The 56877-nt window shown below is 69.2% G+C and carries 53 protein-coding genes (1 of these 53 only partly in view); 31 read left to right on the top strand and 22 right to left on the bottom strand.

The genetic code is table 11. The features are described from left to right. Positions 1 to 53 carry the end of an ornithine--oxo-acid transaminase gene (gene rocD, locus DW307_RS03835; protein WP_021200303.1) on the top strand. Its footprint begins 1189 nt before the window's first position, so 53 of the gene's 1242 nt are visible here — the last part of the coding sequence; its start codon lies off the left edge, out of view; the stop codon is at positions 51 to 53. A gap of 114 nt (positions 54 to 167) precedes the next feature. On the opposite strand, the gene DW307_RS03830 is transcribed toward rocD, so the two are convergent. The 3 genes from DW307_RS03830 to DW307_RS03820 form a co-directional block, all read right to left on the bottom strand. Next, positions 168 to 455: a hypothetical protein gene (locus tag DW307_RS03830; protein ID WP_021200302.1), complete on the bottom strand. Its 288-nt coding sequence runs from the start codon at positions 453 to 455 to the stop codon at positions 168 to 170. A gap of 63 nt (positions 456 to 518) precedes the next feature. Continuing rightward, entirely contained in the window at positions 519 to 1853 is a 1335-nt protein-coding gene (locus tag DW307_RS03825) for an MFS transporter (protein WP_031207541.1), read from the bottom strand. Between the two features lie 5 nt (positions 1854 to 1858). Next, positions 1859 to 2299 carry a MarR family winged helix-turn-helix transcriptional regulator gene (locus DW307_RS03820; protein ID WP_021200300.1) on the bottom strand — a complete coding sequence of 147 codons (441 nt, stop codon included), beginning with the start codon at positions 2297 to 2299 and terminating at the stop codon, positions 1859 to 1861. A 59-nt stretch (positions 2300 to 2358) separates the two neighbouring features. Between DW307_RS03820 and DW307_RS03815 the strand changes: the two genes are divergently transcribed. The 5 genes from DW307_RS03815 to DW307_RS03795 all read left to right on the top strand — a co-directional run bounded on the left by DW307_RS03815 (position 2359) and on the right by DW307_RS03795 (position 7119). Then, positions 2359 to 3096, top strand: coding sequence for a copper homeostasis protein CutC (locus DW307_RS03815; protein WP_021200299.1), 738 nt, complete (start codon positions 2359 to 2361; stop codon positions 3094 to 3096). Positions 3097 to 3151: 55 nt separating this feature from the next. Further along, a complete protein-coding gene (locus tag DW307_RS03810; RefSeq protein WP_029259852.1) occupies positions 3152 to 4003 on the top strand; it encodes an alpha/beta fold hydrolase in 852 nt (283 codons plus the stop codon). Between the two features lie 212 nt (positions 4004 to 4215). Continuing rightward, positions 4216 to 5007 carry a DUF1684 domain-containing protein gene (locus DW307_RS03805; RefSeq protein WP_240750474.1) on the top strand — a complete coding sequence of 264 codons (792 nt, stop codon included), beginning with the start codon at positions 4216 to 4218 and terminating at the stop codon, positions 5005 to 5007. A 37-nt stretch (positions 5008 to 5044) separates the two neighbouring features. Next, positions 5045 to 6094: a lipoate--protein ligase family protein gene (locus tag DW307_RS03800; protein ID WP_136024004.1), complete on the top strand. Its 1050-nt coding sequence runs from the start codon at positions 5045 to 5047 to the stop codon at positions 6092 to 6094. 59 nt (positions 6095 to 6153) lie between these two features. Continuing rightward, a complete protein-coding gene (locus DW307_RS03795; protein WP_036331750.1) occupies positions 6154 to 7119 on the top strand; it encodes a DNA-methyltransferase in 966 nt (321 codons plus the stop codon). A 9-nt stretch (positions 7120 to 7128) separates the two neighbouring features. On the opposite strand, the gene DW307_RS03790 is transcribed toward DW307_RS03795, so the two are convergent. Then, on the bottom strand, positions 7129 to 7698 hold the full coding sequence (locus DW307_RS03790; protein ID WP_021200294.1) for a TetR/AcrR family transcriptional regulator: 570 nt from the start codon (positions 7696 to 7698) through the stop codon (positions 7129 to 7131). A 183-nt stretch (positions 7699 to 7881) separates the two neighbouring features. On the opposite strand from DW307_RS03790, the gene DW307_RS03785 reads away from it, so the two are divergent. The 3 genes from DW307_RS03785 to DW307_RS03775 are packed head-to-tail and all read left to right on the top strand — an operon-like array spanning position 7882 to position 11464. Next, on the top strand, positions 7882 to 9189 hold the full coding sequence (locus DW307_RS03785; protein WP_021200293.1) for an MFS transporter: 1308 nt from the start codon (positions 7882 to 7884) through the stop codon (positions 9187 to 9189). Between the two features lie 29 nt (positions 9190 to 9218). After that, positions 9219 to 10730: a carboxylesterase/lipase family protein gene (locus DW307_RS03780; RefSeq protein WP_136024002.1), complete on the top strand. Its 1512-nt coding sequence runs from the start codon at positions 9219 to 9221 to the stop codon at positions 10728 to 10730. Then, entirely contained in the window at positions 10727 to 11464 is a 738-nt protein-coding gene (locus DW307_RS03775; RefSeq protein ID WP_136024000.1) for a phosphatase PAP2 family protein, read from the top strand. Before DW307_RS03780 ends, DW307_RS03775 begins: the two co-directional genes overlap by 4 nt. Positions 11465 to 11537: 73 nt before the next feature. Here the strand turns inward: DW307_RS03775 and DW307_RS03770 are convergent, their stop codons facing one another. The 3 genes from DW307_RS03770 to DW307_RS03760 are packed head-to-tail and all read right to left on the bottom strand — an operon-like array spanning position 11538 to position 13802. Beyond that, complete coding sequence (locus DW307_RS03770) at positions 11538 to 11885, bottom strand: cupin domain-containing protein (protein WP_136023998.1); 348 nt, start codon at positions 11883 to 11885, stop codon at positions 11538 to 11540. Continuing rightward, positions 11882 to 13285, bottom strand: coding sequence for an NAD(P)/FAD-dependent oxidoreductase (locus DW307_RS03765; protein WP_136023997.1), 1404 nt, complete (start codon positions 13283 to 13285; stop codon positions 11882 to 11884). Before DW307_RS03765 ends, DW307_RS03770 begins: the two co-directional genes overlap by 4 nt. Before the next feature lie 49 nt (positions 13286 to 13334). Further along, complete coding sequence (locus tag DW307_RS03760; protein ID WP_021200288.1) at positions 13335 to 13802, bottom strand: Lrp/AsnC family transcriptional regulator; 468 nt, start codon at positions 13800 to 13802, stop codon at positions 13335 to 13337. Between the two features lie 99 nt (positions 13803 to 13901). Between DW307_RS03760 and DW307_RS03755 the strand changes: the two genes are divergently transcribed. Next, positions 13902 to 15353, top strand: coding sequence for a gamma-aminobutyraldehyde dehydrogenase (locus tag DW307_RS03755; protein ID WP_136023995.1), 1452 nt, complete (start codon positions 13902 to 13904; stop codon positions 15351 to 15353). Between the two features lie 96 nt (positions 15354 to 15449). On the opposite strand, the gene DW307_RS03750 is transcribed toward DW307_RS03755, so the two are convergent. Together DW307_RS03750 and DW307_RS03745 are read right to left on the bottom strand one after the other, a co-directional pair. Then, positions 15450 to 15974: a GNAT family N-acetyltransferase gene (locus DW307_RS03750; protein ID WP_136023993.1), complete on the bottom strand. Its 525-nt coding sequence runs from the start codon at positions 15972 to 15974 to the stop codon at positions 15450 to 15452. A 52-nt stretch (positions 15975 to 16026) separates the two neighbouring features. Next, entirely contained in the window at positions 16027 to 16806 is a 780-nt protein-coding gene (locus DW307_RS03745) for a M23 family metallopeptidase (RefSeq protein ID WP_136023991.1), read from the bottom strand. Positions 16807 to 17566: 760 nt separating this feature from the next. Between DW307_RS03745 and DW307_RS03740 the strand changes: the two genes are divergently transcribed. The 4 genes from DW307_RS03740 (at position 17567) to DW307_RS03725 (ending at position 22874) form a co-directional block, all read left to right on the top strand. Then, positions 17567 to 19099, top strand: coding sequence for an HNH endonuclease signature motif containing protein (locus DW307_RS03740; RefSeq protein ID WP_136023989.1), 1533 nt, complete (start codon positions 17567 to 17569; stop codon positions 19097 to 19099). 255 nt (positions 19100 to 19354) lie between these two features. Then, positions 19355 to 20503 carry an ROK family transcriptional regulator gene (locus tag DW307_RS03735; RefSeq protein ID WP_136023987.1) on the top strand — a complete coding sequence of 383 codons (1149 nt, stop codon included), beginning with the start codon at positions 19355 to 19357 and terminating at the stop codon, positions 20501 to 20503. 89 nt (positions 20504 to 20592) lie between these two features. After that, on the top strand, positions 20593 to 21540 hold the full coding sequence (locus DW307_RS03730) for a polysaccharide deacetylase family protein (RefSeq protein ID WP_136023986.1): 948 nt from the start codon (positions 20593 to 20595) through the stop codon (positions 21538 to 21540). Further along, a complete protein-coding gene (locus DW307_RS03725) occupies positions 21537 to 22874 on the top strand; it encodes an MFS transporter (protein ID WP_029267706.1) in 1338 nt (445 codons plus the stop codon). Before DW307_RS03730 ends, DW307_RS03725 begins: the two co-directional genes overlap by 4 nt. A gap of 3 nt (positions 22875 to 22877) precedes the next feature. Here the strand turns inward: DW307_RS03725 and galE are convergent, their stop codons facing one another. Genes galE through galT form a run of 3 tightly spaced genes read right to left on the bottom strand, consistent with a single transcriptional unit; the run spans position 22878 to position 26300 of the window. Beyond that, on the bottom strand, positions 22878 to 23858 hold the full coding sequence (gene galE / locus DW307_RS03720) for a UDP-glucose 4-epimerase GalE (protein WP_029267704.1): 981 nt from the start codon (positions 23856 to 23858) through the stop codon (positions 22878 to 22880). A 49-nt stretch (positions 23859 to 23907) separates the two neighbouring features. After that, positions 23908 to 25101 carry a galactokinase gene (gene galK, locus DW307_RS03715; protein ID WP_136023984.1) on the bottom strand — a complete coding sequence of 398 codons (1194 nt, stop codon included), beginning with the start codon at positions 25099 to 25101 and terminating at the stop codon, positions 23908 to 23910. Continuing rightward, complete coding sequence (galT, locus tag DW307_RS03710) at positions 25098 to 26300, bottom strand: galactose-1-phosphate uridylyltransferase (protein WP_021200022.1); 1203 nt, start codon at positions 26298 to 26300, stop codon at positions 25098 to 25100. The genes galK and galT overlap by 4 nt, the downstream gene beginning before the upstream one ends. Positions 26301 to 26505: 205 nt before the next feature. On the opposite strand from galT, the gene DW307_RS03705 reads away from it, so the two are divergent. From DW307_RS03705 to DW307_RS03680, 6 genes are all read left to right on the top strand, one after another. Continuing rightward, positions 26506 to 27462: a LacI family DNA-binding transcriptional regulator gene (locus tag DW307_RS03705; protein WP_168440981.1), complete on the top strand. Its 957-nt coding sequence runs from the start codon at positions 26506 to 26508 to the stop codon at positions 27460 to 27462. Positions 27463 to 27733: 271 nt separating this feature from the next. Next, complete coding sequence (locus DW307_RS03700; RefSeq protein ID WP_029259868.1) at positions 27734 to 28897, top strand: Gfo/Idh/MocA family protein; 1164 nt, start codon at positions 27734 to 27736, stop codon at positions 28895 to 28897. A 7-nt stretch (positions 28898 to 28904) separates the two neighbouring features. Further along, entirely contained in the window at positions 28905 to 30182 is a 1278-nt protein-coding gene (locus tag DW307_RS03695) for a dihydrodipicolinate synthase family protein (RefSeq protein WP_136023980.1), read from the top strand. Beyond that, positions 30179 to 31081: a sugar phosphate isomerase/epimerase family protein gene (locus tag DW307_RS03690; RefSeq protein ID WP_021200019.1), complete on the top strand. Its 903-nt coding sequence runs from the start codon at positions 30179 to 30181 to the stop codon at positions 31079 to 31081. The genes DW307_RS03695 and DW307_RS03690 overlap by 4 nt, the downstream gene beginning before the upstream one ends. A gap of 142 nt (positions 31082 to 31223) precedes the next feature. Then, the gene (locus DW307_RS03685) at positions 31224 to 32294 is read left to right on the top strand and encodes a LacI family DNA-binding transcriptional regulator (RefSeq protein WP_136023977.1); all 1071 of its coding nucleotides are present in this window, start codon (positions 31224 to 31226) and stop codon (positions 32292 to 32294) included. Beyond that, a complete protein-coding gene (locus tag DW307_RS03680) occupies positions 32291 to 33424 on the top strand; it encodes a glycerate kinase (RefSeq protein WP_136023975.1) in 1134 nt (377 codons plus the stop codon). Before DW307_RS03685 ends, DW307_RS03680 begins: the two co-directional genes overlap by 4 nt. An 89-nt stretch (positions 33425 to 33513) precedes the next feature. Here the strand turns inward: DW307_RS03680 and pgm are convergent, their stop codons facing one another. Next, a complete protein-coding gene (pgm, locus tag DW307_RS03675; RefSeq protein ID WP_136023974.1) occupies positions 33514 to 35157 on the bottom strand; it encodes a phosphoglucomutase (alpha-D-glucose-1,6-bisphosphate-dependent) in 1644 nt (547 codons plus the stop codon). A gap of 79 nt (positions 35158 to 35236) precedes the next feature. On the opposite strand from pgm, the gene pheA reads away from it, so the two are divergent. Then, positions 35237 to 36187, top strand: a complete 951-nt coding sequence (pheA, locus tag DW307_RS03670) for a prephenate dehydratase (protein ID WP_136023972.1) — start codon at positions 35237 to 35239, stop codon at positions 36185 to 36187. 83 nt (positions 36188 to 36270) lie between these two features. Here the strand turns inward: pheA and DW307_RS03665 are convergent, their stop codons facing one another. Both DW307_RS03665 and DW307_RS03660 read right to left on the bottom strand, forming a co-directional pair. Then, entirely contained in the window at positions 36271 to 36480 is a 210-nt protein-coding gene (locus DW307_RS03665) for a hypothetical protein (protein WP_021200014.1), read from the bottom strand. A 125-nt stretch (positions 36481 to 36605) separates the two neighbouring features. Beyond that, a complete protein-coding gene (locus DW307_RS03660) occupies positions 36606 to 37652 on the bottom strand; it encodes an LLM class flavin-dependent oxidoreductase (protein ID WP_136023970.1) in 1047 nt (348 codons plus the stop codon). Between the two features lie 53 nt (positions 37653 to 37705). Here DW307_RS03660 and DW307_RS03655 point away from each other — a divergent pair, with 53 nt between their 5' ends. Further along, on the top strand, positions 37706 to 39436 hold the full coding sequence (locus tag DW307_RS03655; RefSeq protein WP_021200012.1) for a cation:proton antiporter: 1731 nt from the start codon (positions 37706 to 37708) through the stop codon (positions 39434 to 39436). 81 nt (positions 39437 to 39517) lie between these two features. On the opposite strand, the gene DW307_RS03650 is transcribed toward DW307_RS03655, so the two are convergent. The 5 genes from DW307_RS03650 to DW307_RS03630 all read right to left on the bottom strand — a co-directional run bounded on the left by DW307_RS03650 (position 39518) and on the right by DW307_RS03630 (position 43427). Continuing rightward, positions 39518 to 40942, bottom strand: coding sequence for a dicarboxylate/amino acid:cation symporter (locus DW307_RS03650; protein WP_205810354.1), 1425 nt, complete (start codon positions 40940 to 40942; stop codon positions 39518 to 39520). A gap of 214 nt (positions 40943 to 41156) precedes the next feature. After that, entirely contained in the window at positions 41157 to 41393 is a 237-nt protein-coding gene (locus tag DW307_RS03645; RefSeq protein WP_021201318.1) for a helix-turn-helix domain-containing protein, read from the bottom strand. Continuing rightward, complete coding sequence (locus DW307_RS03640) at positions 41390 to 42163, bottom strand: hypothetical protein (protein ID WP_029259877.1); 774 nt, start codon at positions 42161 to 42163, stop codon at positions 41390 to 41392. Before DW307_RS03640 ends, DW307_RS03645 begins: the two co-directional genes overlap by 4 nt. After that, positions 42163 to 42798 carry a hypothetical protein gene (locus DW307_RS03635; protein WP_136023968.1) on the bottom strand — a complete coding sequence of 212 codons (636 nt, stop codon included), beginning with the start codon at positions 42796 to 42798 and terminating at the stop codon, positions 42163 to 42165. The genes DW307_RS03640 and DW307_RS03635 overlap by 1 nt, the downstream gene beginning before the upstream one ends. Beyond that, a complete protein-coding gene (locus DW307_RS03630; RefSeq protein WP_021201315.1) occupies positions 42798 to 43427 on the bottom strand; it encodes a hypothetical protein in 630 nt (209 codons plus the stop codon). Before DW307_RS03630 ends, DW307_RS03635 begins: the two co-directional genes overlap by 1 nt. A 205-nt stretch (positions 43428 to 43632) precedes the next feature. Between DW307_RS03630 and DW307_RS03625 the strand changes: the two genes are divergently transcribed. The 4 genes from DW307_RS03625 to DW307_RS03610 all read left to right on the top strand — a co-directional run bounded on the left by DW307_RS03625 (position 43633) and on the right by DW307_RS03610 (position 48249). Continuing rightward, positions 43633 to 46167, top strand: coding sequence for an ATP-dependent Clp protease ATP-binding subunit (locus DW307_RS03625; protein WP_021201314.1), 2535 nt, complete (start codon positions 43633 to 43635; stop codon positions 46165 to 46167). Between the two features lie 99 nt (positions 46168 to 46266). Then, positions 46267 to 46767, top strand: a complete 501-nt coding sequence (locus DW307_RS03620) for an amino-acid N-acetyltransferase (RefSeq protein WP_021201313.1) — start codon at positions 46267 to 46269, stop codon at positions 46765 to 46767. A 68-nt stretch (positions 46768 to 46835) separates the two neighbouring features. Then, positions 46836 to 47486 (top strand): hypothetical protein, encoded by a 651-nt coding sequence (locus DW307_RS03615; protein WP_021201312.1) that lies wholly within the window; start codon positions 46836 to 46838, stop codon positions 47484 to 47486. A 352-nt stretch (positions 47487 to 47838) separates the two neighbouring features. Next, positions 47839 to 48249 carry a hypothetical protein gene (locus DW307_RS03610; protein ID WP_021201311.1) on the top strand — a complete coding sequence of 137 codons (411 nt, stop codon included), beginning with the start codon at positions 47839 to 47841 and terminating at the stop codon, positions 48247 to 48249. Positions 48250 to 48277: 28 nt separating this feature from the next. On the opposite strand, the gene radA is transcribed toward DW307_RS03610, so the two are convergent. Next, on the bottom strand, positions 48278 to 49645 hold the full coding sequence (radA, locus tag DW307_RS03605) for a DNA repair protein RadA (protein WP_021201310.1): 1368 nt from the start codon (positions 49643 to 49645) through the stop codon (positions 48278 to 48280). 100 nt (positions 49646 to 49745) lie between these two features. Between radA and DW307_RS03600 the strand changes: the two genes are divergently transcribed. From DW307_RS03600 to cydC, 5 genes are read left to right on the top strand one after another with little or no spacing between them, the layout of a single operon-like run. After that, the gene (locus DW307_RS03600; protein ID WP_029267682.1) at positions 49746 to 50459 is read left to right on the top strand and encodes a helix-turn-helix transcriptional regulator; all 714 of its coding nucleotides are present in this window, start codon (positions 49746 to 49748) and stop codon (positions 50457 to 50459) included. Further along, positions 50446 to 51861 (top strand): cytochrome ubiquinol oxidase subunit I, encoded by a 1416-nt coding sequence (locus tag DW307_RS03595; RefSeq protein ID WP_029267680.1) that lies wholly within the window; start codon positions 50446 to 50448, stop codon positions 51859 to 51861. The genes DW307_RS03600 and DW307_RS03595 overlap by 14 nt, the downstream gene beginning before the upstream one ends. Before the next feature lie 14 nt (positions 51862 to 51875). Then, positions 51876 to 52904 carry a cytochrome d ubiquinol oxidase subunit II gene (gene cydB, locus DW307_RS03590; protein WP_029267678.1) on the top strand — a complete coding sequence of 343 codons (1029 nt, stop codon included), beginning with the start codon at positions 51876 to 51878 and terminating at the stop codon, positions 52902 to 52904. Then, positions 52901 to 54559 (top strand): thiol reductant ABC exporter subunit CydD, encoded by a 1659-nt coding sequence (cydD, locus tag DW307_RS03585; protein ID WP_029267676.1) that lies wholly within the window; start codon positions 52901 to 52903, stop codon positions 54557 to 54559. Before cydB ends, cydD begins: the two co-directional genes overlap by 4 nt. Further along, positions 54556 to 56244: a thiol reductant ABC exporter subunit CydC gene (gene cydC / locus DW307_RS03580; protein WP_051668135.1), complete on the top strand. Its 1689-nt coding sequence runs from the start codon at positions 54556 to 54558 to the stop codon at positions 56242 to 56244. Before cydD ends, cydC begins: the two co-directional genes overlap by 4 nt. A 45-nt stretch (positions 56245 to 56289) precedes the next feature. Here the strand turns inward: cydC and DW307_RS03575 are convergent. Then, a partial coding sequence (locus tag DW307_RS03575) for a hypothetical protein (protein WP_136023966.1) occupies positions 56290 to 56877 on the bottom strand: 588 nt, incomplete at its 5' end.

Raw genomic sequence — 56877 nt, 5'->3', positions numbered from 1 at the left:
CGACCGAGCTCGACTGGGCGGTGGAGCAGCTCAAGCTCGTGCTGGGCGCCTAGGCCCGACGCGCAGAACCCTACCCTTGCGGCTCGACGCGACACGAGCAACGCCACCGCAGGGGAGGGCCGTCTCTGGGGATGGACGGCTGGCGGTGGCGTTGCCCTCGTGCACGCTCAGGCGGGCGGGGAATCCGGATCGAGCGTCTTGAGGGTGTCCTCTTCGGCGGCGTTGTCCGCGTCGAGCTGATCCTCGGTGTGCTCGTCGCCACCGAGCGCTGCGCGATGGCCCTGGCCGGCGTCGCCCTGGATGGCGCCGCCCGTGGATTCGCCGCGCGAGCTGTCGCCCTGGATGGCGCCGCCGGTGCCGTCGCCCTGGCCGGAGTCTTCGTCCGGTGCTCCGACGCCGGGCGCGCCCTCTGCCGGATCCTGCGGATGGGGGGTGCGTTCCGTGTTCTCGTCCATGCACAGACGGTACGACCGGTCGCCCCGGGTCGTGCAGGGCGTTGACAAATCCCGCGACGAGGGTCAGTCTCCGAGATCGCGCTTCTCGGCGGTGCGGATCGGCGTGGTCACGGCGGCCTCGTCGCTGAACTCGATCGGGTCGACCTCGATCACGCGAAGCGGGCGGGTCTCGTCGAGCGTGAGCAGGAACCGGCGGTTCTCGTCCCGGCGGAGTCGGCCGGAGGTCGCGACCCAGATCACCCCGATCGCGCAGGCCACGAACCCGGCCGTGCCACCGAGCATGATCGCGGCCCGCGGGCCGAACGTGTCGGCGACCCATCCCGCGATGGGGGCCCCGATGGGGGTAGAACCCATGATGACGGCCATATACAGGGCGAGCACGCGTCCGCGCAGAGCGGGGTCGGTCGTGATCTGCACGTAGCCGTTGGCGGTGGTGAGCAGCGTCACGATCATGAAGCCGGTGAAGGTCAGAGTGACGGCGTAGGAGGCATACGTGGGCATGGCCGACGACACGAACGCGGCGATGCCGAAACCTCCGGCAGCGAGGATCACCACGCGCACTCTGGCGCGATCGCGCCGGGCGGCGAGGAGCGCCCCGATGAGGGATCCGATCGCGAGTACCGAGCTGAGCACGCCGTAGCCGTCGGCGCCCGCGCCGAACTCGAGCGCCATGGTCGAGGCGAAGATCGGGAAGTTCATGCCGAAGGCGCCGATCAGGAAGACCGTCACGAACACCACGCGCAGGTCGCTGCGCCCCCACACGTACCGGAACCCGTCGGCGAGCCCCCCGCGATTGCGGTTCTTCAGACGTGGGGCGAGCAGGCTGCGGCGCATGAGCAGCAGGGCGAGCAGCATCGCCAGGAACGTCGCCGCGTTCACGATGAACACCCAGCCCGAGCCGATCGCCACGATCAGCAGGCCGCCGACGGCGGGTCCGACCATACGGGCGAGGTTGAACGACGCGGAGTTGAGGGCCACCGCGTTGGAGGTGTCGCCGGTGGAGACCATGTCGGAGACGAACGCCTGTCGAGCCGGAGCGTCGAACGCGTTCACGATGCCGAATCCGAGGGCGAAGCCGAACATCATCGGCAGGGTCATGAGGCCGCCGAGCAGCAGCGCGCCGACCGCGATCGCGAGGGCGAGCAGCGCCGACTGGGTGGCGAACAGGATGTGCCGCCGGTCGAAGCGGTCGGCCACCCACCCGGTCAGGCTCACGAGCACGAGCGGGGGCCCGAACTGCAGGGCCATCGTGACGCCCATCGCGGTGGCGTCGTTGTCGGTGAGCTCGGTGAGCACCACCCAGTCCTGCGCCGTGGCCTGCATCCACCCGCCGACGTTGGAGATCAGGGCGCCCGCGAACCAGATCCGGTAGTTGATGTTCGCGAAGGAGCGGAACATGGCGCTCATCGCTCCACCACCCGCCTCATCAGGGCGCTGGCTTCACGCAGCGTGGTCAGCTCGGCCTCGGAGTAGTCGACCTCGCGCAGCATGTCGGCGAGCAGCTCGTCGCGACGGCGGATGGTCTCGACGACGATCTCGCTGCCGGCCTCGGTGATGTCGACCTGCACGCGGCGGCGATCGTCCTCATCGGGGGTGCGCACGACGAAGCCCTGCTCTTCGAGGCCGTTGATCGTGCTGGTCATCGACGGTGCGGTGACGCGCTCGCGCTGGGCGAGGGTCGAGATCGTACGGCGTCCGTTCATGCGCAGGTCGGCGAGCACCGCCAGCTGCGCGTCGCTCATCGAGTCGGCGGCGCGGGCGCAGCGAAGGCGGCGGGCCAGCCGGAACGTGGCCATGCGAAGGTCTGTGGCGGTGAGGTCGAGGGATTCATCAGACGCAGACATTACTTAGATAGCCTATCTAATTTTCCGGATGCCGGCAGGAGAGCGGGCACAATGGAGGGGTGACCCGATCGCTCGCCTTGGAAATCGCCGTGCAGGACCCCGCCGGAGTGCGGATCGCCAAGGAGGTCGGCGCTGCACGCGTCGAACTCGCCACCGCCCTCGCCCTCGGCGGACTCACCCCGTCGCCGGCGACGCTCGAACTCGCCGTCGAGGCGGCAGGAGCCGACGGCCCCGAGGTGCACGTGCTGATCCGCCCACGCGCGGGTGGATTCCACTACGACGACGACGAGCTGGCGGTCGCCGAGCTCGACGTGCGCCGTGCGATCGCCTCCGGTGCCTCCGGTGTGGTCATCGGTGCCCTGGATGCCGACGGGCGTCTCGACCTGTTCGCGATGGCGCGTCTGCGTGATGCGGCCGGGGGAGCGCCCGCCACGCTGCACCGTGCGATCGATGTGACGGCCGACCCTGTCGCGACACTGCAGAGCGCCCGCGAGCTGGGCCTGCGTCGTGTGCTCACGTCCGGGGGAGCGTCCGCGGCGATCGACGGCATCGACACGCTGCGTGCCCTCGTCGCCGCAGCCGAGGGCGAGATCGAGATCATGGCGGGCAGCGGCGTCGACGTGGCCAGCGCCCCGGTTCTGGCGGCGGCGGGGGTCGATGCGATCCACTTCTCCGCCAAGCGCGCCGTGACCCAGGACGGCGGCGTGCGCATGGGCTCCGCCTCCGACGGGGTCGGCGGATACGAGGTCACCGATCGCGACATCGCCTTCGCGATCCGGGATGCCCTCGCGCGGTAGCCGCCCGCCTCGCCCGGTAGCCGCCCTCTCGCGTGATGGGTAGGCTCGCACCGTGATGGATACCCGTGAGTTCACCGATGCCTATGGCGTCGACATCGTCTACGACGTCCATCCCGCCGAGGGGACTCCCCGCGGCGTGGTGCAGCTGCTGCACGGCGTCGGCGAGCACGCGGGGAGGTACGGCGCGCTGATCGCGGCGCTCACCGCTGCCGGTTTCCATGTCTACGCCGATGACCATCGTGGACACGGTCGCACCGGCATCCGTCAGCACGGCGGCCCGGAGAAGCTCGGCCGTCTGGGCAAGGGCGGGCTGCGCGCGGCCGAGGACGCCGTCTGGCAGCTGACGGGCATCATCCGCGACGAGAACCCCGATCTGCCCCTCGTGCTGCTCGGTCATTCCTGGGGTTCGTTCCTGGCGCAGATGCTCGTCAACGACCACCCGGAAGCCTGGGACGCCGTCATCCTCTCCGGCTCGGCACTGCGGATGCCGGGGTCGCTCAACGCCGCGCCCCTGAACGCGCGCTGGGCAGGCGAGGGCGCGACCGGTCTCGAATGGCTCAGCCGCGACCCCGCCGTCTGGGCCGCGTTCGATGAGGATCCGCTGACCACCGACGTGCCACTGCTCAAGCTCTTCGGCCCGATCGAGGCCGCGAAGCTCTACGGTCGTCCGGCCAAGGACCTGGGACACGACATCCCGATGCTGCTGCTCGTGGGTCGCGACGACCCGGTGGGTGGACCCCGCAGCGTGCACAAGCTCGCCGACGAGTACCGCAGCCGTTCCGGTCTCACCGACGTCACGACGCTCGTCTACCCGGATGCGCGGCACGAGATCTTCGCCGAGCTGCAGCAGGAAGAGGTGCGCGCCGACGTGCTCGCCTGGCTCGACACGCACATCCCCGCGCGCTGAGACTCACGTCGCCATCGGCGAGACCCACGGCCCGCGCCCATACCCACCGTGGCGCGCGTACGTGAACATGGGTGTCGGCGGAGAGCGTGGGTCTCGGTGTGAGATCTTTCCGACGATGCCGGTATGACGCGGCGTTACGCGCGGTGAAGGCGTGTGACACGACCGCCTCGCCGGCCGCGGAGCCCCCGTAGATTCGGGGCAATATTCCGCGCATGAGCGAGGAGAGCCCCCGCTGTGCGGTTCCCTCGCCGGGAGGGAGCGCTCCGTTGAGCTTCGTGAAGGACTGGCAGGACTGGCACGCGTCACGCGAACGCTATGCGGGCTCGGAGTACGGTCCGTCGGCGCTCGAGTCGACGAACTGGCTCATCACCGAAGCGGCGGCCGTCGACGGCATCCCCGGGCTCTGGGCGCTCACCGGCGACGGGGGTATCCGTGGCAGCGAGCTCGGCCAGGCGGGATCCACCGTCGTGCTGCGCGGAAGCGAGAGCATCCGTCTCGGCCGGCGTGAGCTGCGGGTGTTCGAGCGCCACGGCACGCTCGCCCTGCGTGTGCTGAATCCGGCGCGCCCGCAACGCGAGTGGTTCACGGCGATCGACGCCTACGCCCCCGATGAGCGCTGGCGGCTGCCGGCCGTGTTCGAGGAGACCCCGGACGAGCGGATCGTGATCACCTCGGTCGACGGCGATGCGCGCGAGACTCCCGTCGCCGGGCGGCTGCGGTTCGAGCTGGCGGGGGCGCCGCAGACGCTCACCGTGACCAGGAGCGCTCAGGGCGCGTTGAGCGCGGTGTTCGCCGACGGGACGAACGGGCTCGAGACCTACCGCTTCCGCTTCCTCCCTGTCGACGAACCCGCCGCCGACGGCACGGCCGTGATCGACTTCAACCGCGCCTACCTGCCACCGTGTGCGTTCTCGGATCAGTTCGTGTGCCCGCTGCCGCCCGCCGGCAACAGGTATTCGACGCCGATCAGGGCGGGAGAGCGCGTGGTGGTGCTCGGAGGCTGACCGCCGGAACGAGGGCTGCGCGCCTTAAGCTGGAACCGTGCACGGTGAATACAAGGTCCCAGGGGGAAAGCTCGTCGTCGTCGACCTCGAGATCGAAGACGACCGGATCTCGCGCTTCCGCCTCGCCGGAGACTTCTTCCTCGAACCCGACTCGGCGCTCGACGACATCAACGCCGCGGTCGACGGGCTGCCCGTGGAGTCCGATGCGACCGCGATCGCGACCGCAGTGCGCGCAGCCCTCCCCGGCGGGGCTCAGCTGCTCGGCTTCACACCCGAGGCCGTGGGCACCGCGGTGCGCCGCGCACTCGTGACCGCCCCGGGGTGGCGTGACTTCGACTGGGAGATCGTGCACGAGAAGGCGGTCTCGCCGCGCATGAACCTGGCCCTCGACGAGGTGCTCACCTCCCGCGTGGGCGAAGGGCGCCGCCGACCCACCCTGCGCATCTGGGAGTGGGACGAGTCGGCCGTGGTGATCGGCTCGTTCCAGTCGTACCGCAACGAGGTCGACCCCGAGGGCGCCGCGAAGCACGGATTCGACGTCGTCCGCCGCATCTCCGGCGGGGGTGCGATGCTCATGGCCGCCGGGCAGATCATCACGTACTCGCTCTATGTGCCGGCATCCCTGGTCGCGGGGATGACCTTCGCCGACTCCTACGCCTTCCTCGACGACTGGGTGCTGCAGGCGCTGCGCTCGCTCGGCATCGACGCGGTCTACCAGCCGCTCAACGACATCGCGAGCCCGACCGGCAAGATCGGCGGTGCCGCCCAGAAGCGCCTCGCCAACGGCGGCGTCCTGCACCACGCCACCCTCTCGTACGACATCGACGGGCAGATGATGACCGAGGTGCTGCGCATCGGCCGCGAGAAGCTCAGCGACAAGGGCACTGCATCCGCCGCCAAGCGCGTCGATCCGCTGCGCAGCCAGACCGGACTAGAGCGCGCCGAGATTATCGAGCGCTTCAAGGACACCTTCCGCTCGCTGACCCATGCCGAGACCGGTTCGATCTCTGCGGACGAGTACGCCGACGCCGAGGCGCTCGTCGAGTCGAAGTTCGCCACCGAGGCGTGGCTGCATCGGGTGCCGTGACGGCGCCGGACCCGGTTGTTCCCGCCGCGGCGGACCCGCAGGGCGTGGCGCCTGACGTCATGCCGGTGATCGCGCCGGTCGTGCCGGGGGCGGTGACGATCGTCGAGGGCGACAACCTCGCCGTCGCGGCGACCCTGCCCTCCGGGTCCTTCAGCCTGGTGTACCTCGATCCGCCGTTCAACACCGGCCGCACGCAGGAGCGGCAGGTGGTCACTGCGCGGCGGACGTTCATGACTCAGGAGGAGAGCGCGGATTCAGGCACGGCAGCCGTCCGAACCGGGAACACGGAGCCGGTCGTCCTGAGTTCTGCACCGGGTGCCGGCGAGTCCGAGCCGGGGACCGAGGTGCGGCACGGCTTCCACGGCCATGCGTACGAGCGCGTACGCGGGATGCTGCGTGCCTATGACGACCGCTTCGACGATTACGGCGCCTTCCTGATGCCGCGGCTCGAGGAGGCCTGGCGGCTGCTCGCCGACGACGGCACTCTGTACCTGCACCTCGATTATCGCGAGGCGCACTACGCGAAGGTCATGCTCGACGCGGTCTTCGGACGGGACTGCTTCCTCAACGAGCTGATCTGGGCGTACGACTACGGTGCCAAGTCGCGCAGCCGCTGGCCGACCAAGCACGACACGATCCTGGTCTACGTGAAGAACCCACGGGAGTATGTCTTCAACTCCGACGAGGTCGACCGCGAGCCCTACATGGCGCCCGGGCTGGTCACGGCCGAGAAGGCCGCGCGCGGCAAACTCCCCACCGACGTCTGGTGGCACACCATCGTGCCGACGACCGGACGGGAGAAGACCGGCTACCCCACGCAGAAGCCCGAGGGGATCCTGCGGCGTATCGTCACGGCGTCGAGTCGCCCCGGCGACCGGGTGCTCGATCTGTTCGCGGGGAGTGGCACGACGGGAGCTGTCGCCTCGGCGCTCGGCCGCGACGCCGTGCTCGTCGACGACAACCCCGAGGCGGTCCGGATCATGAGGGCCCGAATGCCGCACGCCGTCGCGACGACGCTCGACTGAGGCGGGTCGTCAGGCCGGACGCAGCAGCACCAGGAACTGCTCGATCTCGGCGGCCATGTCGAGGGACGGATCGAGCATCCACGCGGCCTGGAGCCCGTCGGCCAGGGCGTGCAGAGTACGCACCACCCAGGCGGGGTCGAGGTCGTCGCGCATCCGTCCGGCCTTCTGGTCTTCGGCGACCTGCGCGCGGGTGAAGGCCTCGACCCGCTCGGTGCGCTCGCGGAAATAGGCGTGGGCGGGGTGGGAGGGGTCTCCGGCCTCGGCGGCCAGCTGTGCGTAGAGCTGCACGAGACCGGGTACCGAGGTGTTGTGGCGCATGACCGCGAGGAACGCGGAGGAGGCGTCTTCGCCCGCGTATTCCTGCTCGTCGCGGTCGTCTCTGGCGCGGAGGATCGCGACGAAGAGCTCTTCCTTGCTGCCGAAGTAGTGCAGGAGTCCCGCGGGGCTGAGTCCGGCGGCATCCGCGATCTCGCGTACGGAGGCCTTGCGGTATCCGTGCTCCGCGACGACGGCGAGGGCGGCCTCGAGGATCTCCTCGCGTTTCGCGACACCCTTCGCATACGCCCCTCGTGTCGCCATGGCTCCAGGGTAACCGTCACGACCGGATCACAAAAACCAAACAACGTTCGTGAATGACTTGCGAAGGGTGGAGACGATCTGTCAGCATGTCGGGTGAATACCGAATGCCGTTTGGTATTGATCAGATCCGCTCAACATTCCGCTCAACATTCCGCTCAACATTCCGCTCAACGAGGAGCCGACATGTCCGTGTCCCCGCTCGACCCCGCCGCCGAACTGGCGCCGACCGGCACCATCCGCGCCGTCCCGCCCGAAGCGGGGGAGCCGGCGGCGAGTCCGCCGGCGAACCGGCGGCTGCTGCCCAGCCTGCTGATCGCCTCCCTCACGCTGTTCGCCACCTACGGCGGACTCATCGCGATTCTTCTTCCCAGTCAGATCCTGATGATCGACGAGGCGAACAAGGTCGGCAACCTCGCCGTCGTGACCACGATCTCCTTCGTGTTCACGCTGTTCGCGCAGCCGATCGTGGGGGCGTTGAGCGACCGCACGCGCTCGCGCTTCGGACGCCGCGTGCCGTGGATGGTGCTCGGCGCGATCATCGGCGGCATCTTTCTGTTCGGGCTGGGCTCGCTGACCGACATCCTCTGGATCACGGTGTTCTGGGTGATCATCCAGGTGGCGCTGAACTTCTTCCAGGCGCCCCTGACCGCGATCACCGCCGATCGGTTCCCGCGTTCGAAGCGCGGCGGGGCGAGCGCGATGATCGGACTCGGCACGCAGGTCGGCATGACCGTCGGCATCATGCTCGCCGGTGCATTCGCCGCGCAGATCGGCATCGGCTACGCGGTGTTCGGCGGTGCCGTGATCGTGGCGGCACTGCTGTTCGCACTCGTGAACCGCGACTGGTCGTCGAAGCACGCGGCCGTGGATGCGTTCCGCTGGGGTGCATTCTTCCGAGGATTCTGGATCGACCCGCGCCGTCACCCGGACTTCGCCTGGGCGTTCGCCGCGCGGTTCCTGCTGATCCTCGGTTACTTCGTCGTCAGCGCGTACCAGCTGTACATGCTCACCGACTACATCGGCCTTCCGCTCGCGGATGCCCAGGGGGCCGTCGTCACCCTCACACTCGTGGCCTTCATCCCGACGCTCATCGCGATCGCCCTCTCCGGGTGGTGGAGCGACAGGGTCGGGCGCCGCAAGGTGTTCATCTACGCCGCCTCCGCCGTGATGGTCGCGGGCCTCGCGATGCCGCTGCTGCAGCCGAACATGACCGGCATGGTCCTGATGAGCATCATCAACGGCGTCGGTTTCGGCCTGTACATGTCGGTGGATGCGGCGCTCATGACCGAGGTGCTGCCGAACGAGGGCGTCTCGGCGGGTAAGGATCTCGGCATCCTCAACGTCGCGACCAATGTGCCGCAGGCGTTGAGTCCCGCCATCGGCGGTGTCATCATCACCTCCGTCGGCGGCTACGCGATGCTCTTCGTCTTCGCGATCGTGTTCGTGATCCTCGCCGCCGTCGCGACCGCGCCGATCAAGGGAGTGCGCTGATGACCGGGAATGAGCAGGAGAATGCTGTGATGACGGATACCGACTTCGAGACGACCGCCGACTTCGTCGAGGTGGCCACGGCCGCCGGACGGGTGCGGGGCCGCTGGCGCCCGACCACGGGCGGGCGCGGGAATCCGCGGTCGGCGGCGTTCCTGGGCATCCCGTTCGCGGAGGCGCCGATCGGCGCGCTGCGTTTTCAGGCGCCCGTGCCGAAAGCGCCGTGGGAGGGAGTACGCGATGCGCTCGAGTTCGCCGCCACGGCCCAGCGCGGCGACCCCGGTGTGACGCTCATCCCCGAACCGAGCGTCGAGGGCGACTCGACGCTCAACGTGAACGTCTTCACGCCGGACCCGACCCCTGCCGCGCAGGGCGCCGGTCTTCCCGTTCTCGTCTGGATCCACGGCGGCGGATACTTCGCCGGCTCACCCGCGAGTCCCTGGTACGACGGCCGCAACTTCAACCGTGACGGCGTCGTGACCGTGTCGCTCTCCTACCGCCTGGGTTTCGACGGCTTCGGCTGGATCGAGGATGCGCCCTCGAACCGGGGCGTGCGCGACTGGCTGCTCGCCCTCGAATGGGTGCAGCAGAACATCGCCGAGTTCGGCGGGGATCCGTCGCGCGTCACGATCGCCGGGCAATCCGCCGGCGGAGGAGCCGTGCTGACCCTGCTCGGCATGGAGAAGGCGCAGCATCTGTTCCACGGCGTGTACGCGATCTCCGGTGCGCTCGCCGACGTGGCTCCGGCCCGCGCCGAGGCCTTCGGGCGCGGACTCGCCGCAGCGGCCCGGGTCGCGCCCACCGTGGCCGGGTTCTCGACGCTGTCCGAGGACCGCATCCTCGAACTGCAGAAGAAGGCGACCGAGCTCGGTCCTGATTCGCTCGGGAGCGTGGTCGAAGAGGGCCTTCCGCTCGGTCCGGCCGTCGACGGCGACCTGATGCCACGCCCGACGCGTGAGGCCCTCCGCGCCGGTGTCGGTGCCGACAAGCCGCTCGTGATCGGTGCGACCGACGACGAGTTCACGATGGTCTTCGCAGGCTCCGAGAAGAAGCTGCGCTGGGTGCCGAGGTCGCTGCTGCTGAACAAGCTCGGCTTGCCGAAGAGCGCGCGTCGGCAGTACCTCGCCGCCAACGCCGACATCACCGGACTCGGCAACGCCCGGCTGGGCGGTCGGCTGCTGACGGACCGGATGTTCCGCTCGGCGCTGCTGAAGATCGTCGCCGACCGCGGCGCCGCTCCCACCTGGCTGTACCGCTTCTCGTGGCCGTCCGGACACTTCGGCTTCGCCGAGCACTGCCTCGATGTGCCGTTCTTCTTCGACTGCCTCGACGGTCCGGCGATGGAGCCGCTCGCGGGTCCGAACCCGCCGCAGGAGCTGGCTGACGAGGTGCACGGCGCCGCTGTCGCGTTCATCGTCGGGGGAGACCCCGGTTGGCCGCGTCACCAGGGATCGAAGGGCATCGCGCGGGTCTACGACGTGCCGACCCGCGACATGTCCGATGCCTACGCCTCCGTGCGGCCGCTGCTGGGAACGCCGTCGTGACCACGGCTGTCGCGGTCGGGGATGCCACCCGACCGGTGGCCTCGCCGCGCCCTCGGTGGATGCTGTGGACCGCTCTCGGACTGCTCGCGGTGTTCGTGGCTCTCGCGGTCGGCGTGCTCGCAGCGCCCGATGCGCCGTGGACGCAGGGCCTCGACGACCTGTGGCGCAGAGGTGTCGGGGTCGGGCCGGAATCGACGCTGCCCGGCTTCGTGCTGGCGCAGATGTTCCAGCATCTCGGTCAGCTCCCTGGGGCGGTGCTCATGATGATCCTCCTCCCGCTCGTGCTGTCGCTGATGGGGCGTTGGCGTTCCGCGCTGTTCGTGATCGCGGTGCAGCTCGCCGGCCCAGGGCTGCTGTCGCAGCTCACGAAGAACCTCGTCGACAGGCCGCGCCCGGCCGAAGATGCGGCCGGCGGACTCTTCGGACCGCTCGTGCAGGTCGACCACGGTTCGTTCCCGTCCGGACATTCCGTGAGCATGGCCGCGATCATCATCACGGTGCTCGCGCTGATCCCGGCATCCGCGGTCTGGGCGCGCCGCGTCTGGATCGTGCTCGGAGTGCTCCTGGCCGTCGGCATGGTATGGCAGCGCACGCTCATCAACGCGCACTGGTTCACCGACACGTGCGCCGGACTGATCGGCGGGGCGGCGGTCGCGCTCCTGCTGTGGTGGGCGTTCCTGCCCTGGCTGCGGCGCGATCAGGAGCGCCGCGTCTGGTTCCTTCGGAAAGGCTGATCTCTCGCCTTCGAATCGCGCGAACGGCTCCATCGCGCCCGGGGATGCAGCCCTTCGCGCGATTCGAAGAGCGTCAGGTGATGTAGATCTTGCGGAGGGTCTCGGTGACGGTCCAGGTGGTGCGCATGCCCTCGGCGAGGCGCACGACCGAGCCGGGACCGACCTCGAGGTCGGGCAGTCCGGACGAGGCGAACGCGATCGTGGCGCGGCCCGACAGCACGACGAACACCTCGTCGGCCTCGGTGTCGGTCGCGGTGCCGGGGGTCATCTCCCAGACGCCGATCTCGATCCCGCCGAGTGTCGCGAGTTCCTGCGCGGCGGTCGTGGGCGCGCCGGCGAGCACCTCATCCGCAGGCAGTGACTCGTGTGCCAGAGGCAGGGTTGCGGCATCCAGTCCCGCCCCGGCGGCGAGACCGTTCACGAGTCGAAGCCCATGCCGACGGCGTCGAGCGTCTTGAGGAACAGGTTGCGCCTGCCCTCATTGTGGTCGGCCTGGTTCATCGCGGCACGGACGAGGTTGACGCCGATCGAGGCGGCAGGCTCGGGCGGGAACGGGATGGGCTTCTCACGCACCATCCGCAGCGCGGTGCGCTCGGTCTCCTCACCGGACAGCTTGTCGAGCATGACGTCGGCCGCGAAGCGTGCGGCCCCGACGCCGAGCCCGGTGAAGCCGGTCGCGTAGGCCACGCGGCCCTTGCGGGCGGTGCCGAAGAACGCGCAGAAGCGGCTCGACGAGTCGATCGCTCCGGCCCAGCGGTGGGTGAAGCGCAGGCCCTCCAGCTGCGGGAAGGTCGTGAAGAAGTGCGAGGCGAGCTTGCGGTGGCTCTCCATGCGGTCCTCGTACTCCGCACGTACCTTGCCGCCGAAGTGGTAGATGGCGTCGTAGCCGCCGAACAGGATGCGGTTGTCGCCCGTGAGCCGGTAGTAGTGGAACTGGTTCGCGCTGTCGGCGAGCCCCTGTCGGTTCGACCAGCCGATCGAGGCCAGTTGCTCGGCGGAGAGCGGCTCGGTCATCAGCACGTAGTCGTACACGGGCACGGTCATCAGGCGGTTGCGCTTGAGGAGTGAGGGGAAGACGTTCGTCCCGAGCGCCACGGCATCCGCGATCACGCGGCCGTTCGCAGTGACCAGCGTGATCGGTCCCGATCCGTCGCCCTCGATGGCGCGGACCAGACTGTGCTCGTAGATCTCGACGCCCAGGTCGGCGGCCACGCGGGCCAGCTCCACACCCAGCTTGGCCGGATGCACCATCGCGCAGCCGTCGCGGTCCCAGTCGCCGGCGAGGAACGTCTCGGAGTGCACCTCGGCCTGCACCGCTGCGCGGTCGAGGAAGCCCGGCTCATCGCGGTACCACTCCACCTGGTGGGGCTCGATGGCGACGGCCAGCTGTCCGGTGCGCTCGAATTCCGCATCCATCCGGTAGCGCTCGACGGTCTCGCCGATGGCGTCGAGGTTCGCGTGTCCCAGCTCTTCGAGGCGGTCGATCTCCTCCGGCCAGCGGTTCACGCCGTTCTCGTGTCCGTGTGTGAGGCTCGACTCGCAGAAGCCGCCGTTGCGGCCGGATGCCGCCCAGGCGATGCGCGAGGCCTCGAGCAGCACGACGCGGCGTTCGGGGTCGCGCTCCTTTGCGCGTACCGCCGTCCACAGTCCGGCGTACCCGCCGCCGACGATGGCGAGGTCGGCGCGGACCGTGCCGTTCAGCCGCGGATGTGTCGGCCGGTCGACATCGTCGAGCCAGAACACCCGCAGGGCGGTGTCCCGGAGGGAGTCGTCGATGACGGACGGCGACGGCTGCTGACGTTCGAAGACGGTGGTGCCCATGGTTTCTCTCCGTGGTGTGCGGGTGCGAGGTACGGGAGCGGGGTGCGCGTCAGCGCGTGCCCCAGTTGTAGAGGTCTTTGTAGAGACCGGCGTAGAGCATGCTCTCGGTGTGGGTGATGCCGGGGATGGTGCGGATGCGGGTCGCGATGAGGTCGATCAGGTGCTCGTCGTTCTCACACACGGCCTCGACGAGGATGTCGAACGTGCCGAGCGTGACGACGACGTACGCCAGCTCGGGGATCCGGGTGAGTTCTTCGGCGATCTCCCGCGGATCGCCCGAGACGCGGATTCCGATCATCGACATACGGTGGAAGCCGAGCTGCATCGGGTCGGTGACCGCGACGATCTGGATGATCCCGGCTTCGGTCATCCGCTGCACCCGCTGGCGCGCCGCAGCCTCGCTGAGGCCGACCTCGCGGGCGATCTCGGCGTAGGGGCGTCGCCCGTCCTCCTGCAGCAGCTCGACGATGCGCTTCGAGATGTCATCAAGGGCAGGCTGGGAAGACTTCGTACTCATGTGTCGATATTGTCAGTCATGCCAACGATCTGCAACTGATTCAGTTGTTTCATATTGCTAGATCTTCAGATTCCGTACTGATGTCGGTACGATGGCGCCATGCCCAGTCATCTTCTGAAGAACTCCGCGCCGCTGCAGAACTTCATCGGCGGCCGTTTCGTCGACGCGCGTGGTGCCGAGCGGATGCCGCTCCTCGATCCTGTCACCGAAGGGACGTACGGGGAACTCCCGGTGTCGGACGCCGTCGACGTCGATGCCGCCTACGCCGCCGCATCCGCCGCCTTCCCGATCTGGCGCGACACCACGCCCGCCGACCGCCAGTTGGCGCTGTTCCGCATCGCCGATGAGATGGAGGCGCGGGCGGAGGAGTTCGCCGACCTGGAATCGCAGGACACGGGTAAGCCGCGCGCGAGCCTGGTGGCCGACGAGATCATGCAGTCGGTCGACCAGCTGCGCTTCTTCGCGGGTGCGGCGCGCAGCCTCGAGGGTCGGGCGGCGGGGGAGTACCTCGCCGGGCATACCTCGTTCGTGCGGCGCGAGCCGGTCGGCGTGATCGGTCAGGTCACGCCGTGGAACTACCCGCTGAATATGGCCGTGTGGAAGATCGCCCCCGCGCTGGCCGCCGGGAACACCGTCGTGCTGAAGCCCGCGGAGTCCACGCCACTGACCACGCTGCTGCTCGCGGAGATCGTCGCCCGGCACACTCCCGCCGGCACGCTCAACGTCGTCCTGGGCGACCGGGACACCGGTGTCGCGCTGGTCGAGCACCCGACGCCGCAGATGGTGGCGATCACCGGATCCGTGCGGGCTGGTATGGCCGTGGCCCGTTCAGCGGCGAACGACGTCAAGCGGGTGCACCTTGAGCTGGGCGGCAAGGCTCCGGCGATCGTGTTCTCGGATGCGTCGATCGAGAAGGCCGTCGAGGGCATCATCACCGGTGCCTTCTTCAACGGCGGACAGGACTGCACTGCCGCCACCAGGGTGCTGGTGCACGAATCGAAGCACGATGAGCTGGTGGCTGCTCTGGTCGCCCGGGCGAAGACGCACGCTCGCACCGGTGGCCCGCGCGAGGAGGGGGTGCTGTACGGGCCCCTGAGCAGTGCCGCGCAGCTCGCGCAGGTGCAGGGATTCATCGACCGGCTCCCCGCGCACGCGACGATCGAGACCGGCGGACGCCGCCAGGGCGATCGAGGGTACTTCTGGGAGCCCACGATCGTGTCGGGAGTACGACAGGACGACGAGGTCGTGCAGGGGGAGATCTTCGGACCCGTGCTCACGGTGCAGGCGTTCTCGGAGGACGACGAGGCTCTGCGGATGGCGAACGACGTGCCCTACGCGCTCGCCGCCTCGGTGTGGACCACGGATCATGCCCGGGCGATGCGGTTCTCTCGCGACCTCGACTTCGGCTGCGTGTGGATCAACACCCACATCCCGTTCGTGTCGGACATGCCCCACGGCGGGTTCAAGCACTCCGGCTACGGCAAGGACCTGTCGCAATACGGGTTCGACGACTACACCCGCATCAAGCACGTCATGAGCGCTCTCGACTGAGCGGTGCCGGAGGTTCCGGAAGGCGGGACGGCAGGCGGGACGGAGGCTCCGGAAGGCGCGAGGTCAGGCAGGACGGAGGTGCCGGAAGGCGCGAGGTCAGGTGCCGAGCAGCTTCACGCGACGATGCTCGCGCAGTGTGAGCTGGGGGCGTTCCTCGATCTTGATCGCGCCGTCTTCGATCCAGCCGTGGCGGGCGTAGAACGAATCGGCGCGTTCGTTGCCGTCGAGCACCCAGAGGTAGGCGCGGTTGTGGCCGGCCTCGGCGATCCGCTGTTCGGCGGCTTCCAACAGGGCGTGACCCGCGCCCGTAGACCAGGCGGCGGGATCGGCGTAGATGCCGTACACCTCGCCGTCGGCGAGCCCGTCGGGGTCGCGTCCGGAGCCGAGTGAAGCCCACCCGACGATACGGTCGTCGCGCAGGGCGACGACGGTCCCGAGGCTCGTCGGCAACGGTTCGGCGAGGGTGCGACGCCAGCCCGCAGCTCTCTCGTCGATGGAGAGGCCGTCGAGCACGGCTTGGTCGATGAGCCCGCGGTAGGCGACCTGCCACGAGCGGACGTGTACCCCGGCGATGTCGTCGGCGTCCTCCGCGCGGGCGCTGCGGATCTCCAGGGGGCTCATCCATCCACCCTACGGTGAACCGCAGGCCGGAAAGGGGGTCGGTCGACGCCGATCAGCTCACGTTCTTCTTGAGCCACGGCAGCGGGTCGACGGGCGCGGTGTTGATGTGCACCTCGAAGTGCAGGCAGGAGCCGAACACGTAGCCGGTCGATCCGACGTCGCCGATGTACTGCCCCTCGTCGACGCAATCACCGACCTCGACCGCACGGCTTCCGTACGTCATGTGCGAGTAGACCGTGCTCACGGCCTGCCCGTCGACGATGCTCTCGATCTGGATCGTCACGCCGTAGCCCTGGTAGCTCTCCGTGGACCGTGAGACGCAGCCCTTCATGGCGGCATTGATCGGTGTGCCGACCGGGGCGGCGAAGTCCTGCCCGAGGTGCGAACGTCCCGGCCGCGAGGCGCCGAAGCCATCGGTGAACGAGTAGGTCCCATCGGCCATCGGCATCACGATGCGTCCGGCGAGGGGGATGTCCATCGCGCTCGAGAGCGGCATGCCGGCGGCGACTGCTGCGGCGGCGGCGCGCGAACGGGTCTCCTTGATCTCCTCGGGCGTGGTCGCGGAGAAGTTGCCCCGTGGGTCGATCACAGCGCGGATCTCGGACTTCGCCGTGTAGGACTGCGCGGTGCCGTCGGCGAGGGTCGAGACGCTGGAGCTGGCGGCGGCGGCAGGGCCACCCGCGGGGTTGAGGGCGGGAAGCGCTGCCCCGGTGATCATCACGCCGATCGCCAGCGTGGCGCCGAGTGCCTTGGTCTTCGCCCACTGGCGCTTCTGTCGCCGGGCTTCGCCGCGAGAGGTCGGGGCCGTCTTCGGCGTCGACTTCGGTGCCATGTGGCGGGGGCGCAGGCGAGGATCCCAGGCGCGAGGGGTGTGGGGAGCCTGTGGCTGTGGCTGTGGCTGTGGCTGTGCGCGAGGGGGAGCCGCGTCGGGTGCGGCCTGGACTGTCTCCGGCGCGGGGGATGTGGGGGTTGCAGAGGATGCGGGTTCCGTGTCTGCTGCGTGCGTGGGCCCTGTGACTGCTGCGGAGGCGGCGGCCGGATCGGGTTCCGGGGTCGTCTCCGGTACCGCAGCAGCATGGGCGGTGTTCGCCGGGCGGCGACTCTGCGAGTCCGCGGAAACGGAGCGTCGCAGGTCACGCCGCAAAAGCGGTCGGGATGAGTCAGGGACTTCGGTGGGAGCTTCCGAGGCGTCGTGATCGCGCTCGGGTGGCAGGGAATTCGTGACGGGATCCTTCCGGGAGGCTGGCGTGCGCGGCGGTCGATCCCCCCGGATGCCACCGTTACCGATCTGTAATTTAATTCGCGAAACCGCGAGCGTCAAATCGAGGGTGGATGATTCGACTCGCCTCTCGGTCATCGGTGCTCTTGCTCATGGGCTTCTGTGTGTGGGTCGTGTCGATGCGCATGTACCGATTCTGCTTCCGGCGTCGGACCTTCGGGGGTGGCAGCATCACGCCTCTACCTGAGATGTGGAAAGACGGATTCGGGGCGAGTTCGTGGAGGACGCATGAGCTCTACGCGTGTTCCGGAATATTGTCCTGATCGGGGTTTATCCGGGAAGGAATGTCGGTACCCCCGAGTTGACTCGACCCATGAACAACCCCGTGGAAGTGCTCGAACAGGTGGTGACCGACTTGGATGCCGTGTTGCACTCTGACGCGATGGCGGTGATGTCCGATGCGGTGAAGATGGACCTGTTGCGTGTGGCGGGTGAGGTGCAGCGGCGGGCGGAGGCAGTCGTCGTGGAGGCGGTCGCGTCGGTCGATGGGCGTCCCGCCGGGTCGGGAGAGGCCGGATTCTGCGGGAAGTTCGGGTGCCGGACGATGAGCGAGTTGCTGCAGCGGGTCCTGCGGACGGACGGGCCCGGTGCAGGGCGGATGATGAAGGCGGCGCGGGCGGTGCGCCGGGAGGTGGAGTTGTCATCCGGGTTCCGCTCGCCCGCGCGATGGCCCGAACTGCGGGCGGCGCTACTCGACGGGGCCCTCGGTGTGGCCGGGTTGTTGGCCGCGATCGGGCCGGTGGAACAGGCCGGGATCCGTGTCGGGACAGCAGACCGGTTGCTCGCGGACGGGGAGCTGGCGGCCTACTCGCGGGGGATCCCGGCCGCGGGTGCGAGTGCACAGGACGTTCCAGGAGCGGATTCGGGTGCGGGCGTCGAAGGAGACTCCGCGCCGGCGGGGACGCCGGAGGACTTGAGGATTCTGGCGCAGGTCATCGTGCAGTACCTCGATCCTGATGGCGCCGAACCCGCGGACGACATCGCGATGCGCGCCCGGGGGATCGTCTTGGGGCGGGCGAAAGACGGGGTCATCCCGGTCCGAGGCGGGCTCCTGCCCGAAGTCGCGGGACAACTGCAACGCATCTTCGACGCTCACCTGAATCCGAAAGTCGACGGGCCTCCCCTCCCCGGAGTGATGTTCCGACCCTCGGAAGAATTCCCCCGTCGCGATACCGAGCCCACGGGGCCAGACGACGGTGACCTTCCATCCGGTGATCCGGGCCGAATGGTCGACACCCGATCTCGGGCGCAGAAGCAGCACGACATCCTCGCCGCCGCGCTCGGGATCGCCGCCCGCCATGACGACATGCCTCGCCTCGGAGGCGCCGCCCCGACCCTGGTCGTGACCGTCGCTGCCGACGACTACGCCACGGGAAACGGATGGGCCCACATCGACGGCATCGACACCCCCGTTCCCATCCGGGTCGCCGCGCACACCGCCTGCGCCGGCGGAATACAGCGCGTGATGTTCGACTCCGGCGGGCGCATCATCGGGATCGGCGCCACCGACCGGATCTTCACCGCCCATCAACGCCGCGCGATCGCCATCCGCGACGGGGAATGCCTCATTCCCGGCTGTCATGTCCCCGCCACGTGGTGCGAGATCCACCACGTCCAAGAGCATGCGCGCGGCGGGCCCACCCACACCGACAACGGCGTCGCTCTCTGCTGGCACCACCACCGCACCCTCGGCACCAGCGGATGGGAGATCCGCATGCGCCACGGCATCCCGCACATCCGTGGCCCCGCCTGGTGGGACCCGACCCGGCAGTGGCGAACGCGGCGATCCCGAGGTGGCGGGCGCAGAGAGCCGGCCATCAGCCGCGCGGCACCACTCAGGGTGTGACGCCACCACTCAGGGTGTGAATTGTTGCCACCGAGCCGACTCGAGCCGAGCCGTGCCGTGCCGTTTCGAGCCGAGCCGCGCCGACTCGAGGCTCTGATCGTGACCGTGACCGTGACTTGCCCCACCGCACTCACCGGCACCGGAATCGGCGCGAAGTCTCGACTGGTGCGACGCGATGTGGCATGCTGGCGGGCACTGTGCCCGCCTCAGAAGCCGGGTGAAGTACGCGAAACGAGAGGCGCCTCCGGAACACCTATGTCCAGACCACTCGCGGGACCGCAGGGCCTGCTACGCACGCTCAACGGCCGCGCGATCCTGGAGGCCCTCGCCCGCAGCGGGCCGCAGACCCGCTCGGAGTTGATGTCCGCCACGGGGTTGTCGCGTACCGCTGTGACTCAGGTGCTGCGGATGCTCGAGAACGCCGGAGCAGTCGCGCCTGCGGGGGTGGACCGGGACACGAGGGGTCCCGCCGCCGGACGTGTGGCCCTGCATCCGCGCCTCGGATTCGCCGCGGCCGTGCACGTCGATCACCACGCGGCGCACGTCGTGCTGGTCGACGCGACCGGGATCGTGCGGGCGGAGGCGCACTCGCCCTTCCCCGACGCCGAGAACCGTGTCGCCCACATCGTCGGGCTCGTCGATGAGTGCCGCCGTTCGTTGAAGGCGGCGAAGGGCGCCGTGCACCTCGCGGTCGTCGGGGTGCCCGGCATCGTCACCGCTGACGGAGGCATCCGTGACGACCTCGGTCCCGACGGCGGCGCCTTCCGTGCGGCACTGGCCGCGGCCCTCGACTGTCCTGTCCGCATCGAGAACGACGTCAACCTCGCGGCCCTCGCCGAACTCACCGGCGGCGGAGGAGGAAGCCTCACCAGCTTCGCGCTGTTGCTCCTCGACGACGGACTCGGAGCGGGCATCGTGATCGACGGCGCGCTGCACCGTGGATTCTCCGGCGTCGCCGGTGAGGTCATGTACCTGCCGCAGACCCCCATCCCGATCGGTGCTCCCCTCGTGGGCGATGCGGTCGTCAGCGACCTCGCGCTCGGCGTCGGTCGCGATCCCGCCGCGTCTCTCCGCGATCATCTGGAGGCCGCAGCTCTCGGAGACGATGGGGCGCTCCAGATCATCTCCGAGGTCGCCCGCCGCATCGTTCTCGTGGCCGGAAGCGTGGGGCTGGTGCTCGACCCTGAGGCGTTCGTCCTCGGCGGCAAGGCGGCTCATCCCGTGCTCGTCGCTGCCATCGAGCGCATCGCCGGCGAGTATGAGGCGCAGCTCCCGCTGCGTTTCCTCGTCTCCTCCTTCGGGCCTGAGGCTCCGCTCATCGGCGCCGTCGACCAGGCCGCGGCCGCACTCCGAGGCGACCTCTTCACCCGGATCCTCACCCCCGCCCCCAAAAGCGCCCGCTGAACACCCCGCCCCCCAACGCCTGCTGAACACCACCCGCCGAACATCGCCCGCCCGAGCAGTGTCGCTCGAACCACCCGACAGGACTCCCGATGACCGCACCGTCCGATCTCGCCGACCGACTCGGCCTCCCGCCCGGCGCACGGGCGATCATCCTCAATGCGGACGACTTCGGCATGTGCCACGCGGCGAACACCGCGATCATGGATCTGCTCACATCCGGGAGCATCGACTCGTCGACCGTGATGGTCCCGTGCTCGTGGTCGCCGGAGGCGCTCGCCTTCGCCGCATCCCGCACCGATCTCGATATCGGCGTGCATCTCGTGCTCACCAGCGAATGGGCGCGCTACCGGTGGCGCCCGCTCACCGGCACCGCCACGACCCTTGTCGATGATGCGGGCTTCTTCCCGACCGATGTGCTCTCCGTCGAGCGGAACGCCGCCGACGACGACGTCGCTGCCGAACTCGCCGCTCAGGTGCAGGCCGCGCTCGATGCCGGCGTCGATGTGACGCATCTCGACAATCACATGGGTTCGGTCTACGGACTCGTGACCGGACGCGGCTTCCTCCAGCCGGTGTTCGAGCTCGCTGCACGCCACGGCCTCCCGTTCCGGCTGCCCCGCAGCATGGACGGCGTGGGCGAGGACTCCGCGCTCCAGTCTCAACTCGATGCCGCGGCAGCGGCCGCCGATGTTTCCGGCGTCGAGATCATCGACCGGCTCTGGTCGCACCCGTTCGAGCTGCTGCGTGAAGGCACGCCGGACGAGGAGACGTACGCGCAGATGCGTGACGGCTTCATCGCGCTGTTGCGCGCGGTGCCGGCAGGGGTCACGGAGATCTACCTCCATCCGATGGTCGACGACGATGAGCTCCGCGCCGCCGTGGACTTCAGCGCGACGAAGCGCGGATATGAGCTTCGTCTGCTGAAGGACCCCGCGGTCCGGCAGGCCATCGACGATGAGGGGCTCGTGCGCATCGGCTGGCGCGACCTGCGCGACCTGCAGCGGGGACGCGACCTGCAACGGGGAGACGCGCGGTGACCTCCCTGGGCGATCGGGTGCGCGACCGACGCCTCGACGCGGCCCCGAGCAGGTCGCAGGCGATCGCCTTCGGAGCCTCGGGCTTCCCGACGCAGCTGATGGCGCAGACGTTCTCGGCCTTCGTCGTCTACTTCTACGTCTCGCACCTCGCCGTACCGGCCACGTGGGTGGCGGTCGCGATGATCGCTCACGGCATCCTGAACGCCGTGCTCAACCCCGTCGTCGGCACGATCTCCGACCGACTGCGCACTCCGTGGGGCCGGCGCATCCCGTGGATCGGCCTGGGCATCGTGCCGCTGGTCGTCGCATTCGCGCTGGTCTGGATGCCGCCGGAGCTCCCCGTCGCCGGCCTCATCACCTGGTTCCTGGTCGTCGTGGCGGTGTACGACATCGCGTTCGTCGTGGTGGTGCTGAACATCTCGGCACTGTTCCCCGAGATGTTCCGCACCACGGAGGAACGCGCCCGCGGCAACGTGCCGCGACAGATCTTCGCGATCTTCGGCATGGTCCTGGGCACCGCGGGCGCCCCTGCGCTGTACAGCGCGATCGGGTGGCCAGGAATGGCCTTGGTTCTCGGCGCCGTCTGCCTGGTGCTGCTCGTCTGGTCGTTCTTCGGCGGGATGATCGAGCGCCGGCTTCCGGATGCGGAGTCGACGGCATCGTCGGAAGCGATGCGCTGGGCAGACCAGCTGAAGTACACGTTCCGCAACCGGGCGTTCGTTCCGTATGTGCTCGGTTCGCTGTTCGTGCAGACCTCGATCGCGGTGATCCTCGCCGCGATCCCCTTCTACGTGCGCTACTCCCTGCATGCGCCGGAGGGGCAGGGCAGCCTGCTGCTCGGTGCCATCTTCGCCACCGCGATCCCGTCGATCATGCTGTGGAGCGCGGTCGTCCGCCGCACCTCCCCCCGCACCGCTGTGCTGTGGAGCGTCGCGGTGTTCGGGGTGTCCGTGCTCGGCTACCTCGCGCCGTCGAACGTGATCGGCGCGGCGCTGGTCGGGATCGCGGTCGGCGTGGGGGTCGGGGGCCTGCTGCAGTTGCTCGAGGTCATGCTCGCGCAGATCATCGACGACGATGCCGTGCGCACCGGTCACCGTCGCGAAGGCGCCTACTTCGGGGTGAACGGGTTCGTGGTGCGCGGCTCGGTGGTGCTGCAGGCGATCGTCGCTGCCGTGGTGCTCACGGCCTCCGGCTTCGACGCCGCCCTCGGTGACACGCAGCCCGACAGCGTCGACGGCGGCATCCGGCTGATGCTCGCAGTGATCCCGCTCGGGTTCACCGCCCTCGCCTGGCTCTGCTTCTGGGCGTACCCGATCCGCTCCCGCGACCTCTGACCGTCAGGGGCGAGCGGCCTGCCGCGCTTCCCACCCCGTGCGCACCATCTCGTCGACCGAGTACCGCATGGTCCAGTCGAGGTCGCGGGCTGCGAGCTCACCGGTCGCGACGATGCGGTCGGGGTCACCGGGGCGGCGCGGGCCGATCTCGGGTGTGAAGTCGATGCCGGTCACGCGGGCGACGGCATCCATGATCTGCTTCACACTCAGTCCGTCACCGGAGCCGAGGTTGTAGGCGGCTTCGATCGGGCGTCCGTCGGACAGACGCTGCGCGGCCGCGACGTGGGCGGCCGCGATGTCGCCGACGTGCACGTAGTCGCGCACGTTCGTCCCGTCTTCCGTGGCGTAGTCGTCGCCGTTGATGCGGGGCGTCTTCCCGGCCAGCAGCGCCTCGAACACGATCGGGAAGAGGTTGTGCGGGCTGACGTCGTAGACCGTCGGATCGGCGGAGCCCACCACGTTGAAGTACCGCAGAGAGGTGTGTCGCAGGGGCCGCTCGGATTCCGCCGTCGCGATCGCCTGGTCGCGCAGCAACCATTCGCCGATGAGCTTCGACTCGCCGTAGGGACTGGCCGGCTTCTTGGCGGTGTCTTCCACGACGAGGGCCACATCGGGCGTGCCGAACACGGCGGCGGAGGAGGAGAAGACGATGTTCGAGACTCCCGCGGCCTCCATGGCCTCGAGGATCACCCGCGTGCCCTCGACGTTCTGCGCGTAGGTGTGCAGGGGGCGGTGCATCGAGACGCCGGCGTACTTGAAGCCCGCGACGTGGATCACGCCCTCGGAACCGTGGTCGCGCAGCGTCTTCTCGACCAGCTCACGGTCCAGGATGCTGCCCCGCACGAATGTCACGCCCTCGGGCACGAAGGACTCGACGCCGCTGGACAGGTCATCGAGCACGACCGGGGTGAGCCCGGCATCCGCGAGAGCGCGGACGACGTGGGCGCCGATGTAGCCGGCGCCTCCGGTGACTATCCAGGACATTGCATTCCTCTCCTGCCGCGGAGTCGTCGCGGCCCGATGGATCATTCTGTCAGGCGTCGCGGCGGGGGCCGGCCGACGGGGTGACCGTGAACAGGAGGGGCGGCGCGAACCGGTACTTCGCGAAGTCGGCGTTCACGGCATCCGACACCGATGCGACGGCAGCCTGCTCGACGAGGGCGATCGCGGCACCTCCGAACCCACCGCCGGTCATCCGTGCACCGAGGGCGCCGGCGCTCAGAGCGGTGTCGACAGCGGTGTCCAGTTCGGGGGTCGAGATCTCGAAGTCGTCGCGCATCGATGCGTGCGAGGCGACCAGGAGGTCGCCGATCGCTCGGACGCCCTGCTCGCGCAACACCCGCACGGTGTCGAGGACCCGCTGGTTCTCGGTCACGATGTGACGCACGCGCCGGAAGGTGACCTCGTCCATCAGCTTCTGAGCGCGCGGCAGGTCGTCGATCGAGATGTCGCGCAGCGCAGGCACTCCCATGATCGAGGCGCCGAGTTCGCACGAGGCCCGGCGTTCGCGGTAGCCGCCGGTGGAGTGGGCGTGCTTCACACGGGTGTCGATCACGAGGACCGCGAGGCCTGCCTCGGCGACGCCGAGAGGCACGAGCCGGGTCTCCAGTGTGCGGCAGTCGAGGAAGATCGCGGTGTCGGGCCGGCCGAGCATCGACGCCATCTGGTCCATGATCCCTGTGGGGGCGCCGACGGCTTCGTTCTCGGCCCGTCGTCCGATGCGGGCGAGGGCCGTTCCGTCGAACCCGGTGCCCCACAGGTCGTTCAAGGCGGAGGATGTCGCCCCCTCGATCGCGGCCGAGGACGAGAGCCCGGCGCCCACGGGCACGTCGGAGGCGATGGCGATGTCCATCCCGCCGAACGGTCCGCGCTCGGCGGCCGCCTGACCGAGCGCCCAGGCGACCCCGAGCGGGTAGGCGGCCCACTCCGGGACGGCCGGATGCGAGCCGGGTGCAGTGGGGAAGAGCCGGTCGAGCTCGTCGAGGGCGACCTCGACCGGTTCTTCGGCGAATGTGGAGCCGACCAGGACGCGACCGCGGTCGTCATCGCGCCGACCGACCGCGGCCACCGTGCGCTGCGGGATGGCGAACGGCAGCACGAACCCGTCGTTGTAGTCGGTGTGCTCGCCGATGAGGTTCACGCGCCCGGGCGCCGACCAGACTCCGTCGGGTTCACGCCCGGTCAGGCGGGTGAAGAGGGCGAGGGCATCGTCGTGTGCGGCGGTCATGCAGAATCTCCGGTGTCGGGCTGGTCGTGCGAGGCGCGCTCGATCGCTTCGCGGAGGCGTGCGGCACCGACTTCCGGAGGCACTTCGGCGGCCCAGGCCCACATCGCCGCTTCCGAGCCGGCGAGGAATTTCAGCTTGTCGGCGGCACGGCGCGGGCTCGTGAGTTGAAGGTGCAGGCGCACGGTGTCGCGCCCGACGTGCACGGGGGCCTGGTGCCACGCGGCGATGTAGGGCGTCGGGGAGTCGTAGAGGGCGTCGACGCCGCGCAGCAGCCGCAGGTAGAGCGGGGCGAGCTCGTCACGCTCGGCTTCAGTGGTCTCGGCGAAGTCGGGCACATGGCGGTGCGGCATCAGGTGCACCTCGAGTGGCCAGCGTGCGGCGAACGGCACGAAGGCGGTCCAGTGCTCGCCGCGGAACACCACGCGCTCGGACGCCTGCTCGGACTCGAGGATGTGCTGGAACAGGTCGGGGGCGGTGCGGCCGATCGCCTCCAGCACGCGGGTGGTGCGCGGGGTCACATACGGGTAGGCGTAGATCTGCCCGTGCGGGTGCGGCAGGGTCACGCCGATCGCCTCGCCCCGGTTCTCGAACGGGAAGATCTGCTCGATGCCGGGCAGCTGCGAGAGTGCGGCGGTGCGGTCGGCCCATGCCTCGATCACGGTACGCGCCCGGGTGACGGTCTGTGTACCGAAGGATCCGGCATGCTCGGGGCTGAAGCAGACGACCTCGCAGCGGCCGACGGCGGTGCGCGTGCGGCCGAGGCCGAGGGTCGCGAGGTCGTCGAGCCCGCGAGGAGCGTTCGACGCCCGGGGTGCGGCGCCCGTCGCTGCGGCCAGGGCGGGTCCGAACGCGGGCGAGCGGTTCTCGAACACGGCGACGTCGTACCGCGAGGGCACCTCGGAGGGGTTTCCGGGTGTCTGCGGGGCCAGCGGGTCGGCTTCTGCGCCGGGCATCATCACGCGGTTCTGTCGGTTCGCGGCGACCGTGATCCAGTCGCCGGTGAGCACGTCGAGACGCATCGTCGCGGTCTCCGGGCGGGGGTCGAGGGCACGCGCGTCGACGGCTCGGTCGGCGCCCAGCGCGGTGCCGGGATCGTCGTAGTAGATGAGGTCGCGGCCGTCGGCGAGGGTGGTGGCGCGTCTGACGACGCCGGCGCCGAGAGTCTCGGTGCGCAACTCAGGAAGATCGTCCGTGTTCACGTCAACATGGTACGCGCAGCGCCGTGGTAACGTCAACATGACGGAGTTGCGCGCACGCCTCTGAGGCAGATCGCACGCCTCTGAGATAGAAGGCGGGGCCGGCGCGACGTCGTAGCGGATGGAGGATGAGGTGGGGCAGAGCAGACGCGACCGCGTCGACGGATCGGGGTCGAATCGTCGGAATCCCCCGTCCGGACGGGTGTCCATGGCCATGGTCGCTGCCCGTGCCGGTGTCTCGGGACAGACTGTCTCGCGGGTCGTCAACGGCAGCCCCCGCGTCGACCCCGACACCCGTGCCCGCGTCGAGCACGCGATGGCGGAGCTCGGTTATCGCCCCCACCGCGCGGCCCGAGCTCTGCGCACCGGGCGCTCGCAGACGATCGGACTCGTCGTCACCACCCTCGCCACTGTCGGCAACTCCCGGATGTTGCAGGCCACGGCCGAAGCTGCGGCGGAACGGGGGTACGCGGTGACCCTCGTGACCGCCACCCGCGGCGTCGCTGACGCGTTCGATCGGCTCGCGGAGCAGGAGGTCGACGGTGCGATCGTCCTGAACGAGGCATCGGCCCTGGTCTCCGACGCGCAGCGGCCTGCCGGGCTGCACCTCGTGGTCGTCGACGCCCCGAGCGAGGACGGGTTCACGTCGGTGCACAGCGATCACGCGGGCGGCGCCGCCGCAGCCACACGCCGGCTTCTCGCCCTCGGGGGAGGCGGGGTGCATCATCTCGCCGGTCCAGCCGACTCCTTCGCGGCGGCCGAGAGAGAACGCGGATGGCGGGAGACGCTCGTCTCCGCCGGCGTCCGTCCGCCCGCCGTCGTCCGCGGTGACTGGAGCGCTGACTCGGGGTACGCCGCCGGCGCGGAACTGCGCACGGCATCCGCCGTCTTCTGCGCCAACGATCAGATGGCGCTCGGGCTGCTGCGGGCGCTGTCCGACTACGGCCGTCGGGTGCCGGAAGACGTCGGCGTGATCGGTTTCGATGATGTGCCGGACGCCGCGAACTACCGCCCGCCGCTGACCACGATCCGGCAGGACTTCGCCGCGCTCGCCCAGCGTGCGGTGTCAGCGCTGGTGGACGCGATCGAAGGCGCTGCGCCCGCAGAGGGATCCGGAGTCATCCCGACGGCACTCGTCGAGCGCGCCAGTACCGCGTCGCGCTGATTCCCGTGCGGGCCGGCCGCCCCGCGCAGCGAACCGGTCGGCGGCCCTGCGCGTCGAATCGGTCGGCCGTCCTGTGCGTCGAATCGCACGACGCGGCTGCCGCGCACGCTGCAGCGTCCGCCGTGTGCAATCGTCTGCCTCCCGGCGGGCTGATCGTGGGATCCCCACCCATGGTTGCGATCGTCGCTCATCTCATGCCATGATCTCGGAAAGCGCTTTCCCACTGCCTCGGTGAAAGCACGACAGCGTCCCGCGACAGGAACGGAACACCATGGCACAGGCGAACACCCGCGAGATCGGGATCATCATGAACGGCGTCTCCGGACGCATGGGGTACCGGCAGCACCTGGTGCGCTCGATCCTCGCGATCCGTGACGAGGGCGGTATCGAGCTCCCCGACGGTTCGAAGATCACGGTGAAGCCGATCCTCGTCGGCCGCAGCGAGGCCAAGCTCGCCGAACTCGCCGCGAAGCACGGGATCGACGACTGGACGACCGACCTCGACGCCGCCCTCGCCGACCCGCGGTGGGAGATCTACGCGGACTTCCTGGTGACCAAGGCCCGGGCCACGGCTATCCGCAAGGCCATCGCGGCCGGAAAGGCGATCTACACCGAGAAGCCCACCGCCGAATCGCTCGACGAGGCGCTCGACCTCGCCCGCCTCGCCGACCGGGCGGGAGTGAAGACCGGCGTCGTGCATGACAAGCTCTACCTCCCCGGACTTCAGAAGCTCAAGCGTCTGATCGACTCCGGCTTCTTCGGGCGCATCCTCTCGGTGCGTGGCGAGTTCGGTTACTGGGTCTTCGAGGGCGACTGGCAGCCCGCGCAGCGCCCGAGCTGGAACTACCGCACGGAAGACGGCGGAGGGATCATCACCGACATGTTCCCGCACTGGAACTACGTGCTCGAGAACCTGTTCGGCGAGGTCGAGAGCGTCTACGCGCAGGCGGCGGTGCACATCGCCGACCGTTGGGATGAGAAGGGCGAGCATTACACCGCGACCGCTGAGGACGCGGCCTACGGCATCTTCGAGCTCGAGGGGGGCGTGATCGCGGAGATCAACTCCTCGTGGACCGTGCGGGTGAACCGGGACGAGCTCGTCGAGTTCCAGGTCGACGGCACGCATGGCTCCGCCGTCGTCGGACTGTTCGGGGCGAAGATCCAGCCGCGTGATGCCACGCCGAAGCCGGTGTGGAACCCCGATCTGGAAGACACCCGCGACTACGACGCCGACTGGCAGAACGTACCCACCAACGACGTGTTCCTCAACGGCTTCCGCCAGCAGTGGCAGGAGTACCTGGTCTCGTACGTCGAAGGCACCGACTACCCGTTCGACCTGCTCGCGGGCGCGCGCGGTGTGCAGTTCGCCGAGGCCGGTCTGACCTCCAGCGCCGAGGGTCGCAAGATCGCCCTGTCGCAGCTGACGCTGGACTGAGGCGAGCATGAGCACCCTGCGCCTCCTCCGCGCGAACGGCGATGTCGCTGACGTCGCTCTCAACGACTCCGGCACCTACACGCGCCCGACCGGCCCGCTGCAGAGCCGCGTCGCGTATGCCGCCGCACACGTCGTGCCGAAGGTGCACGCCGACAACACTCCCGGGCAGCCGGCCGACATCGACTGGGACGCCACGCTCGCGTTCCGCCGCAACGTGTACTCGTGGGGTCTCGGCGTCGCCGATGCCATGGACACCGCGCAGCGGAACATGGGGTTGGACGCCGCTGCCACCCGCGAGCTGATCGCCCGCAGCGCCGAGGTCGCCCGTGAGGAGGGCGGATCCGTCGTGGTGGGTGTCAACACCGACCACATCGCCGAACCGCACATCTCGCTCGACCAGCTCATCTCCGCCTACCTCGAGCAACTGCACTTCACCGAGGAGCAGGGCGCCGGCCCCGTGCTCATGGCCTCCCGTCACCTGGTCCGTGCCGCGACGGACGCGGACGACTACCGGCGTGTGTATCGAGAGGTCCTCTCGCGTGCGACCACTCCGGTCGTGCTGCATTGGCTCGGTGCGGCGTTCGATCCCGAGCTCGCGGGCTACTTCGGTGCGGACGACTGGCAGGCGGCGTCGGACGTGCTCCTGGAGATCATCGCCGAGAATCCGGACAAGGTGGCGGGAGTCAAGATGAGCCTGTTGAACGCCGAGTCCGAGGTCTCGGTGCGCGATCGTCTCCCCGAGGGCGTCCGGATGTTCACGGGCGACGACTTCAACTACGTGAGCCTGATCGGAGGTGCCGCGGCGGGCTCGTCGACTGCACGCGATCTCGCCGAGCGGACGGCTCCCTCGCGTGAACAGGGCGTGCACTCGGCGACAGGTCGTGCACTCGGGGTAGACACGGGGGACGCAGCGGGCGTGCGCACGCACTCCGACGCCCTGCTCGGCGCCTTCGCTGCGATCACCCCGGTCGCGTCGGCGGCGATCCAGGCACTCGACGCCGGCGACCCGGAACGGTATCGGCGCATCCTCGGACCGACCGAGGAACTGAGCAGGCAGGTCTTCGCGACTCCCACGTTCTACTACAAGACGGGCGTCGCCTTCCTTTCGTGGATGAACGGCCATCAGCCCGGTTTTCAGATGGTGGGCGGGCTGCACTCCGCGCGCAGCCTGCCGCACCTGAGCCGGATCATCGAGCTCGCCAACGCCTCCCTGGCGCTGGAGCAGCCCGACCTCGCCCGCGAGCGGTGGCACGGCATGCTGCGTCTGAACGGCGTGGACGCATGAGCCTCCCCTCCCCGGCCCAGGCCCAGGCCCAGGCGCCGGCCCCGGACCCGCGCCTGTCGATCAATCAGGCGACCATCAAGCATGCCGACCTCGCGACGGCCCTGCGGGTCACGACGGCCGCGGGTGTGGAGGCGATCGGACTGTGGCGTGAGCCGGTGAACGACGTCGGCCTCGACGTCGCGGCCCGCATGCTCGGCGACTCGGGCCTGCGCTTTTCGACGCACTGCCGTGGTGGGTTCTTCACGCTGCCGGACGGGGCGGAGCGGGCGGCGGCGCTGGACGACAACCGCCGGGCGATCGAGGAGACCGCGACGCTGGCCGCGGCCGGTGCCGAGGGCTCGACCGCTGTGCTCGTCCTGGTCGTGGGCGGCCTGCCCGCGGGATCGCGCGACCTGATCGGGGCTCGGCAGCGCGTGCGCGATGCGATCGGTGTGCTGGCTCCCGAGGCGAAGGCGGCCGGTGTGACGCTCGCGATCGAACCGCTGCACCCGATGTACGCGTCCGATCGCGCCGTCGTCTCGACGCTCGGCCAGGCGCTCGACATCGCAGCGGACTTCGATCCGGAGGTGGTCGGCGCCGCCGTCGACACCTTCCACATCTGGTGGGACCCGCAGGTGCTCGAGCAGATCGCGAGGGCCGGTCGTGAAGGACGCATCGCCACGTACCAGGTGTGCGACTGGAAGACGCCTCTCGCCTCCGACGTGCTGCTCTCACGGCACTACACCGGCGAGGGCGTGATCGATTTCGGCACCCTCACCCGCGCGGTGGTCGCGACCGGGTACGACCGCGACATCGAGGTCGAGATCTTCAACGCCGAGATCTGGGCCGATGATCCCGAGAGCGTGGTGCGCCGCACCGCCGAGACGTTCGCCGCCGCGGTCTCTCCGCATCTCGCGTGAAGGTGTTCGGACACCGGTCTCTTACCGCCTCTCAGGAGGATGCACGGATGCACGGAGAAGACCGCGGATCCGGGCCGACAGCCGTGCATCCACCCGACGTCCGTACCGGCGGGCGCACGTGTCGGGAAGTAGGATCTGGGTCATGACCAAGCCCGCAACGTCCGCGGAGCGGCCGTCGCCGACGCGGTCTCCGCGCCACGCCCGGGGGCCGGCGCCCACACTGCACGACGTCGCCCGAGAAGCCGGGGTCTCCCTGGCGACAGCTTCCCGGGTGCTCAACGGTTCCGAGCGCCGAGTCGCCGAGTCGTTCCGGGAACGCGTCGAATCAGCGGCGGAGAAGCTCGGATACACCGCGAACGTCTCGGCCCAGTCGATCGCCCGCGGCACATCACCGGTCATCGCCCTCCTCGTCGCCGATATCGCCGACCCCTACTTCGGGTTGATCGCGTCGGGTGTGGCCCGCGGCGCCGACGAGGAGGGCCTGGTCGTGACGATCGCGATCACCGAGCGCGACCAGGCGCGTGAGGCACGGATCGTGCGTGCGCTTCGCGGGCAGCGGCCGCGAGGTCTGATCCTCGCCGCCTCGCGCACACAGGAGCCCACGGAGACCGAGACCGCGCAGGAACTCGCGGAGTTCGTGCGCCTGGGCGGCCGGGTCGTGGCGTTCGGGCCGGACGGCGAGGGCGAGCGTCGAATCGAGATCGACAACCGCTCCGGGGCGGAGGCGCTCGGCCGACGGATGGCCGAGCTCGGGTACCGTTCGGCGATCGCGCTCGGGGCGGCGGCCGGAGTCCGGACCTCGGATGATCGTCTGGCCGGCTTCCACGCCGGTTTCGAGGCGGCAGGCGGTGCGGTCGAGAGCGTGCGACGGGGTGACTTCCGCCGGGAGTCGGGGGCGGCCCAGATGAGAGAAGCTCTCGTCGACGGCATCGCACCCGGCACCCTGATCTTCGCGATCAGTGACGTGGTGGCCCTCGGTGCGATGTCCGCGATCCGTGAATCCGGGCGCGAGGTCGGCAGCGACATCGCGGTCTGCGGGTTCGACGACGTGCCGGCGAGCAGTGACGCCACCCCGCGGTTGACGACCGTGCGCGTGCCGTTGAGCGAGGTCGGATATCAGGCTTTCCGCGCGACGGTCGATGCGGAATGGGAGCAGGCGCCCCTGCCGCTCGAGATCATCGTGCGCGACAGCACCCCGGGGATCACCCGGTGACGCGGGTCGTGCTGGCCCCGGACAGCTTCAAGGGAACGATCGCGGCGGCGGATGCCGCGACGGCCCTCGCCGACGGCTGGGCGACGGTCGATCCCACCGCCGAGTTCGTGCACCGGCCGATGGCGGACGGCGGCGAGGGCACGGTGGCTGCGTTCGAGGCGGCGGTGCCCGGCGCCGTGCGGATGCCGATCACGGTCGACGGACCGGCCGGCGAGAAGATCGACACCTCCTGGTTGCTGCTCCCGCCGACGCGCGATACCCCGGCGGGCACGGCCGTGATCGATCTCGGGTCGACCTCCGGGATCGAGTTGCTGCGCGAGCTGCGTCCGTGGGATGCCGACACGACCGGTCTGGGGCAGGCACTGGCCGCGGCTCTCGACCATGGCGTCTCGCGACTCGTCGTCGGCATCGGCTCCAGCGCCTCCACCGACGGTGGCACCGGGATGCTCTCGGCGCTCGGTGCGCTGTTCCTCGATGCCGCAGGGGCGCCGGTTCCCCGCGGCGCGCGGGGGCTCGCCTCCATCGCATCGGCGGATCTGACCGCCCTGCGCCCGGCACCCGAGGTGCGCGTGCTCACCGACGTCACCAATCCGCTCACCGGTCCGCGCGGTGCCGCCGCGGTGTTCGGCCCGCAGAAGGGCCTGCGATCGCCGGACGACATCGCTCTCGTCGACGACGGGCTTCGTCGTCTCGCCGTGCTGCTCGGCGTCGATCCCGCGGGCGAGGGCAACGGTGCGGCCGGGGGCACGGGTGCTGCGCTCGTGGCCTGGGGAGGCGCGCTCGCTCCCGGCGCCGCCGAGGTGGCCGACCTCATCGGCCTCGACGCCGCGATCTCCGGCGCCGACGTGGTCATCACGGGGGAGGGTTCGTACGATGGGCAGTCGGGTGACGGCAAGGTCCCTTCGTTCCTCGCCGGACTCGCCGCCGTCGCGGGGACCGACGCGATGCTCGCGGCCGGTCGGATCACCCCGGACGCCGACACCGCGCTGTTCGCGGCCACCGCCTCGCTCACCGGTCTGGCCGGATCGTCAGAGGCTGCGCGCGCCGAACCCGTGCGCTGGCTGCGCGTCGCAGGTGCCGATCTGGCACGGGCCGCGCAGGATCGAGCGCGCAGGAGCGTGCGGGGCTGAGCCGAGAAGCGTCCCGACCGTCGGCCCTCCGGACCGCCGGCCCTCCGGCCCGCCGACCGTCGGCCCTCCCTCCGACGGTCGGAGCCCGCTCAGCCTTCGAGGGCGGCGGAGACCACGGCGCGCGCCTCGGCCTGCACCTCGGCGAGGTGCTCCGGGCCGCGCAGGCTCTCGGCGTAGAGCTTGTAGACGTCTTCGGTGCCCGACGGGCGGGCAGCGAACCACGCGTGCTCGGTCTGCACCTTCAGGCCGCCGATCGCCGCGCCGTTGCCGGGCGCATGCGAGAGCTTCGCGGTGATGTCCTCGCCCGCGAGCGTGGTCGCCGTGACGGCCTCGGGGGCGAGCTTGCCGAGCGTGGCCTTCTGCTCGGGCGTCGCCGGGGCGTCCACCCGCTGGTACGCGGAGGCACCGAAGGCGGTCTCCAGCTCGCGGTACCGCTCCGACGGGGTCTTGCCGGTGACGGCGATGATCTCGGCGGCCAGCAGACACAGCAGGATGCCGTCCTTGTCGGTGGACCAGACCGAGCCGTCCTTGCGGAGGAACGAGGCCCCGGCCGACTCCTCGCCGCCGAAGGCGACCGAGCCGTCGAGGAGTCCCGGCACGAACCACTTGAACCCGACCGGAACCTCCAGCAGACGCCGTCCGAGCGACTCGGCGACCCGGTCGATGATCATCGACGAGACCAGGGTCTTGCCGATCGCGGCGTCGCGCGGCCAGCCGTCGCGGTGCGAGAACAGATAGTCGATGGCGACCGCGAGATAGTGGTTCGGGTTCATCAGTCCGGCGTCGGGGGTCACGATGCCGTGCCTGTCGGCGTCGGCGTCGTTCCCGGTGAGCACGTCGTACGACCCCTTCTTCGCGACCAGGGAGGCCATTGCCGACGGTGAGGACGGATCCATCCGGATCTTCTCGTCCCAGTCCAGCGTCATGAAGCGCCACGTCGGATCGACCTCGGGGTTCACGACGGTCAGGTCGAGGTCATGCATCTCGGCGATGAGTGCCCAGTACTCGACGGAGGCTCCGCCGAGCGGGTCGGCACCGATGCTCACCCCGGCGCTGCGGATGGCGTCGATGTCGATGATCGACGGCAGGTCGCGCACGTAGGCGTCTCGGAAGTCGTAGCCGGTGAGGGCATCCCAGTCGATGTCGGCGAAGCGCTCGAGCTTCACGCCGTCGAGTCCGGCGGCGATGAGGGCGTTCGCGCGGTCGGCGATCCAGCCCGTGGCGTCGGTGTCGGCAGGGCCGCCGTGCGGCGGGTTGTACTTGAAGCCACCGTCGCGCGGAGGGTTGTGCGAGGGGGTGACGACGATGCCGTCCGCGCGGCTGGGGTCGTCGGCCGCCTTGCCGCGGTTGTAGGTGAGGATGGCGTGACTGAGCGCCGGAGTGGGCACCCACGAGTCGCGGGAGTCGACCCGCACGTCGATGCCGTTCGCCAGCAGCACCTCGATCGCGCTGCGCTCGGCGGGCAGCGACAACGCGTGCGTGTCGCGGCCGAGGAAGAGCGGGCCGGTGATGCCCTGCGCGTCGCGGTAGTCCACGATCGCCTGCGTCGTGGCGAGGATGTGGTTCTCGTTGAAGCTGTTCGACAGCGAGGAACCGCGATGACCGCTGGTGCCGAACACGACGCGTTCCGCGGGAACCTCGGGGTTCGGCGTGCGGTCGTAGTAGGCGGCGATCAGTTCGTCGACATCGATCAGGTCACTTTCCTCCGCGGGGAGGCCGGCACGGCTGGTCATCCTCTCAGTCTGCCCCCTGTTCGGCGGGACCGCATCCGAGAAGTCGCCCGGACGAGCCGTCGGCCCGCCGAGGGCTAAGGTGAAACCCGTGACTGAACGCCGTACCTACAGCTATCTCGGCCCTGCCGGAACCTTCACGGAGGCGGCGCTCGATCAGGTGGCCGAGGCCCGCGGCCAGAACTGGCGACCCGTGCACAACGTGGGCGAGGCTCTGGCCGACGTGCTCGAGGGTCGGAGCGACGCCGCGATGATCGCGATCGAGAACTCGATCGAGGGCGGGGTGTCCACCACGCAGGATGCTCTGGCCACGCTTCCGGGGCTGCGCATCATCGGCGAATATCTCGTGCGGGTGAACTTCGTGCTGGTCGCTCCGCGGGGGACGACACTCGACCAGGTCGAGGTGATCGCGGCGCATCCGGTCGCCTACGCCCAGTGTCATGGGTGGCTCGGCGCGCACCTGCCGTCACACTCGCACGTTCCCGCGTCGAGCAACGTCGCCTCCGCGATCGGCGTCCTCGACGGCACGCTGCCCGCGCAGGCGGCCATCGCGGCACCCGGCATCGTCAACCACTACGACGTCGAGGTGCTGGCAGACGGCATCGGCGACAACGCGCAGGCCGTGACCCGCTTCGTGCTGGTCACCCGCACGACCCGTTCGCCCGAGCCGACCGGTGCCGACAAGACCTCGCTGATCGTGGAGCTCCCGCACGACCACCCCGGTTCGCTCCTGGAGATGCTCGAGCAGTTCTCGACCCGCGGCATCAACCTGTCGCTCATCGAGTCGCGGCCGATCGGCGACGAACTCGGGCGCTACCGATTCGTGATCGACGCCGACGGACACGTCGAGCACGAGCGCATGGCCGACGCGCTGTTGGGCATCCGTCGATTCAGCCCTCGTGTGGTCTTCCTCGGGTCGTATCCGCGGGCGGACCGGCAGATCGTGCAGTACCCCGACCGCTACTCCGATGACGTGTTCGTCGAGGCGCGCGACTGGCTGCGCGGCATCCTCTCCGGCGAGCCGGAAGCCTGACGTCACCCGCCCGCTGCGCGCCATCCCCGTACGCGACCCGGGCGGATGCCGTGATTCAGTGCGGGTGGCTCAGTGTGGGTGGTTCAGTGCTCCTGGAAGCGCGGCCAGTCGCTGCCCGGAGCCATATGGGAGTGCAGAGCACCCTTCGCGGAGGCCAGGCTCGGGTAGGTTCCGGTCGTCGCATCCGATCCGACCATCGTGACCGTGTAGCCGTCCTCGTCGTGGCGGATGCTGCCGACGACACCGTTGCGTCCGTAGGCGACCCAGAGGGCGAGAGTCTTGGTCGTGCTCATCGTCGAACTCCTTCTGCTGCTGCCGACAGTGCGTTCGCCGAGGGGGCCGCGCCCCTGTCGACGGCACTGTTCGTGACGCTACGCCTGTGCCGCCGGGAAAGCCAGGGGTTGACAGGCGCGCGACGTCAACTGCGAAGTGCGGCGGAGATCAGTTCCAGTGTCTGTGCGCGACCGGTCGGTGCATCGTTCGCCTCGGCGTCGTAGGCGCCGGCGACGGGGGAGAGCATGACCTCGTCGACGCCGTAGCGCTCGGCGAAGGAACGCAGCTCGGCGGCGACGCTCTCGCCGGTGCCGACGAACCAGCGCGAACGGGCGGCCCGCACGACCTCGTCGGTGGCGGCATCCGTCACGGCCGCCGCCGCCTGCTCGACGGTCTCGAGAGCGGCGAGGGGCTGGTTCAGACGCAGGCGTGCCATCATCCGCAGCTGCGGGAGCGCACGGGCCTCCGCCTCCTCCTGCGTGGGCGCGGCGACCGCGTTCACGGTGAGGAACGTGCGCGGCTCCGGGTGCTCCTCACTCGGACGGTAGCCGGTGCGGTACAGGTCGAGCGCGCGCTCGAGGCCCTGCCCCGAGAAGTGGTTCGCGAAGACATAGGGCAGCCCGTGCGAGGCGGCGAGCTGCGCGGAATAGTCGCTCGACCCGAGCAGCCACACCTCGGGGGTGCCGGTCGCGGCCGGCGTCGCACGCACCGTGTATTCCCCGCCGGAGGTGAAACGCAGCGCAGCCCCGTCTGCCGACAGCAGGGCCGCGATGTCCTGCACGTGGCGGGGGAACTGCTCGACGTCGCTGGTGGTCCCCGAGCCGCGCAACAGCTGCGTGATCACCGGGTCGCTTCCCGGTGCCCGGCCGAGGCCCAGGTCGATGCGTCCCGGCGCGATCGCCTCGAGGGCCGCGAACTGCTCGGCGACGATGAGCGGTGCGTGGTTGGGCAGCATCACTCCGCCAGAGCCCAGCCGCACACGCGAGGTGCGGGTGGCCGCAGCGGCGATCAGCACCGGGGGAGTGGTCGACGCCACCGACGGCATGTTGTGGTGCTCGGCGAACCAGTAGCGGCGATAGCCGAGACGGTCGGCGGTCTCCGCGAGCGCGAGGGAGGCGGCGATGGCCTCCGCGCTGGTCTGGCCGGTGCGCACCGGAACGAGGTCGAGGACGGAGAGAGCTGTATCGGACATCCTCAACCACAACGCGCACCTGAGCGCCTCCATTCCCCCGATACCGTGGGGGCATGGAAGCAGGCATCTTCTACGTCCTCGTCGGGTCCGTCGCGATCGCCGCGTTCGCACGCTGGCGAGGCTGGCCGGCCCCGCTGCTGGTGACGATCGTGGCGCTCGCCGCATCCTTCCTGCCCTTCGTGCCCGACCTCGACATCGATGGGCATGTGCTCCTGAGCCTCGTGCTGCCGCCGCTGCTGTACTCGGCCGCGCTCGATGTGTCGTTCGTCGGATTCAAGCGCAGCCTGCCGCAGATCCGCCGGCTCGGGATCTGGCTGGTGCTTCTCACCGCCGTGGCCGTCGGCTTCGTCGCATGGTGGATCCTGCCGTCCCTCACCCTCCCCGGCGCGCTGCTCCTGGGCGCGATCGTGGCTCCGCCGGACGCGGTGTCCGCTGCGGCGATCGGCCGTCGGCTCGGGCTGCCGCGACGCATCATGACCGTGCTCTCGGGCGAGAGCCTCATCAACGATGCGACCTCGCTCACGCTGTACCGCGTCTTCGCCGCGATCCTCGCGGGCGCCACCGTCTCGATCTGGGGCGGCATCTGGCAGTTCCTGGTGGCGGTCGGAGTGGGTGTGGCCGTCGGTCTGGTGTTCGGGATCGTCCTGCACCAGCTGCGCATGCGCATCAGCGATCCCGTGGTGATCGGCACGTTCGGACTCCTCGCGCCGTTCGGGGCTTATGCGATCGCCGAGCATCTGCTCGGATCGGGCGTCCTGGCGGTCGTCGCGATGGGGCTGTACGTCGGCTACAACTCGCCGCGCACCGACTACACCACCCGCCAGCAGGAGAAGCCGCTGTGGCTTTCGGCCGACCTGCTGCTGGAGAGCTTCGTGTTCGCCTACATCGGGCTGCAGTTCCCCCGTGTGCTCAGCGACCTGGGCAGCGAGTCGGTCGGGCAGATCCTGCTGCTCTCCGGGGCGGTGCTGCTCGTGGTCGTCATCGTGCGGCCGCTCTACATCTATCCGACCAGTGCGTGGGCGAACTTCCAGGACCGCCGCAAGCTCGAGCGCTGGGATCGTGGTGTCGAGTCCGGCGAGTTCGAGAAACGGCATCAGAAGTCGCGGCGCTGGGGCAACTACACCGCCGACGAGCTGCGCAGTCAGATCGTGCGCGACCGGATGGCCGGACTCACGCTCACGTGGAAGGACAGTGCCGTCATCTCGTGGGCGGGCATGCGCGGCGTCGTGACGCTGGCGATCGCGGTGGCCGCCGCCGACCTCGCGACCCTCGACGCGCAGGCATCGCACGCCATCGTCGTGGTGGCCTTCATCGTCACCGTCGGAACGCTGTTGATCCAGGGTCTGACCCTGCCTCTTCTCATCCGCAGCCTCGGCATCGCCAGCGATGTGGACGAGGAGGAGGATGAGGCGGCGCTCGCCGAAGTGCGCGCGAAGAGCCGTGAGGCCGGCAAGAAGTTCCTCGCCGAGAAGCGGGTCGAGTGGGAGGCGAAGTACGGCGAGGTCGACCTCCGGGTGTTCGATGCCTTCACCAAGCGGATGACACGGGTCGAGAAGGACACCGACGAGGCGCAGAAGGTGGAGGATGCCGCGAGCCGACCCTCCTACGAAGACCTCGTCGCCCTGTCGAAGGGGTGGCTGCAGGTGCGTCGCGATATCCTCCTCGCGGAACGCGACGCGGGCAACCTCGATGAGGAGGTCATGCGCGAGCTGATCGCGGCGATGGACGCCGAGGAACTCGCTCTCGACACCCGCGGCGCCACGCGCCAGGAGGGCCGCGCCTGACCCCCTGACCGCTTCGATGCTCGAACGGCAGAGCGCCTCGCCCCACGAGGGGACGAGGCGCTCTGCCGTTCCGCGGCGAGGTCAGCGGGCGCTGACCGGTTCCTTGTCGGCGGAGGCATCCGCTTCGGGAGCGTCGTCGTCTCCGGAGTCGTCGGCGAAGGGCAGGCCCTCACGCGGCGCGTTGTAGAGCTCCTCGTTCAGGATGCCCTCGCGCTTGGCGACGATCGTCGGGATCAGCGCCTGGCCGGCGACGTTGACCGCGGTGCGGCCCATGTCGAGGATCGGGTCGATCGCGAGCAGCAGTCCCACGCCTTCGAGCGGGAGGCCCAGGGTCGACAGCGTCAGCGTGAGCATCACCACAGCACCCGTGGTGCCGGCGGTGGCGGCCGAGCCGACGACCGACACGATGACGATCAGCAGGTACTGCACGAAGTTCAGCTCGATGCCGAAGAACTGCGCGACGAAGATCGCGGCGATGGCCGGGTAGATCGCGGCGCAGCCGTCCATCTTGGTCGTCGCGCCCAGCGGCACGGCGAACGAGGCGTACGAGCGGGGCACACCGAGGTTGCGCTCGGTCACGCGCTCGGTGAGCGGCAGGGTGCCGATCGAGGAGCGGCTGACGAAGGCCAGCTGCACGGCGGGCCAGACGCCCGAGAAGTACTGCTTGATCGAGAGGCCGTGCGTGCGCACGAGGATCGGGTAGACCACGAACAGCACGAGGGCCAGACCGATGTAGACGGCGCCGGCGAACCAGCCGAGGGAGGCGAGCTTCTCCCAGCCGTACTTGATGACCGCCGAGCCGATGAGCCCGAACGTGCCGAGCGGGGCGATGCGGATGATCCACCACAGCACGCGCTGGATGACCTTCAGCAGCGACTCGGTGAAGACGAGGAACGGTTCCGCCTTCTTGCCGGCCTTGAGTGCGGCGATGCCGACGACGGCCGCGACCACGATGACCTGCAGGATGTTGAAGCCGACGCTCGACGAGAACGTGCCCTCAGCCGCTCCGGGGTTGGTGCTCACGGTGAGGCCGAGGAAGTTCTGCGGGATGAGCCCGAGCAGGAAGTTCCACCAGGTGCCCACGGTGTACGGGTCACCCGGCTCGAGGCCCTCGCCGGCGCGGTTGCCGGGCTGGATCACGAGGCCGAGGACGATGCCGATGATCACGGCGATGAACGCGGTGATCGCGAACCACAGGATCGTCTGGCCCGCCAGGCGTGCGGCGTTCTGCACGCGGCGCAGGTTCGAGATGCTGGCGACGATCGCTGTGAAGATCAGGGGGACGACGGCGGCGCGCAGCAGCGTCACATACGAGTTGCCGATGGTGTCGAGTGTCGCGGACAGCCCGGTCGGGTTCTCGGCGGTCGCGCCGAGCTGGCGGCCGATCAGACCGGCGGCGATGCCGAGGACGAGAGCGGCGAGGATCTGGAAGCCGAACGAGGTCAGCAGCTTCCGGACCGGTCCGCGGGTATCAGGCGCCTTCTGGGCGCGTGCGGTGGTGCTCATGAGGGTGGGGACTCCAGAATCGCGGCGCACCGTGTGCGCGCCATGAGGCCCAACGCTATGACTCCCTGAGAATTCCCTGGGTGGATATGACGAAGGATGACGTTGTGAGCCGGAATCCGTTCGGTGCGGCGGGAAGGCCCGGTTCCGGTCGCACTTCCTGCCGCCTGAACGCGCCACGGGCGGCAGGAACTGCGACCGGGGCGAGCGTTCCCCGTCAGCGCGGGGCGAGCACCAGCAGCTCGCCGACCTCGCAGTCGAGGGCCTCGCAGATCGCGCGCAGCGTGGAGTAGCGGATGGCACGGGCGCGGTCGTTCTTCAGCACCGACAGGTTCACGATGCTCACCCCGACCGCGGCGCTCAGCTCGGTGAGCGTCATGCCGCGTTCGGCGAGCAGCTCGTCGAGTCGGCAGTGGATGCCGGTGAACTCGTCATCGCTCTCCGCCGGGCTCACACCAGTCCCTCCGTGTCCTTCTCGAGAACCGCCTTCTCCTGCTGCAATTGCGCCCTTTCCTGCTCGAGACGTGTGCCCTGACGGAACACGGCGGCGAGAGCGAGCAGCCCGAGCGCGCCGACGAAGGGGAGCGGCGTGACGGTCAGTTGGTAGAACGATGGGTACCACTCGCTGTCCGGTGAGAAGACCTCGCGAAGGCCGGCTGTGGCTGCGATACCGCTCAGGAGGTCGGCCGCCACGCCGAACACGAGCACGGCGATCGCGCCGCCGGTGAGGCCGCGCGTCACGGAGCGCGAGAACGCGCGGCCCCGCAACGTCTGGAAGCAGATGACCGCCACGATGACCGCGGGCATGGTGGCCAGAGCAAGGCTGCTCAGTTGTGCGGATGCCGCGAGCAACCGGAGCCCCAGCGACGCCTGGCCGACAGTGAACTCGGAGAGCTGCTCGCTGCCACAGGTCAGCATCGTCGTTGCGCTGTCACCGAACTCCGAGCACGCCAGACCGGCCGGCCAATCCAGATACACGTGGGTCTGACCGTCGAACTCCGCCCAGGGGACGGTGAACGCCTTGAAGATGTAGATCACAGCGCCCACCGCCGACATCAGGATCCACCACCCGGAGAGCGTGAGTGCCGCGTCGAGCGCGATCGTGCGGCTGCCCCTCCGGCGCCCTCTCCACACGACGACACCGAGGATGACCGCGATCACCGCGAGCGCGATCCCGATGTTGAGCAGGGACGGCCACACCTCGTCCGAACCGAAGCTGAGCATCAGACGAGTCCTTCCGTTTCCTTCTCGAGCGCGAGCTTCTCGTTCTGTAACCGGATGCCGCGGCGGAATGCCACTGCGATCAGGCCCACCGTCACGCCGGTGGCGAAGATCGGCGCGACGCTCCAGAACTCGATCGGATGCACCGGTTCCCCGTCGCCGATGCCGAGAGCGGAGGTGACGCCGTTGCGGCCCATCGTCTCCAACATCACGATCAGGGTCGGAGCGCCGACGAGCGTCCAACCGATCACGTCGAAGGCTCGCGCGTTCGGACGGACGAAGAAGCGTCCGCGGAGGAAGTTCCAGGCGACCAGCGTCACCGCCGCGATGACCGCGACAGCCGCGAGAGCCCACAGCGCGATGGCGGCGATGATCGCGACGACCGACACGGTGTTCACCTCGCTCGCGATGATCAGCGCCTCGTCGGCGAAACCCTCGATCGAGATCGCCCCGGAGTCGGTCGTCGCCGAGATCGGCTGCTGGTCGATCGGGACCGTCCAAGCGATCCCGGTCTCGCGGAAGGTGCTGCCGACGCGCAGAACGGTGGCGAGCCCGACCGTGACCAGCGCCACGGCGGCGTACAGGATCACGGTGATCGCATCCGCCTTCTCGGAGCGCGTGTTGGTGGTGCTGGTCATCAGACGAGGCCTTCCGTGTCGCGCTGCAGACGCTGACCGATCTCGAAGGCGCCGGCGACCACCGCGAGCGCGAATGCCCAACCGAGTGGAGCGAGGTCGATCGACATCTCGAATGTGGGGACTCCCGCGGATGCGAGGTCCAGCTCGTAGGCGATCTCGCTGAACGCGTTGGCGCGCACGGCCTGGCTCAGCAGACCACCCGCCATGACGGTGATGGCTGCGACGCCGATCCCCCAGGTGGCCGCCGTGCCGAAGGGGCGGCCGATGAAGAGACGGACGCACAGCCACGCGACCGCGATGCACAGCACGATCGGTCCCAGGACCGCCAGTCCGTCGGCGATCGCGAGCAGCAGGCGGGGAGACAGGCTCAGGCCCACGGTCGTGAGCGTGACGGTGTCGTACTGCGCTTCGGAGATGTTGGAGGATGCCGCGAGCACCGCGGGTGCGTCGACCGACCGCAGCCGCATCGATGGAATCGTGATCGCCGGGCTCGTCACGAGGACGGCGGAGCGGATGCTGACGCCGACCAGATCGACCACGGCTATGGCCCCCGCTACTCCGGCGATGACGCCAAGGACGGTCTTCTCCACCAGGCTCGCAGCTCTGGTCGCCGTCGGTGCCTCGGTCATTTCGTCCCCCTCCTGCACGGTCCGCTGCGGACTCGTTGTTATCGACAGTCGTTAACATAACGACTGTCGATAACTCGGTCAACCCCCGGTATGCCCACGGCGAACACGGGCATACGTGCCCCGCACGGTGGTTACTCTCGATGTACAGGCGCAGAGAACGCCACAGGTGTCAGCGCTTCGCCCCGTGCGAATAAGGAGTCACAGCATGTTCGAGAGATTCACGGACCGAGCCCGTCGAGTGGTCGTCCTCGCCCAAGAAGAGGCGAAGATGCTCAACCACAACTACATCGGGACCGAGCACATCCTGCTCGGCCTCATCCACGAGGGTGAAGGCGTCGCCGCCAAGGCCCTCGAGAGCCTCGGCATCTCCCTCGACGCCGTGCGCGAGCAGGTGCAGGACATCATCGGCCAGGGCCAGCAGCAGCCGACCGGGCACATCCCGTTCACCCCGCGCGCCAAGAAGGTGCTCGAGCTCAGCCTCCGCGAGGCCCTGCAGCTCGGCCACAACTACATCGGCACCGAGCACATCCTGCTCGGCCTCATCCGCGAGGGTGAGGGCGTCGCCGCCCAGGTGCTCGTCAAGCTCGGCGCCGACCTCAACAAGGTTCGCCAGCAGGTCATCCAGCTGCTCTCCGGAGCTCCCGGTCGCGAGCCGGCTTCCGTCGGTGCGCAGACCAACGACTCGCCGGCCGGCACCCAGGGCGGATCCGCCGTGCTCGACCAGTTCGGCCGCAACCTCACCCAGGCCGCGCGCGACAACAAGCTCGACCCGGTGATCGGGCGCGAGAAGGAGGCGGAGCGGGTCATGCAGATCCTCTCCCGCCGTTCCAAGAACAACCCCGTCCTGATCGGTGAGCCCGGTGTCGGCAAGACCGCCGTCGTCGAGGGGCTGGCGCAGGCGATCGTCAAGGGCGATGTGCCCGAGACGCTGAAGGACAAGCAGCTCTACTCGCTCGACCTCGGCTCGCTCATCGCCGGTTCCCGCTACCGCGGCGACTTCGAGGAGCGCCTGAAGAAGGTCACCAAGGAGATCCGCACGCGCGGCGACATCATCGTCTTCATCGACGAGATCCACACCCTCGTGGGTGCGGGTGCCGCCGAGGGCGCGATCGACGCGGCCAGCATCCTGAAGCCGCTCCTCGCCCGTGGCGAGCTGCAGACGATCGGTGCGACCACGCTCGACGAGTACCGCAAGCACTTCGAGAAGGATGCCGCGCTCGAGCGCCGCTTCCAGCCGGTGCAGGTCAACGAACCGACGCTGCCGCACGCGATCAACATCCTCAAGGGACTCCGCGACCGTTACGAGGCGCACCACAAGGTGCAGATCACCGACGGCGCCATCGTGGCCGCGGCCAACCTCGCCGACCGCTACGTCTCCGACCGGTTCCTCCCGGACAAGGCCATCGACCTGATCGACGAGGCCGGCGCACGCCTGCGTCTGTCGATCCTGTCGAGCCCGCCCGAGCTGCGCGAATTCGACGAGAAGATCGCCGCCGTGCGCGAGCAGAAGGAGATCGCCTCCGAGGAGCAGGACTTCGAGAAGGCCGCCGCCCTCCGCGATGAGGAGAAGAGCCTCCTCGCCGAGCGTCTGCGTCTCGAGAAGCAGTGGCGTGCGGGCGACGTCGCGACCTCTGCGGTCGTCGACGAGGGTCTGATCGCCGAGGTGCTCGCACAGGCCACCGGCATCCCGGTCTTCAAGCTCACGGAAGAGGAGTCCAGCCGACTCGTCTTCATGGAGAAGGCCCTGCACCAGCGCGTCATCGGTCAGGAAGAGGCGATCGCCGCCCTCTCCAAGACGATCCGTCGCCAGCGTGCCGGCCTCAAGGACCCGAAGCGTCCCTCGGGCTCGTTCATCTTCGCCGGCCCCACGGGCGTCGGAAAGACCGAACTCGCCAAGGCTCTCGCCGAGTTCCTGTTCGACGACGAGGCTGCGCTGATCTCGCTCGACATGAGCGAGTTCGGTGAGAAGCACACCGTCTCGCGTCTGTTCGGTGCCCCTCCCGGATTCGTCGGATTCGAAGAGGGCGGCCAGCTCACCGAGAAGGTGCGGCGCAAGCCGTTCAGCGTGGTTCTCTTCGACGAGATCGAGAAGGCCCACCCGGACATCTTCAACTCGCTGCTGCAGATCCTCGAAGAGGGTCGACTCACCGACGGTCAGGGTCGGATCGTGGACTTCAAGAACACGGTCATCATCATGACCACCAACCTCGGTGCACGCGACATCGCGGGCGGTCCCGTCGGCTTCCAGATCGAGGGCAACGACTCGACCAGCTACGACCGCATGAAGGGCAAGGTGAACGAAGAGCTCAAGCGGCACTTCAAGCCCGAGTTCCTGAACCGTGTCGACGACATCATCGTGTTCCCGCAGCTCTCGAAGGAGGAGCTGGTGCAGATCGTGGATCTGTTCACCAAGCGCCTCGGCGAGCGTCTGCTGGACCGCGACATGACGATCGAGCTGTCGCAGGCCGCCAAGGAGCGCCTCATCGAGATCGGGTTCGACCCCGCGCTCGGTGCCCGACCGCTGCGTCGCGCGATGCAGCACGAGGTCGAGGACCGTCTCTCGGAGAAGATCCTGCACGGTGAGCTCAACTCCGGTGACCACGTGAAGGTCGACGCGAAGGACGGGCAGTTCCTCTTCGAGCACGGCCCGCGCGACGGCGGCCCCGTCGCGGTCGGCGTCAACACCGGCGGTGGCGCGATCGCCGGCACCCCCGACCTGGCGGTCGCCAGCGGGGAGTGACCTCCGGTCGATTCATGAGAAGGGGCGGATGCTGCGGCATCCGCCCCTTTCCTGTGTCCGGTACAGGTGCCGCCGGGTCTCGGGTTCTAGGCTTGTGGTGTGAGCGAGTACATCGTCCGACCGGCGCGCAGCGCTGACATCGTCGGCATCCGCACCCTGCTGCAGCCGCTCGTCGAGCAGCGCATCCTGCTCGGCAAGGATCTGGCGGTGCTGTACGGCGCCGTGCAGGAGTTCGTCGTGGCAGAGGCCGACGGGGTGCTGATCGGGTGCGGTGCCCTGCACGTGATCTGGGAAGACCTCGGCGAGGTGCGCACCCTGCTCGTGCGCGACGACTGGCTGCACCACGGCGTCGGACGTGCGATCGTCGACCGCCTCGAGGAGAACGCCAGGATGCTCGGCCTGACCCGCCTGTTCTGCCTCACCTTCGAGGTGGAGTTCTTCGGACGACGCGGCTACACGCCGATCGGTGAGCAGGTCGTCGACCCCGACGTGTACTCGCAGCTGTTGCGCAGCGGTGACGCGGGTGTCGAGGAGTTCCTCGATCTCGCGCACGTGAAGCCGAACACCCTCGGCAACACCCGCATGCTCAAGGTGCTCTGACACTCCTTCGCCGGTCCGTGCCGAGGGGCCTCCCCGGGTCGTGGCAGAGGATCGCTTAGCCTGGAGACATGCCTCGTCCCTCCGCCGCCGTGTACCGTCGTCGGCGACTGGTCGTCCTGATCGCGCTCGTGCTGGCCGTCGCCGCCATCGGCATCGGAGCGTGGCTTCTGATCGCGCGACCGTGGGCTGCCGCAGGCACGGCGTCCACCCCGTCTCCGACGCCGTCGACATCTCCCTCGCCCTCCTCCAGCTCCACCGCTGACGGAGAGTCGCCGACCCCCGATCCGTCAGCCGAGCAGACTCCGGCGGTCGCGCCCTGCGAGGCGGCCGACATCGAGGTCGCGGCCGTGACCGACGCCGAGACGTACGCAGCCGGCGTGCTGCCGAAGCTCTCGATCTCGCTCACGAACAAGGGCACGAAGGACTGCACGATCGACGTGGGATCGACGACCCAGTCCTTCACCATCTCCAGCGGCGCCGACGTGTGGTGGCGTTCGACCGACTGCCAGGAGAACCCGAGCAGCATGATCGCCACGCTCACGGCCGGCACGACCGTCACGAGCAAGGACCCGGTCACCTGGGATCGCACGCGTTCGAGCGTCGAGACCTGCGCGCAGGAGAACCGACAGCGGGCACCGGGCGGGGGAGCCTCGTACCACGTCGAGGTCTCGATCGGCGGGTTCACGAGCCCGTCGAGCGCGCAGATCCTGCTCTACTGAGTCGTGCCGGATCGCGCTCCGCTGAGTTCGAAGGGATCCCGGTGAACCTCGTCGGAAATCGTTGCGAATCGGCGGATCTCGCACGAAACGGAGCGACATCGGCGGTCATCCCCCCGCGATGCTGACATCCGTGGGTCTTTGGGATACCATAGAAGCGACTCTCCGCATTAGCGGCACCAAGCCATCCCCAGTGGCGTCGAACTACAGCGTCCCCAGCGCTTCGACACCGCCGCCCGAGAGTCCGAGGGCCCTCTCGAGTACCCCAGTCCCCAATGTGGGACTCGAGAGGGCCCCAATCGTATCCACGGCCGAATCGGTGCTCTGCGCGTTGCGCCGTGAATAAGCTGGACACATGGCAGCGAAGAAGGCGAAGTCCGCGAAGAACAAGCCCGCACCCGAGGACTTCCGGTCGGATGCTCTGGCACAGGCCCTGGAGAAGCAGGACGTCGCCGCGGTCGCTCTCGCTCTCCGTCACGGCACCACCGTCGTGCCGCTGATCAAGCCCGGGGCGCGTGACAACCCGCTCGACAGCGGCGAGGTGTGGACATACCGTGACCCGAAGACCGGTGACCTCGCGCTGCTGCTGTTCAGCGACGCGAAGAACAAGCCGGCCAATCTGCCGCCGGGCGTGGGCATCTACAGCGCGGAGTGGCTGCGGAAGTTCCTCGCGGCGCATCCGATCACCACGGTCTTCCTCGACATCGCAGGGCCCCACCCGATGCAGGCGGACCCCGCCGAACTGCTCAAGGCGCTCGACGCCTGAGACCAGCTTCCCGTCGGCGCGGTACCGGTCAGAACGGCGGGATGTCGCGGTCGGCGCGGCGTGAGGTGTTGCGCGCCCGCACATCGCCGAGCGCGGCGCGGAGCGTCTTCGAGCGATCGTCGACCACCTGCTCGTAGCCGAGACGCGCAGCCTCGGACCGCCGCTGTGCCGCCTGGGTCACCGGACGGATCTCGCCCGCGAGACTGAGCTCGCCCACCGCCGCGACGGTGCGCGGCACCGATATCTGTTGGATGGAACCGGCCACGGCGATGGCGATCGCAAGGTCGGCTGCCGGTTCGGTGAAGCGCACGCCGCCGACCGTCGACACGTACACGTCGAGGCTGCCGGTGGGCACGCCTGCGCGCCGTTCGAGGATCGCCAGCACCATCGCCACCCGTGAGGAGTCGAGGCCGTGCACGATGCGGCGAGGATTCGGTGCGTTGCTGGGAACCGTCAGCGCCTGCACCTCGACAGGGAGCGCACGTCGTCCTTCGAGCGAGATCGCGACGCAGGTACCCGGCTCGGTGGCCCCTTGCGAGAGGAACAGCCCCGAGGGGTCGGGCACCTCGGCGATGCCGTCTCCGGTCATCTCGAAGCAGCCGACCTCGTCGGTGGGGCCGAAGCGGTTCTTGAGCGCGCGGATGAAGCGCAGCGAGGTCTGTCGGTCGCCCTCGAAGTGGCAGACGACGTCGACCAGGTGCTCGAGCACGCGGGGACCGGCGACCTGACCGTCTTTCGTGACGTGGCCGACGATGATGATCGGCAGATCGCGGTCCTTGGCGATGCGGATCAGGGTGGCCGCGACCTCGCGCACCTGGCTCGGCTGCCCGGCGGCACCGTCGATCAGCGACGACGAGACGGTCTGCACCGAGTCGACGATCACCAGCTGGGGCTTGACCTCGTCGATGTGGCCGAGGATCGTCGCCAGATCGGTCTCGCTGGCGAGGTAGAGCTCGTCGTGCAGGGCGCCGGTGCGTTCGGCGCGCAGGCGCACCTGGCCAGGGGACTCCTCGGCGCTCGCGTAGAGCACGCGCCGCCCGCCGCGCGCGGCCTGGGCGGCGACCTCGAGCAGCAGCGTCGACTTGCCGACGCCCGGCTCTCCGCTGAGCAGGATGGCGGCGCCGGGCACGATGCCGCCGCCGAGCACACGGTCGAACTCGCCGACGCCGCTCGAGCGCCGCGGAGCATCCTGCGTCGTGATCTGCGTGATGGGCCGAGCGGCACGGTCGGCCGTCGGGGCGACGGGGCCGACGCGACGGAGGATGCCGGTCTGCGCCGCCTGTTCCTGCACCGTTCCCCACTGCTGACACTCGCCGCAGCGGCCGACCCACTTCGCGGTCGTCCACCCGCATTCCGTGCACACGTACGCGGGAGGAGCGGGTTTCCGGGTGGCCATGCCCCCAGGCTATCGCCGGCATCAGACATCCCTATCGGCCAGGTGTTTATTCACGGCCATACCTCTCGGCAAACTCGCAGCGTCGCGGGATACTGGGTTCATGGCCAACGGCGGGCCCGTGTGCGGGCCGATCTCGAGCTACTCCCGGGTGCAGATCCTGCACTTGCTCTTCGAAGCGGGAAGTTCGCAGACCCGAGGAGAGCTCTCGATCACCGAACTGTGCGACGCCACGGGGCTCCACGCCAACACGGTTCGCGAGCACCTGCAGCGCCTGATCGAGGGCGGCTACGTGATCCCCACGATCGAGCACCGCACCACGAGAGGGCGGCCGCGCACGCTGTACAGCGCCGCCACCGGGGCGCCGGGAGCTTCCAGTCCGGTGGCGCGGGACAAGGCCAAGGCCGCTGCGCGCCGTGGGGACCTGATGCGGAGCATGCTCCCGGATGCCGTGGCGTCCGGACTCGGCCGAGAAGCCACCTATCAGCTCGACGCGCTCGTGGAGCACCTCGAGGAGAGCGGCTTCGAGCCCGTCCTCGACGACCGTCGGCTCACCGTCGACCTCAGCCCGTGCCCGCATGCCGCCGGACGATCGGAAGACCGCCCGATGCTGTGCCGCGTGCACCTCGAACTCATGCAAGGCGTCCTGAACGAGGCAGGCGGACCACTCGAAGCCGAGTGCGTACGCGATGCTGTCCTCCCGTCGGACTGCACCGTGCAGCTGCGCGACACCACCGCGCCGCTGGTCGAGGGAACGCTGCGTCACAGCACGAAGCAGCGGCACCACAGAACAGGAGTCGTGCATGGAATGGCTTGATCCGCTCGCTCTGGCCCGATGGCAATTCGGGCTGACGACCGTCTACCACTATCTCTTCGTGCCGCTCACGATCGGCATGGCGCTGGTCGCGGCGATCTTCCAGACCGCGTGGGTGCGCACCGGCAAGGTGCAGTACCTGCACCTGACCCGCTTCTTCGGCAAGATCTTCCTGATCAACTTCGCCATGGGCGTGGTCACCGGCATCGTGCAGGAGTTCCAGTTCGGCATGAACTGGTCGGACTACTCCCGCTTCGTCGGCGACGTCTTCGGTGCTCCGCTCGCATTCGAGGGACTGCTGGCCTTCTTCTTCGAGGCGACCTTCATCGGGTTGTGGATCTTCGGCTGGGACAAGCTCCCGCAGAAACTGCACCTCGCCACGATCTGGTGCGTCTCGATCGGCAGCATCCTTTCGGCGTACTTCATCATCGCCGCCAACGCCTTCATGCAGAACCCGGTGGGCTACACGTTCAACGAGGCGACCAACCGCGCGGAGCTGACCGACTTCTGGGCGCTGCTGACCAACCCGGTCGCGCTCGCCGCGTTCCCGCACACGATCTTCGGCGCGTTCATGTTCGCCGCCGGTGTCGTCATCTCGGTCTCGGCCTGGCACCTGTCCCGCGGTCAGCACTTCGACACCATGCGCATCTCGCTGAAGTTCGGGCTGTGGGCCATGATCGTCTCCACCGCGGGCGTCGTGCTCACGGGCGACCAGCTCGGCCTCGCGATGTACGCCGCGCAGCCGATGAAGATGGCCGCCGCCGAGGCGACCTTCAACACGGTGTGCGGGCCGGATGCCTCGTTCAGCATCTTCACGCTCGGCACACCGGACGGCAGCTCCGAGCTGTTCTCGATCCGCGTGCCGTATCTGCTCTCGCTGCTGTCGACGCACACGCTCGACGCGTGCGTGCACGGCATCAACGACCTCAACGCCGAGTACGCCCAGACGTACGCCTCCACCGGTCTGACCGACTTCGCCCCGATCCTGTGGATCACGTACTGGGCCTTCCGCTGGATGATCGGCCTGGGCATCGCTGCAGCGCTCGTCGCCGTCGCGGGCCTCTGGGTCACCCGCAAGGGCGCCAAGAAGCCGGTCGCACCGTGGATGTGGAAGGTCGCGATCTGGTCGTTCCCGCTCGCGCTGGCCGCCAACATCATGGGCTGGGTCTTCACCGAGATGGGAAGACAACCCTGGATCGTGTTCGGGCTGATGACCACGCAGGACGGCGTCTCGCCGGGCGTCAGCGGCCTCGAAGTGCTGATATCGCTCATCGCGTTCACGGCGATCTACGCGGCGCTCGCCGTCGTCGAGATCCGCCTCATCATCCGGGCCGCCCAGAAGGGGCCCGACACCGAAGAGAAGCCGCATGACGAGACGGCCCAGCTGCCGTCGGTCGTCTACTGAGAGGGAGGAGCATCATGGATCTCGCAACACTCTGGTTCTTCATCGTCGCCTTCTTCTTCGTGGGCTACTTCGTGCTCGACGGCTTCGACTTCGGTGTCGGCATGTCCCTTCCGTTCCTCGGCAAGAACGACGTCTCGCGCCGACAGGTCATCAACACGATCGGCCCGGTCTGGGATCTCAACGAGACCTGGGTCATCGTGGCCGGCGCTGTGCTGTTCGCGTCGTTCCCCGAGTGGTACGCCACGCTGTTCAGCGGCTTCTACCTGCCGCTGCTGCTGATCCTGCTCGCGCTGATCCTGCGCGGTGTCTCGTTCGAGTACCGACACCAGCGTGACAGCGCGAAGTGGAAGGCCGGCTTCGACCGGATGATCGTCATCGGCTCGGTCGTTCCCGCGCTGCTGTGGGGCGTCGCGTTCGGCAACATCGTGCAGGGCGTGGCCATCGATGAGAACCACATCTACGTCGGCGGGTTCTTCGCCCTGCTGAACCCGTACGCACTGCTGGTCGGCGTCACCACGCTGCTGCTCTTCTTCCTGCACGGCGTGCTGTTCGTGGCGCTCAAGACCGATGGTCAGGTGCACGAGGACGCGCAGAAGCTCGCGAAGAAGGCCGCCATCCCGACGATCCTCGTCGCAGCCGCGACGGTGATCTGGACGGTCGCGATCGCGATGGGCCGTGAGGCTCCGCTGCTCTGGCTGGTCATCGGCGCCGGCGCGCTCGCGGCGGTCAGTCTGATCGCGGCTGTCGGGCTCTCCATGGTCCGTCGCGACGGGTGGGCGTTCTTCTCCGGGATGCTCACGGTGCTGTTCGCCGTGGTCATGCTCTTCTCCGCGCTGTTCCCGTACGTGATGCCGTCGACGATCGACCCGGCGTACAGCCTCACGATCGCCAACGCGTCGAGCACCCCGTACACACTGCAGATCATGAGCTGGACGGCCTTGATCGCGATGCCGCTCGTGCTCGCATACCAGGCGTGGACCTACTGGGTCTTCCGCAAGCGGGTCACCCGGAAGTCGATCGAGGGGGCTCCGGCACACGCGTGAAACCCGTCGATCCGAGACTGCTGAGATACGCGGGTGCCGCGAGGGGTTTCCTCGCGGCATCCGCGTTGATCGGCGTCGTCCAGACCGCGGTCACGATCGCCTTCGCGTGGCTGTTGACCGAAGCGATCACGGGGGCGCTCGCGGGGCGGGACGTCACCTCGTCGCTGCTCTGGCTGCTGCTCACGGCTCTGCTGCGAGGCCTGCTCATCGCGGCCTCTGATGCGGCGGGGACACGGGCCGCCGCCAAGACGGGGATGCAGCTGCGCACGGCGCTCGTGGCTGCGGTCGGGAAACTCGGGCCAGGGTGGCTCGCGCAACGCAACCAGACCGCGCTCGCGGTGACCGCGGGCCACGGACTCGAAGCGCTCGACGCCTACTTCGCGCGTTACATCCCGCAGCTCGTGCTGACCGTGATCGCGACGCCGGTGCTCGTCGCGGTCATGTGGTGGCAGGACTGGCCGAGCGGACTCACCGCGGTGATCACGCTGCCGCTGATCCCGCTGTTCCTCATCCTGATCGGCATGGCGACCCGCACCGTCCAGACGCGGCAGTGGCAGACGCTGCAGCGCCTCGCGGCACGCTTCGCCGACACGGTGCAGGGGCTGTCGACGCTGCGACTGTTCGGGCGCGATCGTCGCGCTGCCGACCGCATCGAGGTCACCGCGGACGAGTACCGCCGCGAGACCATGAAGGTGCTGCGGTTCTCGTTCCTGTCCGGCTTCGCGATGGAGCTGCTGGCCTCGATCGCGGTGGCTCTGATCGCGGTGTCGGTCGGCTTCCGGCTGCTGTCGGGTGATCTGACTCTCGAGGTCGGGCTGTTCGTGCTGCTGCTCGCTCCCGAGGCGTTCCTGCCCATCCGGCAGGTGGGGGTGCAGTTCCACGCTGCCGCCGAAGGGGTTGCGGCGACGGAGGACGTGTTCGAGGTGCTGGATGCGGCAGGTGAGCGCGCACGGCTGCAGGAGCTTTCGACGGATGCCGGAGGAATCGCCGTCGAAGCCCCCGGCATCCGGGAATCGGTCATGCAGGTGGAACCGGCGAAGGGCGGAAACCTCGTGGTCGAGGGTCTGCGGGTGCGCGACCTGCCGCCGGTGTCGTTCGCTGCCGGGCCGGGGACCATCACGGTCCTCGAAGGGCCGAGCGGGTCGGGGAAGTCGTCGCTGCTGGCCGCGCTCCGGGGCGCGGTCGAGTTCGAGGGGACAGCGTCCTACGGCGGCGCGGACGTGAGGGGGATCGCGCCGTCGGTGTGGCTCGCCTGGGCGGGACAGGCACCTGGCCTCACGCGCGGGACCGTGGCGGCGAACGTCACCCTCGGTGATCCTGAGCCGGACGCCGACCGGGTGCGCGATGCGCTCGACGATGCCTGCGCCGAGGGCATCGACCCCGCGCTGGAGCTCGGCGTGCAGGGAGCGGGGCTGTCGGGTGGGCAGGCGCAGCGAGTGGCTGTCGCTCGAGCCCTGTATCGCCAGGCATCGGCGTCCGGACGCGTGCTCGCACTCGATGAGCCGTCGAGTGCACTCGACCCCGAGACCGAGGACCGGCTGTGGCGATCGCTGCGCGAGAAGGCGGATGCCGGTGCGACGATCCTCCTCGTCTCCCACCGTCGGACCGCACGGGAGATCGCGGATCAGATCGTGGAGCTGGGGGTGAACGCATGACTGCACCCCGCACAACCGACACCGTGCATTCCCGCGGTCACCGGGTCGGCGCCATCCTGCGACTCGCGCAACCGCCGCTCGGCCGCTTCGTGCCGGGTCTGATCTGGGGTCTGCTCTCGGCCGCCGCCGCCGTGAGCCTGCTCGCCGTCAGCGGGTGGCTGATCGTGAGCGCATCGATCGTCGACTCGCTGGTGCCGCTGTCGATCGCCGTCGTCGGTGTGCGCTTCTTCGCCGTCTCGCGCGCGGTCACCCGCTATCTGGAGCGCCTGAGCGGACACGATGCCGCGCTGCGTCAACTCGCCTCGACCCGCGCCGACATGGTGCGCCGACTCATCCCGCTGTCGCCAGCGGGACTCGGCGCGACGGATCGCGGACAGGTGCTCGCAGCTCTCGTCGACGACGTCGAGAACCTGCAGAACCTGCCGCTGCGGGTGGTGCAGCCGCTCGGGGTCGCCGCTCTGGTCGCTGTCGGGGCCGTCGGGTTCATCGCGTTCGTATCGCCCGCCGCCGCGCTCACGCTGGCCGTGTGCCTGCTCGTCGCTGCGGCAGCCGCGATCGGTTTGGGGTGGGTGTTCGGTTCACGCGCCGAAGCGCAGGTCTCGGAACGTCGGGCCGAGCTCTCGGCGGCCCTCGTCGACTACTTCGGCAGCCTCGACGTGCTCATCGCCTATAGCGCGGAGGAGCAGGCCCGTGCACGGATCACCGCAGCGGATGCCGCGCTGCGACGCGTTGTCGACCGTGCCTCGCTCGCGCAGGCCGTAGCCGCCGGCGTGGTCTCCGCGGTCGCCGGAGTCGCTTCGGTCTGGGCGCTCGCCGCGGCGGCTCCCGGCCTCTCGGACGGCTCGATCGACGGGCCGTGGCTGGCCGTGGCCGTGCTCGTGCCGATGGTGGTGTTCGAGATCTTCGGCGCGGTGCCGATCGCCGCCGCATCGTGGCGGAGCGTGCGTTCCAGCGCGGAGCGCATCGTCGACGTGCTGCCCGAGCGGATGCCGGACGAGCTGCGCGCCGACGCGGGTGATGACGTCGAGTTCGAAGGCACCCCGGCTGTAAGCCTGCGCGACGCGCGTGCGACCTGGCCTGGCGGGACGCCCGCTCTGAGAGGCGTGGATCTCGACCTCCGACCCGGCGAACGGGTGCTGGTCGCGGGGCCGAGCGGGGCGGGCAAGAGTTCGCTCGCGGCGACCCTGGTCGGCTTCCTGCGCGTGGAGGGCGAGTATCTGGTCGGTGGTCGCGATGCCGCGGAGCTCTCGGGTCCGGCGCTGCGACGCGTGATCGGGCTGTGCGAGCAGAGCCCTCAGCTGTTCGACGAGGACATCCGCCAGAACCTGCTCTTCGCGCGGGACTCCGCCTCGGACGAAGACCTGCAGGCGGTGCTGGAGCGGGTCGGACTCGGTGACTGGGTGCGGGAGCGTGGGGGCCTCGATGCGAGGGTCGGCGACCGCGGTGCGCTGGTGTCCGGTGGCCAGGCGCAGCGGATCGCGCTCGCCAGGGCGCTGCTGCGTGGCTTCCCCGTGCTGGTCCTCGACGAGCCGACGGCGGGGGTCGATCCGGAAGCATCGAATGCCCTGCTGCGTGATCTGCTGCAGGCCGCGGGGGAGCAGTCGGTGCTGCTGATCTCGCACGTGGCGCCTCCCGAGGGGACGGTCGACCGCGTGGTGCGGATTCACGACGGCCGCACGATCTGAGGGGCAGCGAGAAGGAACCTGTGGGGAGACTCGCGGGCCGTCGCCTCAGACGTTCATGTCGACGGGCGGTTCCATCACGATGCCCTGAGCCTCGAACGCGCGACGGCGCTCCTCGATGCGGCGGTGCAGCTCGACCTGCGCATCGTCGACGAACTGCGGGTCGAGGTCGACGGTCTTCGGGTGCGGGTCGCCGTGGTTGGCGGCGATGTAGGCGTCGAGCTCGGGGCCGCTGGTCCATGACGTGATGAGCGCGTACCGCGGGGCGGTGCCGCGGTGCCAGACCGCGTGCCAGAAGCGCTGGGTGTCGACGATGATGCGCGAGCCGGCGCGCAGCGGCAGGCGGATCTCGGTCGCCGGATCGAAACGGTCGGCGCGCAGGATCAGCATCGACTCGGTGTCGTCGGAGAGGTTGAAGAACCCGCGGACGACCCAGCCGGTGCCCTCTTCGTTGAGGCGGTTGTTGTCGTCCTGGTGCAGGTTGTAGATCGCGTCGGCGTACTCGTTCGGCTGCAGCTCGATCACGCGGCAGCGTCCGATGCCGGCGCCCGGTTCCTGTGCCCGGCGTTGCAGCGTCGGGGCGACCGCGACCTGCGAGGCGACCCAGACGCCATCCTTGTCGGTGCGCGGCGGTGA

The organism is Microbacterium sp. K27, assembly GCF_004794435.1.
In the GTDB taxonomy this organism is placed as follows: Bacteria; Actinomycetota; Actinomycetes; order Actinomycetales; family Microbacteriaceae; genus Microbacterium; species Microbacterium maritypicum_A.
This window is presented reverse-complemented; position numbering and strand designations above follow the sequence as displayed.

Coding starts and splice junctions, on each gene's coding strand:
- DW307_RS03830 (WP_021200302.1), bottom strand. CDS start 455: ATGGACGAGAACACGGAACGCACCCCCCATCCGCAGGATCCGGCAGAG.
- DW307_RS03825 (WP_031207541.1), bottom strand. CDS start 1,853: ATGTTCCGCTCCTTCGCGAACATCAACTACCGGATCTGGTTCGCGGGC.
- DW307_RS03820 (WP_021200300.1), bottom strand. CDS start 2,299: ATGTCTGCGTCTGATGAATCCCTCGACCTCACCGCCACAGACCTTCGC.
- DW307_RS03810 (WP_029259852.1), top strand. CDS start 3,152: ATGGATACCCGTGAGTTCACCGATGCCTATGGCGTCGACATCGTCTAC.
- DW307_RS03805 (WP_240750474.1), top strand. CDS start 4,216: ATGAGCGAGGAGAGCCCCCGCTGTGCGGTTCCCTCGCCGGGAGGGAGC.
- DW307_RS03795 (WP_036331750.1), top strand. CDS start 6,154: ATGCCGGTGATCGCGCCGGTCGTGCCGGGGGCGGTGACGATCGTCGAG.
- DW307_RS03790 (WP_021200294.1), bottom strand. CDS start 7,698: ATGGCGACACGAGGGGCGTATGCGAAGGGTGTCGCGAAACGCGAGGAG.
- DW307_RS03785 (WP_021200293.1), top strand. CDS start 7,882: ATGTCCGTGTCCCCGCTCGACCCCGCCGCCGAACTGGCGCCGACCGGC.
- DW307_RS03780 (WP_136024002.1), top strand. CDS start 9,219: ATGACGGATACCGACTTCGAGACGACCGCCGACTTCGTCGAGGTGGCC.
- DW307_RS03765 (WP_136023997.1), bottom strand. CDS start 13,285: ATGGGCACCACCGTCTTCGAACGTCAGCAGCCGTCGCCGTCCGTCATC.
- DW307_RS03760 (WP_021200288.1), bottom strand. CDS start 13,802: ATGAGTACGAAGTCTTCCCAGCCTGCCCTTGATGACATCTCGAAGCGC.
- DW307_RS03755 (WP_136023995.1), top strand. CDS start 13,902: ATGCCCAGTCATCTTCTGAAGAACTCCGCGCCGCTGCAGAACTTCATC.
- DW307_RS03750 (WP_136023993.1), bottom strand. CDS start 15,974: ATGAGCCCCCTGGAGATCCGCAGCGCCCGCGCGGAGGACGCCGACGAC.
- DW307_RS03745 (WP_136023991.1), bottom strand. CDS start 16,806: ATGGCACCGAAGTCGACGCCGAAGACGGCCCCGACCTCTCGCGGCGAA.
- DW307_RS03740 (WP_136023989.1), top strand. CDS start 17,567: ATGAACAACCCCGTGGAAGTGCTCGAACAGGTGGTGACCGACTTGGAT.
- DW307_RS03735 (WP_136023987.1), top strand. CDS start 19,355: ATGTCCAGACCACTCGCGGGACCGCAGGGCCTGCTACGCACGCTCAAC.
- DW307_RS03730 (WP_136023986.1), top strand. CDS start 20,593: ATGACCGCACCGTCCGATCTCGCCGACCGACTCGGCCTCCCGCCCGGC.
- galE (WP_029267704.1), bottom strand. CDS start 23,858: ATGTCCTGGATAGTCACCGGAGGCGCCGGCTACATCGGCGCCCACGTC.
- galK (WP_136023984.1), bottom strand. CDS start 25,101: ATGACCGCCGCACACGACGATGCCCTCGCCCTCTTCACCCGCCTGACC.
- DW307_RS03705 (WP_168440981.1), top strand. CDS start 26,506: ATGGCCATGGTCGCTGCCCGTGCCGGTGTCTCGGGACAGACTGTCTCG.
- DW307_RS03700 (WP_029259868.1), top strand. CDS start 27,734: ATGGCACAGGCGAACACCCGCGAGATCGGGATCATCATGAACGGCGTC.
- DW307_RS03695 (WP_136023980.1), top strand. CDS start 28,905: ATGAGCACCCTGCGCCTCCTCCGCGCGAACGGCGATGTCGCTGACGTC.
- DW307_RS03690 (WP_021200019.1), top strand. CDS start 30,179: ATGAGCCTCCCCTCCCCGGCCCAGGCCCAGGCCCAGGCGCCGGCCCCG.
- DW307_RS03685 (WP_136023977.1), top strand. CDS start 31,224: ATGACCAAGCCCGCAACGTCCGCGGAGCGGCCGTCGCCGACGCGGTCT.
- pgm (WP_136023974.1), bottom strand. CDS start 35,157: ATGACCAGCCGTGCCGGCCTCCCCGCGGAGGAAAGTGACCTGATCGAT.
- DW307_RS03665 (WP_021200014.1), bottom strand. CDS start 36,480: ATGAGCACGACCAAGACTCTCGCCCTCTGGGTCGCCTACGGACGCAAC.
- DW307_RS03660 (WP_136023970.1), bottom strand. CDS start 37,652: ATGTCCGATACAGCTCTCTCCGTCCTCGACCTCGTTCCGGTGCGCACC.
- DW307_RS03655 (WP_021200012.1), top strand. CDS start 37,706: ATGGAAGCAGGCATCTTCTACGTCCTCGTCGGGTCCGTCGCGATCGCC.
- DW307_RS03650 (WP_205810354.1), bottom strand. CDS start 40,942: ATGAGCACCACCGCACGCGCCCAGAAGGCGCCTGATACCCGCGGACCG.
- DW307_RS03640 (WP_029259877.1), bottom strand. CDS start 42,163: ATGCTCAGCTTCGGTTCGGACGAGGTGTGGCCGTCCCTGCTCAACATC.
- DW307_RS03635 (WP_136023968.1), bottom strand. CDS start 42,798: ATGACCAGCACCACCAACACGCGCTCCGAGAAGGCGGATGCGATCACC.
- DW307_RS03630 (WP_021201315.1), bottom strand. CDS start 43,427: ATGACCGAGGCACCGACGGCGACCAGAGCTGCGAGCCTGGTGGAGAAG.
- DW307_RS03625 (WP_021201314.1), top strand. CDS start 43,633: ATGTTCGAGAGATTCACGGACCGAGCCCGTCGAGTGGTCGTCCTCGCC.
- DW307_RS03615 (WP_021201312.1), top strand. CDS start 46,836: ATGCCTCGTCCCTCCGCCGCCGTGTACCGTCGTCGGCGACTGGTCGTC.
- DW307_RS03610 (WP_021201311.1), top strand. CDS start 47,839: ATGGCAGCGAAGAAGGCGAAGTCCGCGAAGAACAAGCCCGCACCCGAG.
- radA (WP_021201310.1), bottom strand. CDS start 49,645: ATGGCCACCCGGAAACCCGCTCCTCCCGCGTACGTGTGCACGGAATGC.
- DW307_RS03600 (WP_029267682.1), top strand. CDS start 49,746: ATGGCCAACGGCGGGCCCGTGTGCGGGCCGATCTCGAGCTACTCCCGG.
- DW307_RS03595 (WP_029267680.1), top strand. CDS start 50,446: ATGGAATGGCTTGATCCGCTCGCTCTGGCCCGATGGCAATTCGGGCTG.
- cydB (WP_029267678.1), top strand. CDS start 51,876: ATGGATCTCGCAACACTCTGGTTCTTCATCGTCGCCTTCTTCTTCGTG.
- cydC (WP_051668135.1), top strand. CDS start 54,556: ATGACTGCACCCCGCACAACCGACACCGTGCATTCCCGCGGTCACCGG.